Genomic DNA, 56,958 nt, shown 5'->3' on the forward strand with positions numbered 1-56,958 from the left:
GCTGCTGATCGTGCTGCGCAACGTGGAGCACCGGACGATCTACGCGACGATCATCGCGACGGTCATCGCCATCCTGACGAACTGGATCGGCAACCGCTACTGGGCGTTCTCCGGCCAGCGCCAGGACAACGCCGCCCGGGAGGGCGTCGAGTTCTTCGCCGTCAGCCTCGCCACCGGCACCGGCATCCCGCTGCTGTGCGTGTGGGTGTCGCACTACCTGCTCGGCATGGTGGGCCCGGTCGCCGACAACATCTCGGCGAACGTCGTCGGACTCGCGGTCGGCATGCTGTTCCGCTTCGCGCTCTACCGCTGGTGGGTGTTCTCCCCGGTGCGCGCCGAGAAGACGAAGGCGAAGGCCGGGACCACCACGGCCGTCGTCACGCCGGAGCCGGCCACCACGACGGGCTCAACGCTAGCGCGAACCCCAGACAGTGGTCTCGTCGGAGACTGACTCCGACTGCTGACGGCGCACCGCCACGACGGTCTGCGTGCGCTCCATCAGCTCGCTCAGCGCGCGCTGCACCTGATCGGCCTTCGGCACGTCCCGCAGCACGACCGGGTGGTCGAGGCCGGAGTTGATCAGCACGTCCCCGGAGCGGAACATGCTCTGCAGCCACGAGCGCCGCACCGCGACGTCGTAGCCGCGGCTGTGCAGCAGCTCCTGGCGCACCCGCACGAAGAAGCCGTGCCGGATGATCAGCCGGCGCGTCGTGATCGTGTAGCGCCGGCTCAGCCAGACGGCGAGCGGGAGCAGGAACAGCAGGAGGACGACGGCGGCCGCCGCGCTCCACAGCAGCACGACCTCCCACACCTCGGAGACGCGTCCGGCGAAGAAGCCGACGCCGCCCGCCGCGGCGATCAGCGCCAGGCTCGGCCAGAACATCGCGCGCGCGTTCGACCGCAGGCGGGCGATGACCCGCTCGGGAGGTGGCGCGGGCGTACCCTCCGGCGTGCTGCTCATGTATCCCATTAATACCGCAGGTGCGTCACGTCGCCCGCCGCCACCGCCGTGGGACCGTCATCCGAGTCCACGATCAGCCGTCCGGACTCGTCGATCGACGTCGCGGTGCCCAACAGCACGTCGCCGCCGGGGAGCTCGACGCGCACCGAGCGGCCGATCGTGTGGCAGGCCTCCACGACCTCGTCGCGCAGAGCGCTGCGCACCGGGTCGCCGCCCGCGGCCACGAACTCGCGGTAGAGCACGCTGAGCTGGGTGAGGTACGCCGCGAGCACGGCGTCCGGGTCGACGTCCGTCGCTCCGGCCAGGGCGAGCGAGGTGGAGGTCGGGGTGGGCAGCTCGTCGTGCTCTAGCGTCAGGTTCACCCCGGCGCCGACGATCACGCCGTCCATGCCCGGCAGCAGCTCCGACAGGATGCCGCACACCTTGGCCTCGTCGATCAGCACGTCGTTCGGCCACTTGACCGCGACCTCCCGGCTCGTGAAGCCCGAGAGCGCTCGGCTCATCGCGACCCCGGCGAGCAGCGGGAACCAGCCCAGCGCTTCCGGAGCGAGGCCCTCCGGGCGCAGCAGCACCGAGATGGCCAGCGACTTGCCTGGAGGCGAGACCCAGACCCGGCCCAGCCGGCCGCGGCCGCCCGTCTGGTTGTCGGTCACGACGACGGCGAGGTCGGGCAGGTCACCGGCGCGCGCCTGCAGCACGTCGTTGGTGGACGCCGCCTCCGGCAGCACCTCGAGGACGGGGACGACAGCCCGGCTGCGACGGAAGCTCATTGCTCAATTCTGCCAGCGAACGCCCTCGGATTTGTAGGAATCCGTAGACGGCATCGCTAATCGGCTGGCAGGTAGAGTGAACGGCGTGACCGACACCGAAGCACGTCAGAGCCCCGATCCCTTCACGACCGCCGGCAAGCTCGCCGACCTCAAGGAGCGGTTCCACGAGGCCGTGACCGCGAGCGGCCAGGCCGCGATCGAGAAGCAGCACGCGAAGGGCAAGCTGACCGCCCGCGAGCGCATCGACCTGCTCCTCGACCACGGGTCGTTCGTTGAGTTCGACGAGTTCGTCCGCCACCGCACCCACGCGTTCGGCATGGAGGCCAAGCGGCCGTACGGCGACGCGGTGGTGACCGGCGTCGGCACCATCCACGGCCGCAACGTCGCGGTCTTCAGCCAGGACTTCACCATCTTCGGCGGCAGCCTCGGCGAGGTCGCGGGCGAGAAGATCATCAAGGTCATGGACCACGCGCTCAAGACCGGCGTGCCGATGATCGGCATCCTCGACTCCGGCGGCGCGCGCATCCAGGAGGGCGTCGTCGCGCTCGGCAAATACGGCGAGATCTTCCGCCGCAACACCGCCGCCTCCGGCGTCATCCCGCAGATCTCCATCGTGATGGGCCCGGCGGCCGGCGGCGCGGTCTACTCCCCCGCGCTCACCGACTTCGTGATCATGGTCGACAAGTCGAGCCACATGTTCGTCACCGGCCCCGACGTGATCAAGACCGTCACCGGCGAGGACGTCGGCTTCGAGGAGCTCGGCGGCGCGCTCACCCACAACAAGATCTCCGGCGTCTCGCACTACCTCGCCAGCGACGAGGAGGACGCGCTCGACTACGCGCGCACCCTGCTCAGCTACCTGCCGCAGAACAACCTGGCGGAGCTGCCGGTGTTCGAGGCGGAGCCCGAGCTGGAGATCACCGATGCCGACCGCCGGCTCGACACGATCATCCCGGACTCCCCCAACCAGCCGTACGACGTGACCACGATCATCGAGGGGATCGTCGACGACGGCGAGTTCCTGGAGATCCAGCCGCTGTTCGCGCCCAACATCGTGATCGGCTTCGCCCGCGTGGAGGGCCGCTCGGTCGGCATCGTCGCCAACCAGCCCAGCTCGATGGCCGGCACGCTCAACATCGACGCGGGCGAGAAGGCGTCGCGGTTCGTGCGCTTCTGCGACGCGTTCAGCATCCCGATCCTCACCCTCGTGGACGTGCCCGGCTACCTGCCCGGCACCGACCAGGAGTGGACCGGCGTCATCCGGCGCGGCGCGAAGCTGCTCTACGCCTACGCGGAGGCCACCGTGCCGCTGGTGACGATCATCACCCGCAAGGCCTACGGCGGCGCCTACATCGTCATGGGCTCCAAGCAGCTCGGCGCCGACATGAACCTCGCCTGGCCGACGGCCGAGATCGCGGTCATGGGCGGCCAGGGCGCGGTCAACATCCTGTACCGCGGCGAGATCAAGCGCGCGGAGGAGGCCGGCGAGGACGTCGCCGCCGTGCGCGCCCGGCTCGCCAGCGAGTACACCTACAACGTCGCCAGCCCGTTCCTCGCCGCCGAGCGCGGTGAGCTGGACGGGGTGATCCAGCCGGCCGCCACGCGCATCTCGGTCATCAAGGCACTGCGGGCGCTGCGCACCAAGCGGGCGTCGCTGCCGCCGAAGAAGCACGGGAACATCCCGCTGTGAGCGGCGCGCACGCAGCGTCGGCCGGCCCGTCCCCGCTCGACCCGTCGCAGCTGCGATTCCTCACGAAGGGCGTGACCCCGGAGGAGATCGCGGCCGTCACCGCCGTGCTCGCGACGGCCGCGGCGGAGGCCGCTGCTGCGGCACGGGACGCCCGGCCGCAACACGGACCGGACGGCTGGGAGCGCACCCAGCGCGGCCTCCGGGAACCGCTCACCCCGGGTCCCGGGGTGTGGCGCTCATTCGCTGGCTGACTCCCGGGCGGCCGTACCCCGAAATCGGTTTTGTACCCCGACCGGGGTGTCCCCCACATCGGGGACACGCGGCAATCCGCCACGCACGCTCCGCGCGGCCCGGAAACTGTCCCCCTGGGGTCCCCCAAAATGACGACTATGTATTTATCGCCCGTGCCGACAATATTGTTATTGCTAGGTGTCTCTCCTCGTGAGTTACACCGCCAATCACTCGCCGACTAGGGTAAGCGGGCGAGTGTTTTGGGGGCGAGTCAGGACGATATTCGGGTTGTCGTCCTGACTCGGGGTTTGAAAAGGGGCCGACAAATTCGGGTGTCGGCCCCTTTCATCCGTTAAAGCCCACGTCTCCCGTCGCCGAGGGGCACGTTGTTGTCACTTCGGGGCGCCGAAAGTGACAACAACGTGCCCTTCGGCGGGTGATCAGGAGGCGGCGACCACGAGTGGGCGCGGGATCTCCAGCCAGAGGTCGACCTCGTCGTCCTCCGAGTCCGCTCCCAGCGCGTTGGCGGCGCCGTCGTCGGACATCCGCAAGCCGACGACCGTCACGGCGGTCTTGGACGACCGGGGCACCGTGCGCACGATCAGCTTGTCCGTCGTCGTGCCGCGGATGGCATCCGCGAGCCGGCGCAGGACCGTCTCCAGCCCGGACTGGTCGAGGTCGTCGATGCCGCCCTCGTCGAGCAGGCTCACGACCACGCCGCGGCGGCGGGCGTCCATGACCTCCCGGCGCACGTCGTCGTTGAGCAGGCGGCGACCGCGGATCTCGTCGCGGATGGCGCCCTCCAAATAGCGGCACTCGCGCCGCTCCGCCTCGGTGAGGTCGCCGCCACGGCGCACGATCTCCGCGAGCATCGGCGCGGCCACCCGATAGGTCTGCCGCAGGCGCAGCTGGCGCTCCATGACGTGCGCCTCCTGCGCGGCCTGCCACTCGGTGGCCTCCCGCTCCGCCCGCGCGAACTGGAGGGCGTCGCGGCCGGCCTTGGCGAGCGAGCCGGAGATGACGACGGCGACGCCGACCCAGACGACCGAGCCGATGACACCCAGCCCGGCGAGCGCGCCCGGTCCGGCCCAGACCACCGTCTGCACCGCCAGGAAGCCGACACCGACCCACGCGACGAACTGCTGGCGGCGCACGGCTGCGATCGTCATCAGCGTGCCCACCGCCGCGACGTACCAGGTCGCGTAGCCGTTGTCCTTGGCCGGGTTCAGCTCGCTGGTGACCAGGATCGGGATGACCACGCAGACGGCGAGGTCGAACGCTGCCAGCCACAACGGCATCTTGGTCGGGCTCGTCGGCCACAGGCTGATCACGGTCGCGACCGCGTACAGCGCCATCGCGACGATCGCCGGGCCTGGGGTGCCGGGGATGGACAGCGACGACAGCCCGAGGAACAGGTGGTAGGCCGAGAAGAGCGCTCCGAGGCCGAGGAACAGCACGCGGTTGAGGGTGATCATCCTGCGGCCTCCTGCTCGCGCTCCACGACCGAGGTGCGCTCGGCCGCGGGCCAGACGATGGTGACCGTCGTGCCCTCGCCGGGCGCTGAGACGACGCTCGCGCGGCCTCCGACCTTCGCCAGCCGCTCGCGGATGCTCACCCGCAGGCCCAGCCGCTCGGCGGGGACCTCGTCGGCGTCGAAGCCGCGGCCGTCGTCGGTCACGATCACTCGGACCGCCGCGCCGTGCTCGCCGCCGCGGACGACCACGCTGCGCCGCACCTCGTCGCCGCCGGCGTGCTGCATGCTGTTGACCATCGCCTGCACGGCCGCCGAGTAGACGGCCTCCGCGACGTTGACCGGGAGGCTGTGCAACTCGTCGTGGTCGCGCGCGTCCACCTCGAACGGCGACGAGAACGCCCGCGCGGCCGTCACCAGCCGGTCGGAGAGCTGCTCGACGCCGACCTGGGTCTGGTCCTCCGGGCCGGACGCCTCCGCGGCGTGCAGGTGGCCGATCGCGTCGGCGGCCATCCGAGCAGCGAGGTCCTTCTGCTCCTGCGTGCGGGCGCTCGCGGCGGACAGCAGCGTGGTCAGCACGCTGTCGTGGACGATCGCGTCGACCTGCACGCGCTCCACCTCCGTCGCGTGCTGGCGCACCGCGTTGCCGTACTTGGCGAGCGCCTGGCTCTGCGCGACGTCGACGGCGGTCGCCGCCTGCCGCATCATCGCGATGATGGCGAGGATGACGCCGCCGAGGATGATCGCGTAGACCGCGTCGAGCCCCGCCAGCTCCGCGCCGACTCCCCCGCCCGCGGGCAGCGCGCGGACGACGCCGTAGGCGATCGGGGTCACGATCGTGTAGGCGATGGCCAGCCAGAGCGGGTAGGCGACGGCGGCGAACGCGGTGAAGACCGAGCAGAGGAACCAGACCCACGGCTTGTCCGAGGTGAACGCCTTCGGGTCGGCGGCGAGCAGCGGCCAGGTGACGATCGCGGCGAAGTACACGACCGACAGCACGCCCATCGTGACCTTGACGACGCGCTGCGCGAAGATCGCCAGCAGCACGGTCAACGCGAGGCCGCCGAAGATCAGGACCAGGACGATGACGCCCCACGGACTGCGCAGGGCGCCGAGCTGCCCGAGCGCGGTCGGGAAGGTCTGCAGCCCGAAGACGAGGCCGAACGCCGACACCGTGCGGTCGGAGATGCGTTCGATCCTGGCTCTGCTGAGCGGGTTGCGCGGCTTGGCCGACTCGCGGGGTGCTCCGGCGGCGGAGCGCGGGACGCTAGGCGCGCTCATTGCCCGTGTCGGGGTCGAGCCCGGGCAGGATGCCGTCCTCGACCGCGCGGCGGAGGAGGTCCACCTTCGTCGGGGCAGGACGGCCGACTTCCACGTACTTCACGCGGATGCGGTCGAGGTACTCGCGCGCCGTCGAGTTGGCGATGCCGAGCTGGGCGGCGACCGCCTTGAGCGGCAGGCCGGACGCGTAGAGGTGGAGCACGTCGCGCTCCCGGCGGCCGAGCTGGGCCTTGGCGAAGTCGCTGTCCGCGTCGATCGCGGTGGCCCACTCCAGGTTGTTGAGCACGTCGCCGCGCGCGACCGTCTCGATCGCGTTCATGACCGTCGTGGTCGGCGAGGACTTCGGGATGACGCCGGCGGCGCCCGCGGCGAGCGCCTCGCGCACGCTGGCGACCCGGTCGGCGATGCTGTGGACGAGCACGGCGGCGCCGGTCGCCTGCGCGCGCTTGACGTTGTCGGTCACCTTGGAGCCGTCACCGAGCGACAGGTCGAGCACGACGACGTCGCACTCCTGCGTGCCGAGCTGCTGGACGAAGTCGTCCACCGTCGCCGCGGTGACCACCACTTCGTAGCCCGCGTCCTGACAGGCCGCTTTGAGCCCGAGCCGCACGGACTCGTGATCGTCGACGATTGCCACTCGCACCATGCTGACCATCGTAGTGTGCGGGTACATGTATTCCGGTCGGATCACGGAGTCAGCGTGGCGACGGCCTCCACATGGTGGGTGTTCGGGAACAGGTCGAAGGCCCGCAGCGTGCGCAGCGGGTAGCCGCGCTCGGCGAAGTAGGCGACGTCGCGCGCGAGGGCGACCGGGTCGCAGGCGACGTAGACGATCTGGGCCGGACGCATCGCGGCGACGGCGTCGACGACCTCCCGGCCGGCGCCGGAGCGCGGCGGGTCGAGCACGACGGTGGCCGCGCGCTGCCGTGCGCGCTCGGTCGCGGTGGCCTCCGCGGCCAGGCCGGTGACGAAGCGCTCCACCCGGGCGGTCACGGCGCTCGCGCCGACCCACTCGGCCAGGTTCTCCGCGGCGTCGTCGGTCGCGGCCTCGTCGGACTCGACCGAGGTGATGCGGAGCGTGGAGCCGAACCGGTCGCCCAGCGCCGCGGCGAGGAGGCCGACGCCGCCGTAGAGGTCGAGGTTCGCCGCGCGCGGGTCGAACAGCGCCTCGTCCACCGCGGAGCGGACGGCCTCCGTGAGGGTCGCCGCCGCCTGACGGTGCACCTGCCAGAAGCCGCGCGCGTCGAGCCGGAACTCGCGCTCGCCCACCCGCTCGCGGATCGGCACCGGACGGCGACGCGGCCGGACCAGCCGCTTGCCCCGCCGCTCCGGGAGGTCGTTGACCAGCACGTGGGTCGCGCCGCTGCCGGTCGCGACGACGTCGACGGACTCCGCTCCGGAGAAGCGCTGGCCGAACGGGGCCGACTCCTCGACGGCCGCCGTCGCCAGCGGGAGGTCGGTGACCGTGACGATGGTGTGGCTGCGGGCGGCGTACGGCCCGATCGCGCCGTCCTCGCCGACCTGGAGCCGGACGCGCGTGCGCCAGCCGGTGCCGTCGTCGGTCTCGCCGGCCACGGCCTCCACGACGGGGCCGGAGCCCGCGCCGAGCGCCTCGATGGCGGCCGCGTCGAGCTTCGCCGTGCGCTGGAGGGCGTCCACGATCACGCGCCGCTTGAGCTCGCGCTGGTGGTCCAGCCGGATGTGGCCGAACTCCGCGCCGCCCGCGCGCCGCTCCGGCGGCCGGCTCAGCGCCGCCGCGCCCCAGACGTGCTCGCGCCGCTCGGCCGCGGGCTCCAGCACCTCCACGAGCTCCGCACGCCAGAACCGGTCGTGCGCCTGGTCGGCGATCCGCGCGCGGACCCGCTCCCCCGGGATGGTGTCGGGCACGAAGACCACGCGGCCCTCGTGGCGGGCGACGAACACGCCGCCGTGCGCGACGTTGATAATGTCGAGTTCGACCTCGTCCTTCTGGGGCATCCTTCGAGCATCCCACAGGTGACCATGCGCCTCTACCTCGCCTCCACCTCCCCCGCCCGCCTCGCGCTGCTGCGCGCCGCCGGCGTCGAACCGATCGTGGTGCCGTCGCACGTGGACGAGCCCGCGGCCGTCGCGGCGGCGGAGGCCGAGCACGGGCCGCTGTCGCCGCATGCGATGGTGCAGCTGCTCGCGCGGCTCAAGGCGGAGGCCGTGCGCGGCACGCTGGACGGGGCGCCGATCGACGGCCTGATCCTCGGCGGCGACTCGGCGTTCGCGATCGACGGGCACATCCACGGCAAGCCGCACCTGGCGGAGGTCGCACGCGAGCGCTGGCTGCAGCAGCGCGGCCGCACCGGCATGCTCCACTCTGGGCACTGGCTGATCGACCACCGCGACGGGCGCGAGAACGGCGCGGTCGGCGCGGCCGCGGTGGCCTCCGTCACCTTCGCCGATGTCTCCGACGCCGAGATCGACGCGTACGTGGCGAGCGACGAGCCGCTGGAGGTCGCGGGCGCCTTCACCATCGACAGCCTCGGCGGGCCGTTCATCACCCGCGTGGAGGGCGACCCGAGCACCGTCGTGGGACTGTCGCTGTCGACGCTGCGCGACCTCGTGCGCCGGCTGGGCGTCGAGTGGACGGAGCTGTGGAACCGGGCCTGATCCGGATCCAGCAGCATTTGTCGACTCTCTGAAGCGTTGGGAATGCTTTTTTGTGAGGATCGTCCAAAAGCTGGTCCCGCTCCCGGCATAGGCTAGGGAATTGTGCCCCGTATCTCGAAGGTCCTCATCGCCAACCGAGGCGAGATCGCCGTCCGCGTCATCCGTGCCGCGAAGGACAGCGGAATCGCCTCCGTCGCCGTCTACGCCGACCAGGATCGCGACGCCCTGCACGTACGGCTCGCCGACGAGGCGTACGCCCTCGAGGGCACGACGAGCGCCGAGACCTACCTGGTCATCGACAAGATCCTCTCGGTCGCCCGCCGTTCAGGCGCAGACGCCGTGCACCCCGGCTACGGCTTCCTCGCCGAGAACGCCGACTTCGCCCGCGCCGTCATCGCGGCCGGCCTGACCTGGATCGGCCCGTCTCCGGAGGCCATCGAGCGCCTCGGCGACAAGGTGTCGGCCCGGCACGTCGCCGAGAAGGTGGGCGCGCCGCTCGCCCCCGGCACCCTCAACCCGGTCGCCGACGCGGCCGAGGTCCTCGACTTCGTCGACCAGTACGGCCTCCCGGTCGCCATCAAGGCGGCGTTCGGCGGCGGCGGCCGCGGCCTCAAGGTCGCCCGCACCCGCGACGAGGTCGCCGAGCTCTTCGACTCCGCGACCCGCGAGGCCATCGCCGCCTTCGGCCGCGGCGAGTGCTTCGTGGAGAAGTACCTCGACCAGCCGCGCCACGTCGAGACCCAGTGCCTCGCGGACGCCTACGGCAACGTCGTCGTGGTCTCCACCCGCGACTGCTCGCTGCAGCGACGCCACCAGAAGCTGGTGGAGGAGGCGCCCGCGCCGTTCCTCACCCCGGAGCAGCTCGACAAGCTCTACAGCGCGTCCAAGGCCATCCTCAAGGAGGTCGGCTACCAGGGCGCCGGCACCTGCGAGTTCCTGATCGGCAAGGACGGCACGGTGTCGTTCCTGGAGGTCAACACCCGTCTCCAGGTCGAGCACCCGGTCTCCGAGGAGGTCACCGGCATCGACCTCGTGCGCGAGCAGTTCCGCCTCGCCGAGGGCGGCGAGCTCGACTACGAGGACCCGACCCCGCGCGGCCACTCCTTCGAGTTCCGCATCAACGGCGAGGACGCCGGCCGCAACTTCATCCCCTCCCCCGGCCCCGTGCACGTCTTCAAGGCGCCGGGCGGCCCCGGTGTCCGCGTGGACAGCGGCATCCAGGCGGGCGACGTCATCTCCGGCGCGTTCGACTCGATGCTCGCCAAGCTCATCGTGACCGGCGCCAGCCGAGACGAGGCGCTGGAGCGCTCCCGCCGCGCCCTGGACGAGTTCGAGGTCGCCGGCCTGCCGACCGTGCTGCCCTTCCACCGTGCGATCGTGCGCGACCCCGCCTTCGCCCCGCAGGACGGCGAGCCGTTCTCGATCTACACCCGCTGGATCGAGACCGAGTGGGCCGGCGGCGTCGAGCCGTGGTCGGGCGAGCTGGGCGAGGCCGGCGCGGCCGAGCGCCGCAGCAACGTCGTGGTCGAGGTCGAGGGCAAGCGCATCGAGGTGTCGCTGCCCGCGCGCCTGCTCACCGGCGGCGGCCCGGCGGAGGCCGCGGCTCCCGCCCCGCGCCGCCGCTCCGGCGCGCACGCCGTGGACACGGCGACCGGCGACTCGGTGACCGCGCCCATGCAGGCCACCGTCGTGAAGGTCGCGGTCGCGGACGGCGATGAGGTCGTCAAGGGCGACCTGGTGCTGGTGCTGGAGGCCATGAAGATGGAGCAGCCCCTCACGGCCCACAAGGACGGCACCGTCGCCGGCATCAACGCCACCGTCGGCGACACCGTCTCCTCCGGCCACCTCCTCCTCAACATCGTCTAACCCCCCTCTCCCTCCTCCCTCCCGCAGCCAACGGAGGAGATCCCCTCCCCCGGGCCCCGATCTCCTCCGTTAGCCGCCTTTCGGGGAGATTCACGCCCTGATCTCCTCCGTTGCCAACACGGCCTCGATCGTGGAGACGACCGCGTCCGCGTCGGAAAGTATGTCCCTGGCGGGGAATCGGAGCCGTCGCGACCCGAGGAGCGCGAGCGCGGTGTCGCGCGTCCGGTCGCGCTCGAACGCCTCCCTGCTGCTGTGGAACGCGAACCCGTCGATCTCGACGTACAGCACGCCGTCGACGCGCGCGTCCACTCGTCCGACGCCCGAGACGGCGACCTGCTGTTCGACGACGTGCCCGCGGGCGGTCAGTCGCTGGCGGAGGATGGACTCCACCCCCGAGTCCGAGCCGGGGCGCGCGCACGCCGCCACCGCGCGGGCCGCTGCGGAGCTCCGCGCGAACACGCCCCGCAACCCGATCATGGTCACCAGGCGCGCCGCGAGCGCGGTGTCGAGGACGGCGACGGCGGTCTCCTCGTCCGCGCAGTCGACCACCGAGCGGAGGCAGTCCGCCAGGGACACCCGCCACAGCTCGCCGCCGTCGTGCGCCTCCCAGTGACGTACCGCGTCGTCGGCGGTTCGTCCGGCGTGCGGATGCACGCGCAGGTGGAGCCGCCCGTCCTGCCCTCCCCACAGTCCGTAGCTCCGCGCCGCGGACACGCACGACAACCTCCCGCCCGCCGCCAGGGCCGCGCGCCCCTCGGCGGGCAGCCCCGGAAGCGCGTAGACACCGCGCCGCGGCCGGACCAGACGCCCGTCCTCCACCGCCGCGGCCAGCACACGATCACCGACTCCGGCCTTCCGCAGCTCCAGCCGCGTCACCGCCCCGCCCCGCTCACGGAGCACTCTCTGCCAACTCATGCCCCCACTCTGCTGATCCGCGGGGCCCGGAATGCGGGCCTGCCGAAATCTGTGGAGAACTGCTCGCGGGGTGGCGGTTGTGAGGGGAGGACATCCACCTCGACACGCCCGGGAACGGCAGTCAACGGAGGAGATCGGGCCGCGATGGGGGTGGATGTCCTCCGTTAACCGCGTGGGGTGGGGGCGGGAGTGGACGGGAGGGGGCGGGGACGGGGCGGGGTCAGGGTTCGGACATCACTTGGCGGAGGTAGGTGAGGAAGACCTGTTCTACTCCGTCGGTGCTGGGCGCGCCGCGGCGGAAGTGGGCCCAGTGGTCGTAGACGGCCATCGACTCGGCGGCGATGCCCGGGAAGTCGGGGTCGTAGCCTCCGGCGTAGGTCGCCGATTGCAGCAGCTCGTCGCTCGGGATGTACCCGGGGATCTCGTTCGTGTACGCCAGGAACCAGACCCCGGCCGAGCCGCCGTTCTCCTGGCGGATGTCGACGGCGAACCCGGAGACGACCTCCCCGCCGCAGAACAGCAGGACGAGCGGCTCGTCCCCGCCGATGGTCCAGCGCTGCACCGGCAGCGGCACCGTCTGCTCCAGGTCCGCGAGCGGAGTCGTGTCGATGAGCTGGGTCATCCGCTGGGCGTGCCGGCGCTCGTAGCCGACGACGGCCGCGTTCGCGGCCCGGGCAGCGTAGTCCGCACGGACGGACGCGACATTGGCGAGGGTCAGCGTCACGTCGAGCGGGAGCGACACCTCGCCGTAGCTGGAGGTCATCGGCCCGGTCAGCACCCGCCCCGGGTGGGCGATCGCGTTCACCACGGTGTCGCCGAGGTCGCCCCCGAACGTGTCCACGTCCCCGAAGCCCGTCGTCGAGGTCGGATTCTGGTCGCCCGCCGGCCCCGTCATGAACTGGGCGACGCACCCCGGCCACGCGGCCTGGATCGCGTCGATCGCCGGGCCGGGATAGTCCGCGTCGAAGAGGGTCTGGATGCCGCCGGCGACCGGGTGCGCGCCGTACCCGAACAGCACGGCGCGCGGCGTGCCGTCGTTCCCGCGCGCTACGAGGCACGGCACGTCGCGTTCGGCGTACGGGAGCCCCTCCCGGTTGAACGAGAAGTCCTCGTCGAGCACGAAGTAGTCGAGCGTGCACGGCGTGCTCGGCGCGGCCTTGGTCTGCGCGACGAGCGTCGTGATGGTCGCCACCAGCCACGTCGTGTAGGTGTCCACCGAGGTGAGGTTCTGGAGGTCGTAGGCGATGAACGGGTCCAGGCCCTCGGTGAGCACCGGCCCGTTGTGCGTGTGGGTGGCGGTCAGCACGAAGTCCTCCGCCGGGATGCCGAGCCCCGTGACCGCCGCCCGGATCTGCTGGTGGGTGTCCCTCCGGAAGCCGAGGACGTCGACGGTCACCAGCACGTGCGGCACAGCACCGTCGTAGAGGATGGTGCAGCGCGCGTACAGCGGCCGGTTGGTGCCGGTGGCGAGGCGCGGCGAGTCCACGCCGTAGCCGGCCATCGGATAGCCGGCGCCCGGCGTGATGTCGATCGTGCCTGTCGAGACGGAAAACATGGAGCGCCCCCTCTGCTCCCGCCGTCCGGCCCGATCCGGTCGGCGAACGTGTCACAGCGTAGAACCGGCGTGGAGGCGTCGGCAACGCTTGCATTCCGACCCGGCGAGCGAGGGTCAGCCGGTGGCCTCGGTGGGGTCGCCCTTCAGGTCGATGCTGATCTCGTCGGCGTCGAGGTTGCTGAGGGCGCCGGCGAGCACGTCGGCGCTGAACGCCCCGTCGTCGCGGGCGTCGAGCAGCGCGTCGCGCTGGGCCCGGATGCGCTTCAGCCGCGCGGCCTTGTGCTGGTTGAACGCCTCGGGCGTCCGCTCCGTCGTCTCCGGCATCGGCACCGCCTGCCCCGCCTCGTGCAGCAGCTCCAGCAGCCGCCTGCGCTCCTCCTTCTCCGCCTGAGGGTCGGAGGCCGTCGGCTTCACCACGCGCAGGGCCAGCCCGAGCGTCCCGCCCTGGAGCAGCAGCGACCCGGCAGCCACGAGGAACGCGATCAGCACCAGCACCGACCGGCCCGGCGTGTCCGACGGGAGGCTCTGCGCGGCGGCGACGGTGACGGCTCCGCGCATGCCGGCCCACACCACGATCGTGCCCTCGCGCCAGCCGAGCGGCGTCCCCGTGAAGTAGTCGATGTCCGCCAGCACCCGCCGCAGCCGCGTGCCGAACCGGGCGATGTTCTCGACGGTCCAGGCCCGCTGCCGCTGCCGCTGCCGCCGGATCAGCCGGCCGCGCCAGCCCGCCGGCGTCGCCCCGATCCGGTCGCGCGTGACGCCAGCGGCCTCCTGGACCCCCGCCACCTTCGCCACCTCCGCGTGCGCGGCGTCGGGATCGGCGGCCAGCACGTCCGCGTGCGCGTCCGGGTCCTCCGCCGGGTCGACGCCCTCCGGCAGGGCGGGCATCGCGTCGGGCGGAGGCGGCCCCTGCTCCAGCAGCCGCCGCGCGGCCTCCGGGTCCTCCAGCCGCTCCTGCAGCTTGGTCAGCGCCGGCCGCATCCGCTCGCGCCTGCGTCCGCGGCGGGCGAGGAGGGCCAGCAAGGGCGCCACGAACGCGGCCCGCACGAGGATCGTGAGCAGCAGCGCGGCCGCCGCGATGCCGACCGCCGGCAGCACGCCGGAGTGGTCCGTCTGCACCTTCTGGACGATGCCGAACAGCTCCAGGCCCATCGTCAGGAAGATCATGCCCTCCAGCACGAGCTCGACCGTCCGCCAGTTCTGGGTGTCCGACAGCCGGTGCTCCGGCGACAGCACCCGCGGCGCGCGGCTGCCGGTGATCAACCCGGCGACCACCGCGGCGACCAGCCCCGACGCTCCCAGTGCCTCGGCCGGGATGGAGGCCAGGAACGGCACCGTGAACGACAGCACGGTGTTGACCGTCGCGTCCTTCACCCGCGCCCGCACGATCAGGTTCAGCCGCCCGACGACCCAGCCGAACACGACGGCGACGACCACCGAGTAGAGGAACGACAGGGTCACCGCGCCCAAGGTGAACGAGGCCACCGCGGCCGCCGCGACCGCCGCCCGCAGCAGCACCAGCGCCGTCGCGTCGTTGAGCAGGCTCTCGCCCTCCAGGATCGCGACGACGCGCGGCGAGACCCCCGCGCGCTTGACGATCCCGGTCGCCACCGCGTCGGTCGGGCTCACGATCGCGCCGAGCGCCACGCCCCACGCCAGCCCCAGCCCGGGGATGACCCAGGCGAAGAAGATCCCCAGCAGGACGGAGCTCACGATCACGAGCACCACCGAGAGCCCGCCGATCGCGCCGAACTCCCGCCGGAAGTTCATCGACGGCATCGACACCGACGCCGAGTAGAGCAGCGGCGGCAGCACGCCCGCGATGATCCACTCGGGCTGGACCTCCAGCACCGGCACGAACGGCAGGAAGGAGACCAGGATCCCGAAGACCACGAGGATGAGCGGCGACGCCACCCCGAAGCGCTGCCCGTAGACGGTGGCGGCCGCGATGGTCAGCACGGCGAGGACGCCGACGACCAGGACCTCCTCCATCCCGTGGCCTCCTATCTAGAGCACGATGTGCATCGCCCGCGCGGCGTCCGAGATCGAGCCGGAGAGCGACGGGTACACCGTGAACGCCCTCGCCACCTGGTCCACCGTCAGCCGGTGCTCCACCGCCAGCGCGAGCGGGAAGATCAGCTCGGAGGCCCGCGGCGCGACGATCACGCCGCCGATCACAGTACCCGAACCGGTCCGCGCGAACAGCTTCACGAAGCCGTCGCGGATGCCGAGCATCTTGGCGCGCGGGTTGGACTTCAGCGGGAGCTTGTAGATGTCGCCCTGCGCGATGCCCTCCTCGATCTGCTTCTGGTTCCAGCCGACGGTCGCGATCTCCGGCTGGGTGAAGATGTTCGAGGTGACGTTGCGCAGCTCTATCGGGTTCACCGCGTCGCCCATCGCGTGGAAGACGGCGGTGCGCCCCTGCATGGAGGCGACGGAGGCCAGCGGCAGCAGGTCGGAGCAGTCGCCGGCCGCGTAGATGTTCGGGATGGACGTGCGCGCGACCCGGTTGACCCGGATGTGGCCGGACGGCGTGAGCTGGACGCCCGCCTCCTCCAGGCCGATGCCCGCGGTGTTCGGGATGGAGCCGACGGCCATCAGACAGTGGCTGCCCTCCACGGTGCGCCCGTCGGTCAGCGTCGCGACGACGCCGTTCTCGGTGCGGACCACCGACTCGGCGCGCGACTTGGACAGCACCTGCATGCCGTTGCGCCGGAAGACGTTCTCGATGACGCTCGCGGCGTCGGCATCCTCACCCGGGAGGACCTGGTCGCGCGACGAGATCAGGGTGACCTTCGAGCCGAGCGCGGTGTACGCGGACGCGAACTCCGCGCCCGTGACGCCGGATCCGACCACGATCAGGTGCTCCGGCACGGTGGCGAGGTCGTAGAGCTGGGTCCAGGTGAGGATGCGCTCCCCGTCCGGCTCGGCGGAGGACAGGATGCGCGGGCTCGCGCCGACAGCGATCACGAAGGTGTCGGCCTCCACTCGGTCGAAGTCGGTGCCGGACCCGCCCGTCCCGGTCGAGACGATGATCGCGCCGTCCCCGTCGAGGCGGCCCTCGCCGGTGATGATGCGCACGCCCGCGCGGACGAGCTCGGCGCGCATGTCCTCCGACTGCTGGCGGGCGAGGCCCATCAGGCGCTTGTTGACGGCGGCGAGGTTGACGGCGATCTCGGGACGGACCGGCTTGCCGGTCTCGCCGCGCGAGAAGAACTGGACGCCGAGGTCGGTCGCCTCGGCGATGGAGTTGGTGGCCTCCGCGGTGGCGATGAGGCTCTTGGAGGGCACCACGTCGGTGATGACGGCCGAGCCGCCGACACCGGAGCGCTCCACGAGCGTGACGTCCGCGCCGAGCTGCGCGCCGGCGAGCGCCGCCTCGTACCCGCCGGGTCCTCCGCCGAGGACGGCGATGCGCTGCTTGCGCTCGAATTCATAGGCCATGCTGCTTATTCTTCCGTATCCCGGTACACGGATGCGCAGGCCGGCCGACGCTGTACCGCGCGGTGCCGCTCAGTAGAGTTGCCTCATGCTCGAAACCACCCAGAATCCGCTCGACGACCCCGCAGCCGACCCGTTCGAGGTCGCCAGGCAGGCGGCCCGGCAGCTCGCCGAGAAGACCGGCGTCGAGAAGCACGACATCGCCCTCACCCTCGGCAGCGGCTGGGGCAAGGCCGCCGACCTGATCGGCGAGACCGTCGCCGTCATCCCGGCCCACGAGATCCTCGGCTTCAGCAAGCCGGCGCTGGAGGGCCACGCCGGCACCCTGCGCTCGCTCCGCCTCGCGAACGGCAAGCACGCGCTCGTCATCGGCGCGCGCACCCACTACTACGAAGGCCACGGCGTCCGCCGGGTCGTGCACAGCGTCCGCACCGCCGCGGCCGCCGGCGCGACCACGATGGTCCTCACCAACGGCGCGGGCGGCATCAAGGAGCACTGGAAGCCGGGCACGCCCGTCCTGATCAGCGACCACATCAACCTGACGGCGGACTCCCCGCTGGAGGGCGCGACCTTCATCGACCTCACCGACCTCTACTCGACGCGGCTGCGCGAGCTCGCGAAGACCATCGACCCGAGCCTGGACGAGGGCGTGTACACGCAGTTCCGCGGACCGCACTACGAGACCCCGGCTGAGGTGCAGATGGCCAAGGCGATCGGCGGCCACATCGTCGGCATGTCGACCGCCCTGGAGGCCATCGCCGCCCGCCAGGCCGGCATGGAGATCCTCGGCATGTCGCTCGTCACCAACCTCGCCGCGGGCATCCAGAAGACCCCGCTCAGCCACCAGGAGGTCATCGACGCCGGCCGGGAGGCCGAGCCGGTGATCAGCGCCCTGCTCGCCCGGATCGTGGAGGCGCTGTGACCCCACAGGACACGCCTCGGCTCCTCGAGGACGCACGCGCCTGGCTCGCGCAGGACCCGGACCCGGAGACCCGCGCCGAGCTGGACGCACTGATCGTGGCCGCCGAGGCGGGCTCCGCGGAGGCGGTCGACGACCTCCACGCGCGCTTCGACACCCGCCTGGAGTTCGGCACCGCCGGCCTGCGCGGCCGGATCGAGGCCGGCCCCAACCGGATGAACCGCGTGCTGGTCTCGCAGGCCGCCGCCGGGTTCGCCCGCTGGCTGCTGGAGCACGCCGAGGGCGGCCAGCCCTCCGTCGTCATCGGCTACGACGGCCGGAAGAACTCCGACGTCTTCGCGCGCGACACCGCCGAGCTGATGGCCGGCGCCGGTGTGCGCGCGGTGCTGCTCCCCCGGCTGCTGCCGACCCCGGTGCTGGCGTTCGCCGTGCGGCACCTCGACGTCAGTGCGGGCGTCATGGTCACGGCGAGCCACAATCCGCCCCAGGACAACGGCTACAAGGTGTACCTGGGCGGCGAGAACCACGGGTCGCAGATCGTCTCGCCGACCGACGCGGAGATCGAGGCGCACATCCTGGAGGTCGCGCGCGGCGACATCGGCGATCTCCCGCGATCCGAGCAGTTCGAGATCGCGTCGGGCGACGTGGAGGCCGCCTACATCGAGGCCACCGCCGCCGTCGCGACCACGACCTCCCCGCGCGACGCCGTCACCTTCGCGTACACCGCGATGCACGGCGTCGGCTGGCGCACCGCGGAGGCGGTGTTCGAGCGCGTCGGCTTCTCCGCCCCCGTCGTGGTGGCGGAGCAGCGCGACCCCGACCCTGCGTTCCCGACCGTGTCGTTCCCGAACCCCGAGGAGCCGGGAGCGATGGACCTGTCGTACGCGACCGGCCGCGCCGCGGGCGTGGACCTGATCATCGCGAACGACCCCGACGCGGACCGGCTGGCCGTGGCCATCCCCGACGACTCGGCCGACGGCTTCCGCCGCCTCAGCGGCAACGAGGTCGGCGCCCTGCTCGGCTGGCGCGCCGCGGACCTCGCCGAGCGCACGTCGACCGCCGGGGCGGCTTTCGGCGCGCTCGCCTGCTCGATCGTCTCGTCGCCGGCCCTGGCCGCCGTCGCCGCCGCCTACCACCTCGATTTCGCCGACACGCTCACCGGGTTCAAGTGGGTCTCCCGCGCCCCCGGCCTGATCTACGGCTTCGAGGAGGCTCTCGGCTACCTCGTCAACCCGCAGACCATCCGCGACAAGGACGGCATCTCGGCCGCGACCGCGTTCCTCGACCTCGCGAACGAGCTCGCGGCCTCCGGCCGCACGATCGCGGACCACCTGGACGCGTTCGCGGAGCGCTTCGGCTACTTCGCCAGCGACCAGATCTCGATCCGGGTCACCGACCTGTCCCGCATCGGCGAGATCATGGCCGCGCTGCGCTCGACCCCGCCGAGCCGCCTCGGCGAGGTGGCCGTCGACCACATCGACGACCTCCGCGACGGCTTCGGCGCGCTCCCCCCGAGCGACGTGCTGCGCATCGTCCTCGCGGACGGCTCGCGCGTCATGGTCCGCCCGAGCGGCACCGAGCCCAAGCTGAAGATCTACATCGACGCGTCCAGCGACGAGGGAGACGTGCCCACGCGCCGCGCCACCGCGACCGCGCGCGTGGCAGCCCTCGCCGACGCGATGCGCGCGCTCACGCAGTAGGGTCGGGGCGCGCCACCGCGGGGCGTGCCCCTGCGCGCGCGCCGTGACCGAGCAGGAACGCGGCCAGCGCCACCAGCGTCACGGCCGCGCCCGCGAACGGCACGGCCTCCGCTCCGCCTGCTCCGAGGGCGAGCGTGCCGATCGGGGGTGCGATCGCGATGCCGATGTACATGGCCGTCGAGTACCACGAGAGCACGAGCGCCGACGAGCCGGGATCCAGGTGGACGAGGCGGTGCTGGACCGGGATGGCCATGGCGAACGCGGCGACGCCCCAGAGCGCGAAGACGGCGAGCGAGGCGACGAACGACGCCTCCACGAACGGGAGCACGACGAGCGCGGCCACCTGGCCGAGGAGCGCGACGGCCGCGACGCCGCGGCTGCCGAAGCGATCGGTCAGCGGGCCGGCCACGACGTTGCCGATGACGCCGGCGGCGCCGTAGGCGAGCAGCAGTGCCGCCAGCAGCGGCCCGGCGCCTCCCGTGGACGCGCGGGTCACGGCGGCGGAGAAGATGTAGACGATGTTGAACCCCGCGATCATGAAGACGGTCGTCGCGAGCAGCGCCAGCACGCGGAGATCGGCGAGGGCGGCCAGTCTGCGGCGCAGCGTGGCCTGCGGCGCGAGCGGGACCGCGCGCACGAGCAGGGGGATCAGCGCGGCCAGTACGGCGCCGAGGGCGACGACCGACCACAGCGCGAAGCGCCATCCCGCGACACCGCCGAGCGCGGTCCCGAGCGGTGAGCCGACCGCCGTGGCGAGCGTGAAGCCCGCGCCCACGAGCGCGAGGGCACGGCCGCGCTTCTCCGGCGGTGCGAGCGCAGCGGCGGCGGCGGTCGCGGTCGGCACCAGTGCGGCGCCGCCGATCCCCGAGAAGGTCCGGCCCGCGATGAACCAGCCGAGGTCGGGGGCCAGAGCGGCGACCGCGGTCCCGACGGCGAAGACCGCCAGGCCCGTCGCCATCAGCAGGGACCGCGGCACACGCGGGAGCAGGATCGAGATGGCCGGCGCGGCGACCGCGACGACGAGCGAGTAGGAGGTGATCGACACGCTGACAGCCGTGGGCGAGGTCCCGAGCGACGCGGCGATCTGCGGCAGCAGGCCGGCGATGACGAAGGCGTTCGTGCCGACGACGAAGAGACCGAGCGCGAGGACCACGAGCGCCGGTGTGGTCCTGCGGTACGATTGTTCGATGATCGTCATACGGTTAGGGTACGGCGATTGTTCGATGACTGTCAAACAATTGGGTGCGCCATGACCGAATACCCCTCCCCGCCGATGGACGAGGTCCAGCTCGTGGACGTGCTCCGGGCCGTCGCAGACCCGGTGCGGCTGCAGATCGTGCGGGTGCTCGCCGACGGCGAGCCGCACCCCAAGGGGGTCACCGAGTGGGGCTTCGACGTTCAGAAGTCGACGATGGCGCACCACTTCAAGACGCTGCGCGAGGCCGGGCTCACGAACACGATCGTGAACGGCCGCACCCACGACATCCAACTCCGGCGCGCGGAGCTCGACCAGCGCTTCCCCGGACTGATCGCGGCCCTGCTCAGCGATTCGGCCGGCTGACCCCGGACGGAGCCGCCCGGCCGCTCAGCCCAGCGCCTCGTCCAGCTTCTGCTCCAGCTCATCCAGGTCGAAGTAGTTCTGCACCACGATGACGTCCGCGTTGGTCGGCCCGAGCCGGTCGACCAGCTCGGGCGACGTGAGGATGATCTGCGCGTCGCTCGACGCGGAGGCCACGCTCGCGACGTCCGCGGCGGTCACGTCCGCATCCAGGCCGAGGCGGTCGAGCACGCGCTCGGCGTTCACCTTCAGGATGCCGGAGGTGCCGATCCCGGCGCCGCAGATCGCGACGATCTTCACAGAGCCTTCTCCGTCATCGTGCCGCTTCCTCTTCGCTGAGCGTGAGGATGCGCTGCACCTCTGCGACGTCGCCCGCGGCGGCCAGCGCCGGGATCGCGTCGGGGTCGTTGAAGACGTTCGCCAGCTCGGCGACGCTGGACACGTGCGCCTCCGGCGACGTCACGGCGAGGCCGATCACGACGGACACCGGGTCGTTGTGCGGGTGGCCGAACACCACGGGGTCATCGAGCGTGACGACCGACAGCCCGTCGCGGTTCACGTCCGGCCCCGGTCGCGCGTGCGCGAGGGCGAGGCCGGGCGCGATCACGATGTAGGCGCCGAACTCCTCGATCACCTGGATCATCCGCGCGCCGTAGGACTCCTCCGTCGCGCCGGAACGCGCCAGCGCCTCCCCCGCGAGCTCGACCGCGTCGCGCCAGTCGGACGCGTGGGCTCCGACGGTCACAGCGGTGGCGGGCAACGGTGGCAGCGGCATGGGTCCAGCGTACGCGTTAGCGGGTCACGAACCCTCGAAACCTGCTGTGATGATCTCGGCCAGTTCCTCACGCTGCTCGACCGGGAGGAAGGCCCCGGCCGCGGCGTTGAGCTGGAAGATCTCCAGGTCGGTGAGGTCGTACGAGAACGCGTCGGCGAGGATGCTGAGCTCGCGCGTCAGCGTCGTGCCGCTCATCAGCCGGTTGTCGGTGTTGACCGTGACGCGGAAGCCCAGCTGGTACAGCAGGTCGAACGGGTGGTCGAGGATGTCGTCGCCCCACGCCGCGATCGCGCCGGTCTGCAGGTTGGAGGTCGGGCTGGTCTCCAGCGCGATCTCGCGGTCCTTCACCCACTGCGACAGCGTGCCGAGGGTCACGTAGGTGTTCTCGTCGTCCTGGCGCTCGATCGTGATGTCCTCCGCCAGGCGCACGCCGTGGCCGAGGCGCAGGGCGCGCCCGTCGAGGAGGGCGCTGCGGATGCTGTCGAGCCCGTCGGCCTCCCCCGCGTGCACGGTGGAGGGGAAGAACTGCGACGCGAGGTAGTCGAATGCCGCCTTGTGGTTCGAGGGCGGGAATCCCGCCTCGGGCCCGGCGATGTCGAAGCCGACGGCGCCGCGGTCGCGGTGGCGCACGGCCAGCTCGGCGATCTCCAGGCTGCGGTCGGTGTGGCGCATGGCGCTGACGAGCTGGCCCACGCGGATGCGGCCGCCGGCGGCACGCACATCCTCGATGCCCTGCTCCAGGCCCTCCTGCACGGCCTCCACGGTCTCGTCCAGCGTGAGGCCGCGGGTGAGGTGCTGCTCGGGCGCCCAGCGGATCTCGCCGTAAACCACGCCGTCGGCGCCGAGGTCCTGCACGAACTCGCGGGCGACGCGGCTGAGGCACTCGCGGGTCTGCATGACGGCGGTCGTGAGGTCGAAGGTCTTGAGGTACTCGACCAGCGAGCCGGAGTTGGACTTCTCGGCGAACCAGGCGCCGAGCGCCACCGGGTCGTCTGCCGGGAGCTGGAGGCCGATGCCGTCCGCGAGCTCCAGCACCGTCGAGGGCCGGAGGCCGCCGTCCAGGTGGTCGTGCAGGGACACCTTGGGCAGCGCCCCGATGTCGGTCCCGTCGGCGAGCGTGTAGCTGCTGTTCTCGTTCAAGCTCATGGGTCTCAATCTATCTAGGCGATGCGCTCGGCGACGAGGGGGGTGCGGGTGAAGGGGGTGCCGAGGGGCGCGAGGCGGTAGGCGCCCTCCAGCGCTTCCAGCGCGCGCTCGAAGCGGGCGGGCTCGTCGGCCGACAGCGTGAACAGCGGCTGACCGGCGCGCACCTCGTCGCCCGGCTTGGCGTGCAGGTCGACGCCGGCGGCGTGCTGCACCGGGTCCTGCTTGCGGGCGCGGCCCGCGCCGAGCCGCCAGGCGGCGATGCCGAACGGGAGCGCCTGCTGCTCCACGAGCACCCCGTCCGACTCCGCGACCACGGTGTGCGTCTCACGGGCGACGGGCAGCGCCGCGTCCGGGTCGCCGCCCTGCGCGCGCACGGTCTCCCGCCACTTGTCCATCGCGCGGCCGTCCTTCAGCGCGGCCTCCACGTCGGCGTCCGGCTGCCCGGCGAGCGTCAGCATCTCGCGGGCGAGCGCCACGGTGAGCTCGACGATGTCGGCGGGTCCGCCGCCGGCGAGCACCTCGACCGACTCGCGCACCTCGTTGGCGTTGCCGATGGCGAGGCCGAGCGGCACGTTCATGTCGGTGAGGAGGGCGGAGGTCGCGACGCCCGCGTCCTTGCCGAGCTCCACCATCGTGCGGGCGAGCTCGCGGGACTTGTCGATGTCCTTGAGGAAGGCGCCCGAGCCGAACTTGACGTCGAGCACCAGGGCGCCGGTGCCCTCCGCGATCTTCTTCGACATGATCGAGGACGCGATCAGCGGGATGGTCTCCACCGTCCCCGTGATGTCGCGCAGCGCGTACAGCTTGCCGTCGGCGGGCGCGAGCCCGGAGCCGGCCGCGCAGATCACGCCGCCCGGGCCGCGGAGCTGCGCGATCATCTCCTCGTTGCTGAGGTTCGCGCGCCAGCCCGGGATGCTCTCCAGCTTGTCGAGCGTGCCCCCGGTGTGGCCGAGGCCGCGCCCGGAGAGCTGCGGCACCGCGACGCCGAACGACGCCACGAGGGGCATCAGCGGCAGGGTGATCTTGTCGCCGACGCCGCCCGTGGAGTGCTTGTCGGCGGTCGGCTTGCCGAGGCCGGAGAAGTCCATCCGCTCGCCCGACGCGATCATGGCGAGGGTGAGGTCCCGGATCTCACGGCGGGTCATCCCGTTCAGGAAGATCGCCATCGTCATCGCCGACATCTGCTCGTCGCCGACGTAGCCGCGCGTGTACGCGTCCACCAGCCAGTCGATCTCCGCCGTGGTCAGCTCGCCACGGTCGCGCTTGGTCCTGATCAGGTCGACGGCGTCGAACGCCTCGACCGCTCCTGCGGTGCTCACGAAGATGTAACCCTCTTGCTCGGTGGTCGTTCGGTCAGTCGGCGTCGCGCTCGGCGGCGCCGTGCTCCTCCGCGTACGCGGCGAGCTGGCGCGGCCCGAACGCGTCGGGCAGCACCTCGTCGATGGTCCGGATGCCGGAGACCGTCTCCAGCAGCATCCCCTCGGCCGAGTGCTCGTAGAGGAGCTGGCGGCAGCGGCCGCACGGCATCAGGGTGTCGCCGTCGCCGTTCACGCAGGTGAACGCGACGAGCCGCCCTCCCCCGGTCATCGCGAGCGACGACACCAGGCCGCATTCGGCGCACAGGGTGATGCCGTAGCTGGCGTTCTCGACGTTGCAGCCGCTGACGATCCGGCCGTCGTCGACCAGCGCCGCGGCGCCGACCGGGAACTGCGAGTACGGCACGTAGGCGTGCGTCATCGCCTCGTTCGCGGCGGCGCGCAGCGCCGGCCAGTCGATCGCGTCGGTCATGACTTGATGTACGGCTTGCCGTCCGCGGCCGGGGCGCGGGACACCCCGACGAGGCCGGCGACCGCGAAGATCGTGACCACGTACGGCAGCATCAGCATGAACTCGCTCGGAACCGGCGAGCCGATGATGCCGAGCACGTTCTGGAGGTTGGTGGCGAAGCCGAACAGCAGCGCGGCCAGGGTCGCGCGGATCGGGTCCCAGCGTCCGAAGATGACGGCCGCGAGGGCGATGAAGCCCTGGCCCGCGGTCATCTCCTTGGAGAACGCGCCCACCGAGCCGAGCGTGAAGTACGCGCCGCCGAGGCCGGCGACCGCGCCGGCGAGGGAGACGTTCCAGAACCGGGTGCCGTTGACGTTGATGCCGACGGTGTCCGCGGCCTCCGGGTGCTCACCGACCGAGCGCAGGCGCAGGCCCCAGCGGGTCTTGAACAGCCCGAACCAGACCAGGAAGATCGCGACGTACATGAGGTACTCGATGATCGTCTGATCGAACAGCACCTTGCCGATGACCGGGATGTCGCTGAGGATCGGGATGGGCCAGTCCGGCAGGCGCGGCGGGTGGTTGAGCATCTGCGGGTCGCCCGCGAGCACCGCCGAGTAGAGGAAGCTCGTGAGGCCGGTGACCAGCACGTTCAGCACGACGCCGACGATCACCTGGTCCACCAGGTACTTGATCGAGAACGCGGCGAGCACGAAGGAGACGAGCACTCCGGCGACCATCGCGGCGAACAGGCCGACCAGCCAGCTCCCGGTGATCGTCGCCGTCATCGCCGAGACGAACGCGCCGGCGAGAAGCTGGCCCTCGATGGCCACGTTGACGACGCCGCCGCGCTCGGAGATGACGCCGCCGAGGGCGCCGAACACGAGCGGGACCGACAGGCTGATCGTGCCCAGCAGCAGGCCGGTGACCGGCACCGGGAGCTGGCCGGACCCCGCCCAGGCGAGGAACGCGAACATGAACAGCAGCGCGTAGACGATGACCAGCCAGATCGGCGTCTTGCGCACCTTCCAGGACAGCCAGGCGCTGTACGCGGTGATCAGGACGAGCAGGATCGTGACGACAGTCGTCGTCGTGAAGGTGTCGACCGTGAGGTTCGGCAGCTTGATGGCGTCGGACGCCTCCGAGAACCGGAAGGTGCTCTGGCCGTGCCGGGCGAAGCCGAAGAACAGCACGATGCTGATCACCACGAAGACGGCGAGGGCGATCGGCGCCTTCCAGGACCGGACCTCGGCCTTCTCCAGGACGATGGGCGAGGAGTCGGGAATGACGGGGGCTGCGGTGGTCACTTGGCCGCCACCTCCTTCGTGACGATGGGACGCTGTCTCCGGGGCGCGCTCCCCGGCGTCGGGAGGCGGAAGATCGCGCGCACCAGCGGCGGCGCGGCGACGAAGAGCACGATGAGGGACTGCATGATGAGCACGATGTCGATCGGGATGCCCCCGGCCTGGATCGTGTAGCCGCCGGCCTTCAGCGCACCGAACAGCAGACCGGCGACGAAGACGCCCCACGGCCGGGACCGGCCGAGCAGCGCGACGGTGATCGCGTCGAAGCCGATGCCCGCGTCCACACCCGAGCTGATGCCGGCCGGGAAGACACCGAGCGCCTGGCTCGCGCCCGCGACGCCGACGAGGGCGCCGGCGAGCAGCATCGCGTAGACGTAGATGTTCTTGACGTTGATGCCGGCGACGCGTGCGGCGTTCGGGTTCTCGCCGACCGCGCGGAAGCGGAAGCCGAGGCTGGAGCGGTTGATCAGCCACCAAACGAACACCGTGGCGGCGATGACGAGCACGAACGCCCAGGTCAGGTTGTACTGCACGCCGAGCAGCGGCGGGAGCACCGCGTTGCCGTGGATCGGCGGCGCCTTCGGGTTGTTCGACCCGGGGGCCTGCAGCAGGCCCTTGGTCCGCAGCATGTAGGAGATCAGGTAGAACGCGATGTAGTTGAGCATGATCGTCACGATCACCTCGTGCGCGCCCGTCCTCGCCTTCAGGAGGCCGACGATGCCGGCCCAGACCGCGGCGCCGGCGATGCCCGCGAGCACCGCCACGACGAGGTGGATGACCGGGGGCAGGTCGAACGAGAAGCCGACCCAGGCGGCGGCCGCCGCGCCGATCAGGAGCTGTCCCTGACCACCGATGTTGAACAGGCCGACCCGGAACGCCAGCGCGACGCCGAGGCCGGCGACGATCAGCGGGGTCGCGAAGGTCAGCGTCTCGGTCAGCGGGCGGATGCCCGCGGCGAAGGTCGGCCGGCCGAAGTTGTAGATGGAGCCCTGGAACATCGAGGTGTACGCATTGGAGACGGACGTCCAGATCGCGGACAGGGTGTCGCCGGGCCGGGCGAAGAAGTAGGCGGAGGCCTTCTGCACTCCCGGGTCGGTGAGCGCGATCAGGATGCCTCCGACGATGAGCGCCAGCACGACGGCCAGGACCGAGATGATCACCGGGCCGCCCATGATGTCGCGGACCGCCCTGCTCCAGCGGTCGTCGTGCTCCGGCTTCGCCGCGGGCTGACCCGGCTGCACCGGCTGTCCCGGCTGCGCGGGCTCGGGCGTCGCCACCGGCTGGCTGGGCGTCGGGGTCCCGGTCATGCTGCTGCTCCTGCCTGCTCCGGCGACTCGCCGGCCATCATCAGGCCGAGGACGTCACGCGACGTGTCCCCCGGCACGATTCCTACGATGCCTCCGCGGTACATCACCGCGATGCGGTCGGCGAGCGCCGCCACCTCGTCGAGCTCGGTGGAGACCACGATCACGGGCACGCCCGCGTCGCGGGTGGCGACGATGCGCTTGTGCACGAACTCGATGGATCCGACATCGAGGCCGCGGGTCGGCTGCGCGGCGACGAACAGCCGCAGCTCGCGGCTCAGCTCGCGGGCGAGCACGACCTTCTGCGCGTTGCCGCCGGAGAGCCGGCCGACCTTCTGTTCGATCGACTGCGTGCGCACGTCGAACTCGGACACCTTCTCCTCGGCGAACTGCTTGAGGTAGGAGAACTGGATGCTGCCGCCTTTGACGAACGGCGCCCCGGTCGAGCGGTCGAGCATCAGGTTCTCCTGGATGCTGAACTCGCCGACCAGCCCGTCCTCGTTGCGGTCCTCCGGCACGAAGCCGACGCCGGCGTCGAGCACCTTGCGCGGGCTGTGGCCCTGGATCTCCGTTCCGTCGAGCAGGATCCGGCCCTCGACGCGCGGCTGGAGGCCGAGGATCGCCTCGGTCAGCTCGGTCTGGCCGTTGCCCTGCACACCGGCGATCGCGAGGATCTCCCCCGCGCGGACCTCGAAGCTGACCTTGTTGACGACGAGCTGGCCGATCGGGTCGATGACCGAGAGGTCCGTGACGACGAGCGCGGGCTCCCCGGGGGTGGCCGCCTCCTTCTCGACCGTCAGCGACACGGCGCGGCCGACCATCATGGAGGCCATCTCGGCGTTCGTCGCGGTGGGCTCGGTCTCGCCGACCACCTTGCCGAGGCGGATGACCGTGATGCGGTCCGCGACCTCGCGCACTTCGCGCAGCTTGTGGGTGATGAAGACGATCGCGGTGCCCTGCTCCTTGAGCTGGCGCATGATCGCCATCAGCTCGTCGGTCTCCTGCGGGGTCAGCACCGCGGTGGGCTCGTCGAAGACCAGCACCTTGGCGTTCTGCGACAGCGCCTTGATGATCTCGACGCGCTGCTGGACGCCGACCGGGAGGTCCTCCACGAGGGCGTCGGGGTCGACGTGGAAGCCGAACCTGGCGGAGATCTCGCGCACCTTCGCGCGGGCCGCGTTCAGGTCGAGGCGGCCGCCGAGCTTGGTCTGCTCATGGCCGAGCATGACGTTCTCCGCGACCGTGAAGACGGGGATGAGCATGAAGTGCTGGTGGACCATGCCGATGCCGGCCTTCATGGCGTCGCCCGGGCCCGCGAAGTGCTGGACGACGTCGTCGAGCAGGATCTCGCCCTCGTCGGCCTGGTAGAGGCCGTAGAGCACGTTCATCAGGGTGGACTTGCCTGCGCCGTTCTCGCCGAGCAGACAGTGGATCTCGCCGGGTTCGACGGTCAGGTCGATGTGGTCGTTCGCGACCAGGGCACCGAACCGTTTGGTGATGCCGCGAAGTTCGAGCTTCATTCGGGTGGGTTCCTTCTCTACTCGCCCGGGGGGAGCACAGAGCTTGGTGAGGGGGATGGCACGCGAAGACCGCTGGTGGCCGCGCTGCGCATCCTCACACTACCTTTCTGCGCATATGTCAGTGTGTGCTCAAACGAGCGTCCGGGACAAGGTGCGGCCGGGCGTGCGGTGGACGTGCGACGGGGAGGCCAGCGTGCGCTGACCTCCCCGTCGAGTGTTCGTCCGCGCCGGTTACTGCTTCGGCGACGACGGCGAGGTGACCTTGATCGAGCCGTCGATGATGCCGGCCTTGATCTTGTCGATCTCGCCCTGCAGGCCCGAGTTCACCTTCGACGCGAAGTCGTGGAACGGAGCGAGGCCGACGCCGTCGTTCTTCAGCGTGCCGACGTACGGCGTGCTGTCGAACTTGCCCTTCGCGGCCTGGGTGACCACGTCGTTGGTGGCCGGCTTCATGCCCTTCATCACCGAGGTGAGGAGCAGGTCCTTCACGGTGGGGTCGGACATGTAGACGTCCGCGTCGACGCCGATCATCGCGATCGGCTTGCCCGAGTCGCGGATGGCCTGCGCGGCCGACTGGTAGATCGGTCCGCCGACGGGCATGATGACGTCCGCGTTCTGGTCGATGACGCCCTGAGCGGTGTTCTTCGCGGTCTCGTTGGCGTCGAAGCCACCGGTGAAGGAGCCGTTCTGCTTGTCGACGTCCCAGCCGACGACCTTGACGTTCTTGCCCTTCTGCTGGTTGTAGTACTTCACGCCGTCCGCGTAGCCGTCCATGAAGATGGTGACGGTCGGGATCTGCATGCCGCCGAAGGTGCCGACGATGCCGGTCTTCGAGTAGCTCGCCGCGGCGTAGCCGGCCAGGAAGGCGGCCTGCGCGGTGTCGAAGATGATCGGCTTGACGTTCTTCGCGGTGATCGAGCTGTCGTCGATGATCGCGAAGGAGACGTCCGGGTTCGCCGCAGCGGCCTTCTTGGTGGCGTCGGCGAGCAGGAAGCCGACCGTCACGATGAGGTTGCAGTTGGCGTCGACCATGCTCTGGATGTTCGGAGCGAAGTCGTTCTCGCTCTTCGACTCGGCCTTGTTGTACTTGACACCAAGGGTGCCCGCGGCCTGCTGGAGGCCCTCGTAGCCGAGCTGGTTGAACGAGTGGTCGTCGAATCCGCCCGAGTCGGAGACCATGCAGGGCAGGAATTTGCTGTTCGCCGCACCGGTCGTCGAGGTCGACGACGGGGCAGCCGAGCACGCGGCGAGCAGCGCGACGACGCCGGTCACCGCAAGGCCGACGAGGCCGGCCTTACGAGCTGTGATTGTCAAGGTTGTCCTCCAAGATGCAGGCCGCCTCGGGTGCCGGACGGCCAGTGTATGCATTGCACGTTACCGAATGTGACGAACGGCTCTGATCGAAAATCCGGCTTCTTCATGCAAGCGTTACAAACGCGCGCGCGGTTGGCGACTGCTCATTTGAGCAGGCCTACATCCTGACGCCGCAGGTGATGGGAAAAGCGGTCCGTCGCTCAGCCGATGATCGACTGCATAGCGTTCCAGCCCGAGCCGACGACGCGGGAGGCCGGCGTCCCATTCTGGCCGTCGAGCGGGCTCGGCACGTAGACGAGTTGCCCGTTGCCGTTCGGGCTGGCGATCAGGAGGCCTGAGCGGCCCGTGCCCTCCACGTCGGCGATCGACCATCCCCGCCACGCCTGGCCGCCGTCGGCGACCTGGGGGATCCACGCGTCCGACAGCAACGACCCGAACCCGGGGGTGCCGGCGGTCGTGCGATTCGGGTGCACCGCGTGTATCGCGTCGACGAGATCGGCGTAACCGTCGCCGTTGAGGTCGCCCAGCACCTGGCCAGGGCCTGCGGCGATCTGATCGGTGAGAAGGGAGCCCGACACGAACGGGCGATGCTGCGGGTCGCTGGCCGACACGTTCAGGTACTGGTACCAGCCCCAGGGGGTGCTGCCCACGATGTCCGCGTAGCCGTCGCCGTTGATGTCGCCCACCGCCAGGGTGAAGAAGTTCGACCAGCCGCTTCCGATCACGAGCCCGCTCGAGTATGGCGACCCCGTCGCGGAGTGCGCGATGCCGTTCGGGTACTCGACCAGCGCGCCGTCGCTGCGGATGGCCACGAGGTCGGCGAAGCCGTCGCCGTTGATGTCGCCGAGCGCGGGAAGCTTGGGGCCTGCAGGGAGGCTCCAGCCGGAGCCGACGACGCGGCCGGTGCTGAAGGGCGCTCCGCCGGCGTTCGACCGGATGCCGTTCGCGTAGAGCAGCAGGCGCCCGCCGCCGTCGATGGCGAGGAGGTCGCCGTAACCGTCGCCTGTGATGTCGGAGTCGTGGGACTTCGCGTGGATTCCCGCGGCGAGGGGCGGGCAGGTGTCGGTCGCCGTCACGGTGCCCTGGGCGACGTCGCCTTGGCGGCCGACAGCCGTCACCGTCCAGGTGAGCGCCCGTCCCGAGAGCTGCGGCGCGGGGTAGTCCACTGTGCGATCGAACGTCAACGTGCCGTCGGGAGCGGCGGTAGCGGTCCGGGTCCCACTCACGTCGTTGAGCGTGTAGGCATGTCCGGCCAGGTAGCCGCTCAGGGTGCCCTGGACGCGGATCGCGGTGCCTTCCACCCCGTGCGGGGTCAGATAGCGCGAGGGGCAGTCATACCCGACCGTCGGCGCGCCGGCGGGGGAGATTCCGCTCTCGCAGTCGTTCGTCGTCACCGGGGCCGTGGCCACGACCGCGCCAGCATGCCAGAGCTCGGCGACGAAGGGGTAGTTCGACTTCACATACACCGACGTCAACGTGGTGTCCGCCGTGCCTCCGCCCTGAGCGTCGACGGCGACGGCCCCCGGCTGGTACGGGGTCGACTCCCCGGCGGAGCGCTGAAGGCTCGCCTGATAGGCGTCGCCCGGCGTCAGGCCGGCGAAGGTCGCCGTGAGCCTCAGCGTGCGGTATCCGCCGTTCGACAACGCGCTGCAGTCCACCGTCGCGGCCACAGCGACGAACGGCGGCGATACCGTGGAGGCCGCACCAGCGGGCGCGACGAACGCCCCGCCGAGAACCACGGCCACGGCCAGGGCGAGGGCGGAGGCGAGGGCCGCGCGACCCGGCCTCCTCGTACGAGTCCGCGTCATCACGACACCACCGTCATCCGATAGGTCCAGCCCGAGCCGATCACCCGTCCCGGGGTCGTCGGCACCGGGCCGCCCTGGTCGATCCCGAACACGTACGCACCGCCCGGGGTCGCGCCCGCCACCGTCGCCGTCACCCGGATCGAGGTGTAGCTGCCGCCCTGGAGGCTCGAGCAGTCGACCGTCACCGCACCCGCGCCGATGAGGTTGGGCGCTGGAGCGGCCGCCTGCGCAGGAGCGCCGAGCAGCCCTCCGCCCAGAACAGCTGCCGCGATCACCGCGACGAGACCGACGAACGACCGACGCAGACGTGCGCCCACGTGAACCCCCTGAATTCCCGCCGGTCCGAGTGCGGCGGCGCGGATATCAACATACCGGCCGGAATGTCGATTGCGTTCACCCGCATACGAGGGGCGTCGATTTGGTATTGTCCCCGGTAGATGCGGGTTTCTGAGGGGGTTCTCATGAATGTTCGACGTGCGCGACGAGCGGGCCTCGGCATCGCGCTCACTGTCGCGATGGCGGGAGCCGCAGTTCTCGCCACAGGATCGCTCGAGGCACGTCCGGCGCACGCCGCCACGGCGAAGCCGAGTACGGTCACCACCGACTTCTTCTACTACACCGGCACACAGGGCTCCTACGCGGTGCCCGCCGGGATCAGCAAGCTCACCGTCGAGCTCAGCGGAGGTGCGAGCACACCGATCGGCGCGCCCACCAGCTCACGCAGCGGTCACATGGTGATCGACCTGGGCACGACCTACGCGGGCCAGACATTGACGTACCTGGTGGGAGGCAACGGGCTCGGCAGCGCAGCGGCGCCGGTCGGCACGCAGAACGCGGGCGGCGGCGGCACCTACCTCGCCGCCGGCAACACCCTCCTCGCGGTCGCGGGCGGCGGCGGCGGTAACGGCGGCGACACCACCGGCCAGACCACGACGACGACGATCGGCGGCACCGGTGGCTACGTGAACACGGGCGGAACCGCCGTCGCGGGCACGAGCGGCGCAGCCGGAACCAACCCGCAGGCGGTCGGCGGCGGCGCCTCCGGCACCACGCCGGGAACGCCGGGAACGAGCAGCACCGGCACCCCGGAGACGACCGGGTCGGCGGGCGGCGCCACGGCGTCCGTGTCCAACGGCGTCATCCAGCCCGCACTCGGAGGCTACGGCGCGCCGGGCGCGGGAGGCGGTGGCGGCGGCTACACCGGCGGCGGGGGCGGCAGCGTCTACGCGGCAGGGGGCACGACCTCCGCGGGTGCCGGTGGCGGCGGATCCGGCTATGTCGCTCCGGGGATCCCCGTGACGAGCAGCAGTGGGACGTCCGGGCTCGGCATCATCGCGTTCCGCTTCTACATCGACTTCAGCTTGACGGTGACTCCCACCTCCGTCGCCGGAGGATCGGCCCTCACCGCGACGGTCACCGGCCTCACCCGGCAGAACTGGTTCTCGCTCCGCCTCGACTCGATGAACGGGCCGCTGCTGTTCAGCGGCCTGACCGACCGCGTCGGCGGCGCGACCGTGAGCGTGACCATCCCCCCGGGCACCTCACCGGGCGACCACGTGCTCCATCTGCTCGAGAACGCCACCGAAGGCGGTGGAGGCACGCAGGGCGACAGCAACCCCTTCACCGTGACGGCGACGGTCTGGCGCCTGCACGACTTCAACGGCGATGGGCACCCCGACGTCATGGCACGCGACGCGGCCGGCGGGCTGCAGCTGTACCGGGGCGACGGCAGCGGCGGCTGGGGCCGCCCTGCGGCGACGCAGGTCGGTTCCGGCTGGAACCTGATGACCGCCGTCATCGCACCGGGGGACTTCAACGGCGACGGGCACCCCGATCTGTTGGCGCGCGACTCCGCGGGCGCCCTCTGGCTGTACCCGGGCGACGGCTCCGGCGGCTGGGGGACGCGCTCGCTCGTGGGCACGGGCTGGAACATCATGCGGTCGATCATCGCGGTCGGCGACTTCACCGGCGACGGGAACCCGGACGTCATGGGAATCGCGACCGACGGCACCCTGCGGCTCTATCCCGGCGACGGGCACGGGGGCTGGGGCTCACCCGCTGTCGTCGGTTCGGGCTGGGGCGTCATGAGCGCCGTGTTCTCCCCCGGCGACTTCGACGGCGACGGCTCGCCCGACCTCCTGGCGCGGGACGCCGGCGGCCGTCTCCTCCTCTACGGCCACAGCCCGGCCGGCTGGACGTCCGTGACGGCCGTGGGCTGGGGCTGGAACGGCATGAGCGCGATCCTGTCCGTGGGCGACTTCGACGGCGACGGAACCACCGACGTCATCGCCCGTGACTCGGGCGGCGACCTGTGGCTCTACCCGACCGATGGTGACGGCGGCTGGGGCGACCCGTATCCGATCGGCTCGGGCTGGAACGGGATGAGCTGGATCGGCTGACCACACGTACGGGAGGAGACGCGCTGCTACATCCAGCCGCGCTTCTTGAACACCACGTACAGCAGCGTGCTCAACCCCACCATCGCGAGCACCGCCAGCGGATACCCGAGCGGCCATGACAGCTCCGGCATGTTGTGGAAGTTCATCCCGTAGATGCCGGCGATCAGCGTCGGCGCGAAGAGGATCGCCGCCCACGAGGAGATCTTCTTGACCTCCTCGCCCTGGCGGTGCGTGGAGTGCGCCAGCCGCGTCATCTCCTCGTTCTGGCGTTCGGAGACCAGCGTCGAGTTCACGGTCAGGATGTCGCGCAGCAGGTAGCGGAAGCCGTCCACCCGCTCGTTGACCTGCGTGAGGTGGTCGGCCACGTCGCGCAGCCGCCGCTCCAGCTCTTCGGTGACGCCGTACTTCGCCGAGCCCCGCTCCAGCGCGACCATCACCGACGACAGCGGATGCGTCGCCCGCTGGAAGTCGATGACCTCCCGCGACAGCTCGTAGATGCGCCGGGAGACCAGCACGTCGCCGCCGAACACCTGGGTCTCGATCTCGTCGATGTCGTTGGCGAGCCCGGCGACGACCGGGCTGTACGCGTCCACGACGGCGTCGATGATCGCGTAGAGGATGGCCTGCGGGCCGAGCGCGAGGAGGTCGCGCTCGCGCTCCATCCGGTGCCGCACCGTGGAGAGGTCGGGCGACTCGCTGTGCCGCACCGTGATGACGAAGTTCGGCCCGACGAAGAGGTGCAGCTCGCCGAAGTCGACCTCCTCCGGCACGTCCAGGTAGCTGGCCGCCTTCAGCACGACGAACAGCACGGAGTCGTACCGCTCCAGCTTGGGCCGCTGGTGGGCGACGATCGCGTCCTCGATCGCCAGCGGGTGGAGGCTGAACTCCTCCGCCAGCGACATCAGTTCCTGCTCGGTCGGCCGGTACAGCCCGATCCAGGCCACGCCGCCCGGGGTGTCGTCCAGCGCGCGGTAGGTCTCGGCCAGGGTGCGCGGCGACGCGACCCGCACGCCGTCCGCGTAGATCGCGCTGTCCACCATGCTCGACCGGGAGGCGGCCCTCGGTTCGGTCAGGACGGGCTCAGGCGAACTGGGAGGATCGGCCCGCCGGGCTCGCGACACGAAGGGCATCGGGATGCCGCGTCGGTTCAGGTTCGCCAAGGTTCACCTCCTGGTGCGCGGAAAAAAGTGAGGTGGCCGACGCCCGGCGACCCGGGCGGCAGCGCCACCTAACTGTACGCGCGCAGCCCGCCGGTGCGCTCGGCCCCAGCGCTGCGGGCGCCGGTGCAGGCGTCGAGGATGACCTGCTCGTAGTGCCCGACGAGCTCGGAGCAGAGCACGTCCCAGCCGCGGCCGAGCACGCGCCGCCGGCCGGCCTCCCCCATCCGCAGGCGCAGCGGCGCGTCGGTGGCGAGCATGGAGACGGCGGCGCGCAGTCCGCGGTCGTCGGCCGGAGGGAAGAGGAGCCCGTCGACGCCGTGCTCGACGAGGTCGATCGGGCCGCCGGCGCGCGGGGCGACCACCGGCAGTCCGGAGGCGTGCGCCTCCTGGACCGTCTGCCCGAACGTCTCCTCGGAGCCGGTGTGGACGAACACGTCGAAGGCCGCGTAAGCGGCGGCGAGGTCGGCTCCCCCGAGCCGGCCGAGCCAGATGGTCGGGACGCCGTGGAGCTGCCGCTCGACGGCCTCCCGGGACGGCCCGTCCCCGACGATCGCGACCGAGACCCCCGGCAGCCCGCGCAGCACACGCAGCCGCTCGACCTGCTTCTCCGGCGCGATCCGGCCGACGTAGCCGACGACGACCTCCCCGTCCGGCGAGAGCCGCTCCCGCAGGGCGACGGCTTCGGCCGTGCGCCGATTGTTCGGGTGATACCGCTCCAGGTCCACGCCGCGCCCCCAGCGGGCCAGCCGCCGCACCCCGGCCTGGCGGAGGTCGTACTCGCTGGCCGACGAGGGGACGAGGGTGACATCCGCGCCCTCGTGCACCCAGCGCACGTACTTCCAGGCGATGGCGGCGGTCATCCCGAGCCCGTTGCGGCGCGCGAACCCGGCGACGTCGGTCTGGTAGATGGCGACGGAGGGCACGCCCACCCGGTTGGCGGCGGCGATGGCCTGCGCCCCCAGGAAGAAGGGAGAGGCCGCATGTAGCACATCGGGCTCGAACCTGGCAAGGATCCGCTGCACCTGCGGGCTGGGCAGCCCGACCGGGAACTGCCGGTACGCGATGGAGGGCACCTGGTGGATGCGGTACCCCGCATACTCCTCCGGTGCCCCGGCCTCCGGACAGATGACGATCGCTTCATGGCCCTCCGCGGCCAGATGATCGAGCACCCGGAGGACGCTGGTGGTCACCCCGTTCACTGTGGGGAGGAAGCTCTCGCTGACGACGGCGACCCGCATGACCTCAGTGTCGCGGTGGGGAATGTCCCGGCTGTGAACGGAAGGTGTCCAGAACCGCTCGGTATCCTTTCGTCATGACTTCTCTTGGCGCGCTCGACCGGTTCTACAGCATCATCCCGGCGGGTGGGATCGGCTCCCGGCTGTGGCCGCTCTCGCGGGCCGACGCCCCGAAGTTCCTGCACGACCTGACCGGATCGGGTCAGACCCTGCTGCGGAACACCTGGGACCGGCTCGCTCCGATCTCCGGCGAGCAGCGGATCATGGTCGTCACCGGACGCGCCCACCGGGCCGCCGTGGAGGCGCAGCTGCCCGCGCTGGCCGACGCCAACGTGGTCCTCGAGTCCGAGCCGCGGGACTCCACCGCCGCCATCGGCCTGGCCGCGGCCATCCTGCAGCGCCGTGAGCCCGGTGTCATCGTCGGGTCGTTCGCCGCCGATCACGTCATTCGCAACACACGGCTGTTCGCCTCCACCGTCAAGGAGGCCGTCGCGGCCGCCGACGCCGGCTACATCACGACCATCGGGATCAAGCCGACCGAGCCCGCCGTCGGGTTCGGCTACATCCGCTGCGGCGGCGAGCTGACCGTGACCGGCGCCCCGAGCGCGCTCGCGGTCAAGGCGTTCGTGGAGAAGCCCGACCTGCCGACCGCCGAGAGCTACCTCGACAGCGGCTCGTACCTCTGGAACGCTGGCATGTTCATCGCGCGCGCCGACCTACTCCTGGAGGAGATCGGGCGCAACAAGCCGGCGCTCCTCGCCGGGCTCCTCGAGCTCGCGGAGGCCTGGGACGACCCGGCCACCCGCGGCCCCGCCGTCGACCGGATCTGGCCGAAGCTGGAGAAGATCGCGATCGACTACTCCGTCGCCGAGCCCGCCGCGGCCGCCGGCAGGCTCGCGGTCATCCCCGGCTACTTCGACTGGGACGACGTGGGCGACTTCGCCTCGCTCTCCAAGCTGAACTCGGGCGGGCGCACCACGGACCTCGCGATCCTCGGCGAGAACGCCCGCGTGCTCGCGGACGCCTCCAGCGGCATCGTCGTCACCCAGACCAAGCGCGTCATCAGCCTGATCGGCGTGAAGGACATCGTCATCGTCGACACGCCCGACGCGCTGCTGGTCACGACGACCGACAACGCGCAGCGGGTGAAGTCCGTGGTGGACGCGCTGAAGGTGACCGGCTCGACCGACGTTCTCTGAGCCGCAGGCCCCGCGGCCCTCAGTCGACCACGGAGGGGCCGCCCTGCACGTCCCTCGCGATCCGGCTGATCTCCTCATCGGTCGCGTCGATGCCGGAGTCGCCCAGCCGCTGCCGCAGCACGCGCTCGCTGTCCTCCAGCGGAAGGAGCTGCATGTCGGCGCGCATCTGCTCGACGATCCCGGCGATCCTCGCCTCGCGATCGGCCTGCACCCCGCCGTCCATGATCGGTTCGTCCTGCGTCATGCCGCGGACGGTACGCCGCGGGCCGGCGGGGTCAACCGGCCGCGCCCCATTTATCTCGACGTCGAGATAACCAAGGTCACCCTAAGCAGCGCGCACGCGCCCCGCGGCATAGACTTGCCACGCGCTTCGTGCGCCTACTTTCAGCGATCGCAACCAGGGAGGGTTGTTCGTGCCAGAGCAAGCGGCAGGGACCCTGCAACCGACGAAGTCGAGGCCGGGCGGCACGCTGTACCGCGGCCGTGAGGGCATGTGGTCGTGGGTGCTTCACCGCATCACCGGCGTCGCCATCTTCTTCTTCCTTCTCGTCCACATCCTCGACACCTCGCTCGTCCGGGTCAGCCCCGAGGCGTACAACGCGGTGATCGGCACCTACAAGAACCCGATCATGGGATTCGGGGAGATGGCGCTCGTCGCGGCGATCATCTTCCACGCCTTCAACGGCATCCGGATCATCCTGATCGACTTCTGGAGCAAGGGCGTCAAGTACCAGAAGGTCATGTTCTGGATCGTCATCGTGCTCTGGGTGATCCTCATGGCCGGCTTCGTGCCGACCCAGCTCATCCACATCTTCTCGGAGGTGAACTGACGTGACGACCATCGAGGCTCCGCGCACGCCGGCCCGTCCGGCCCGCACGGGCGTCAACTGGGAGAAGTGGGGCTGGATCTACATGCGGGCCTCCGGCCTCGTGCTGGTGATCCTCATCTTCGGCCACCTGCTGATCAACCTCGTTCTCGGCGACGGCGTCAAGCAGATCGACTTCGCGTTCGTCGCGGGCAAGTACGCCACGCCGTTCTGGCAGGTCTGGGACCTGCTCATGCTGTGGCTCGCGCTCATCCACGGCGGCAACGGCATGCGCACGCTGATCAACGACTACGCCCACAACGTCATGGTCAACCGCATCCTCAAGTGGGCGGTCCTGGCGGCGGTCGTCGTGCTCATCGTGCTCGGCACGCTCGTGATCTTCACCTTCGACCCGTGCCCGGCGGGAGCCCACGCGGCCGACCTGCCTTCGTTCTGCCCGGCCAAGTGACTGACTGACGGAAACCAAACGCTGTGACAACTGAAACCACCGAATCCACCGTCATCGACGGCGTCCACTACCACGAGTTCGACATCGTCATCGTCGGCGCTGGCGGCGCCGGCATGCGCGCGGCCATCGAAGCCGGCCCGCACGCCAAGACCGCGGTGATCTCGAAGCTCTACCCCACCCGCTCCCACACCGGCGCGGCGCAGGGCGGCATGGCCGCGGCGCTCGCCAACGTGGAGGAGGACAGCTGGGAGTGGCACACCTTCGACACCGTCAAGGGCGGCGACTACCTGGTCGACCAGGACGCGGCGGAGATCCTCGCCAAGGAGGCCATCGACGCGGTCATCGACCTGGAGAACATGGGCCTGCCGTTCAACCGCACGCCCGAGGGCAAGATCGACCAGCGGCGCTTCGGCGGCCACACCCGCGACCACGGCAAGGCGCCGGTCCGCCGGGCGTGCTACGCGGCCGACCGCACCGGCCACATGATCCTGCAGACGCTGTTCCAGAACTGCGTCAAGCTCGGCATCAACTTCTTCAACGAGTTCTACGTCCTCGACGTGATCATGAACGAGGTGGACGGCGTCGACCAGCCCGCCGGTGTCGTCGCGTACGAGCTGGCCACCGGCGAGCTGCACGTCTTCCACTCCAAGGCGATCGTCTTCGCGACCGGCGGCTTCGGCAAGATCTACAAGACGACCTCCAACGCCCACACCCTCACCGGTGACGGCGTCGGTATCATCTGGCGCAAGAAGCTCCCGCTGGAGGACATGGAGTTCTTCCAGTTCCACCCGACCGGCCTCGCCGGCCTCGGCATCCTCCTCACCGAGGGCGCACGTGGCGAGGGCGCGATTCTCCGCAACGCCTCGGGCGAGCGGTTCATGGAGCGCTACGCCCCGACCATCAAAGACCTCGCGCCGCGCGACATCGTCGCCCGCTGCATGGTCCAGGAGGTCGCGGAGGGCCGCGGCGCCGGACCGCACAAGGACTACGTCCTCCTCGACTGCACCCACCTGGGCGCGGAGGTGTTGGAGACCAAGCTCCCCGACATCACCGAGTTCGCCCGCACCTACCTCGGCGTCGACCCCGTGGTCGAGCCGGTTCCGGTCATGCCGACCGCGCACTACGCGATGGGCGGCATCCCGACCAACAACAACGCCGAGGTGCTGCGCGACAACACCACCGTCGTCCCCGGCCTCTACGCCGCCGGCGAGTGCGCGTGCGTGTCGGTGCACGGCTCCAACCGCCTCGGCACCAACTCGCTGCTCGACATCAACGTGTTCGGCAAGCGCGCCGGCAACAACGCGGTCGAGTACGTCAAGACCGCCACGGCCGTCCCGCTGCCGGCGGACCCGGCCAAGGCCGTCCGCGACATGATCGACGGGCTCCGCAACGGCACGGGCACCGAGCGCATCGCCGCGATCCGCAAGGAACTGCAGGACGAGATGGACCGGAACGCCCAGGTGTTCCGCACCGACGAGTCGCTCGAGAAGGTCACCGGCACGATCCACCGCCTGCGTGAGCGCTACAAGAACATCGTGGTGCAGGACAAGGGCAAGCGCTTCAACACCGACCTCCTGGAGGCCGTCGAGCTGGGCTTCCTGCTCGACCTGGCCGAGGTGGTCGTCTTCTCGGCCCGCAACCGCAAGGAGTCGCGCGGCGGTCACATGCGCGACGACTACCCGAAGCGCGACGACGAGAACTACATGCAGCACACGATGGCCTACCTCACCGGCGACCCGCACTCCGCCGACGCGGCAGACCACATCACGCTCGATTGGAAGCCGGTCGTCGTGACCCGCTACCAGCCGATGGAGAGGAAGTACTGATGTCCAGCGCCGTGCTCGAGACTCCCCCGGCCCCCGAGGCCCCGATCCAGTCGTTCACCGTGACGCTCATCATCCGCCGGTTCGACCCCGACGTGGACACCGAGCCGCGCTGGCAGGACTTCGACGTGGAGCTCTACCCGACCGACCGCATCCTCGACGCCCTGCACAAGATCAAGTGGGAGCAGGACGGCTCGCTGACGTTCCGCCGCTCGTGCGCCCACGGCATCTGCGGTTCGGATGCCATGCGCATCAACGGCCGCAACCGCCTCGCCTGCAAGACGCTGATCAAGGACCTGGACATCTCCAAGCCGATCTACGTCGAGGCGATCAAGGGCCTGCCGCTGGAGAAGGACCTCATCGTCGACATGGAGCCGTTCTTCGCGAGCTACCGCGAGGTGCAGCCGTTCCTGGTCGCCAACTCGAAGCCGGAGAAGGGCAAGGAGCGCGTCCAGTCGGTCGCCGACCGCGCCCGCTTCGACGACACCACGAAGTGCATCCTGTGCGCCGCGTGCACGTCGTCCTGCCCGGTCTTCTGGACGGACGGCCAGTACTTCGGCCCGGCGGCGATCGTCAACGCGCACCGTTTCATCTTCGACTCGCGCGACGACAACTCGCAGGTGCGGCTCGACATCCTCAACGACAAGGAGGGCGTGTGGCGCTGCCGCACGACCTTCAACTGCACCGACGCGTGCCCCCGCGGCATCCAGGTGACCCAGGCCATCGCCGAGGTCAAGCAGGCCATCATGCGCGGCAAGGTCTGACCTCGCCCGAACGACGAAAAGGCGCCCCCGGTCTCCCGGGGGCGCCTTTTCGTCGTTCTCCGTGCGTCAGCGGGTGACGGCGAAGTAGCTGTACTGGCTCGTGCCGATGTCCCGGATGCCGACCAGGCCGGCGACCTGCTTGGGACGCAGCACCGGACTGATGCGGTTGCCGTTGCCGTTCTCGCCCGAGCCGTTGTAGCCCCAGTGCCAGACCGAGCCGTCGTTCTTGAGTGCGAGGCCCGAGTGGGTGTTGAACACGACCTTCTTCACGTCGGTGAGCCCGTTGTCGAAGACGCCCACGGGGTAGCCGCCGTTCACGCCCTGTCCGTTGGACGCGAGGTCACTCGTGCCCCAGATGCGCATCGATCCGTCGCTGCGGACGATCGCCGTGTTGTACCAGCCGGCGAAGAGCTGCCGCGCGTCCGTCGCACCGGGGACCTGCAGAACCTGCGCTCGGGCGGCGATGGAGGTCACGCCGAGCATGTCGTACAGACCGCAGCCCCAGCCCCACACGGTGTGGTCCTCCATGATGACGTGACCGCCGTAGAAGTGTGCCGAGACGTCGATCGCTCGATATCCCTCCGGCAGCTTCACCCGGGTGGGCACCCAGGTGCGCACGGCGAGGCCGTCGCCTCGGGCCTGGTAGGCGGTGTCGCCCCACGACCAGACGGCGCCGTTCTCGTCGAGCGCGTAGACGTTCCACAGCGCGGCCGCGACCTTGACGATCTTGCCGGCTTCCGGCGGGAACTGCACCTCGGAGGGCGTCCGCTTGTAGCCGCCCTGGTCGGTCGTGACCCCGTCGCCGAGCATCGCGTAGGCACGGTACCCCCACGACAGCACCCGGCCGTCCGACATCAGCGCGTAGTGGGCGTAGTACCCGGAGACCACATCGGTCGCGCCGGGGAAGGTGCCCACACTCACCGGCTCGGCGTTCAGCGGGCTGTAACCGGGGATTCCCGGAATCCCATAGCCCCAACCCCAGATCTGGCCGGTGGCCGGATCGAGCGCGAACTGGCTCACACCGGCCGAACGGCCGGCCCGGAGGCCGCTGATGTCGGGAATCGTCACGCCGAGCGGGACCGTCGAGTCACCCGCGGCGATCCCGGCCCCGAGCACCCCGAGGTAGTTGTAGCCCCACGAGACGATGGCGGCGTCCCGGAAGACACGGAGGACGGCGGGTGCGGCGCTGGCCGTCTTGCCCGCCGCCGTCGCCTCGGCCCGCAGTTCGAGAGAGCCCTGCCACGGTCCCGACGTGATCTGCGGCAGCACCAGCACCCCCGACGCCGACGTGATGCCGACGTACGTGGTCCCTGCTGCGAAGCGTGCGGTGGGCCGCGCGAGCCCGGCCACGCCCTCACCGGGATGCTCGATCCCGGGCTCGCCCGTGCCGTCCTCCGCACCAGGGCCGGTGACATCATCAGGATCGACGATCGTGACCGTCACCTGCGCGTTCCCTACCGGCCCCTTCGGGTCGATGACGGTCACCGTCACCGCACCGCCGGGAAGACCCGTACTCGGTGCGATCGTATAGATGCTCCTGTTGAAGGTCGCGGTCAACGTCGTCGGCGGCGGCGAGGAGGCGAACGCCGGAGCAGCGGTCGACGCGACGATCGCGGGCGCCGCCCACGCCGCGGTCTTCGCGATCGTGCGGCGGGAGATGGAGGAGGAGACCGAGGTCGACTCCGGTGTTTCGCTCATAGTGAGCCCTTTCCTTGTCGGTCAGTGCGTTCCACATTCGGCACGATGGCTCGGCTCGATTGTGTCCACGCCGATATCGCAGCCGGTCGGCTGCTTCTTCGAGTGGTCGGCTATCTCTGCGGGTAGTCGCTCGCCCACACCAGTGGGAACCCGTCCTCCGGGTGCCCCGGGCTGAACGCCAGGAGATATGTGAAGGACTGACCGGCCGGCGCCGTCAGGATCAGTGAGAAGGTGTCGGGCCCGGTCATCGCCGGGGAGCCCACGATCTTCCCGGTCGACACCGCGGATTGTACGGCGATCGTGAAATCGGCCGGCAGCGTCGTGCCCGGGGGCAGGATGACCCTTCCGGTGACCGTGAGCGGCCCACGCCGCCGTCTTGGCGAGGGTGCGGCGCGTGATGAGTCGCGGGCTCTCCTCGTCGGGGTGGTGCATTGAGTTTCTTTCGGCCCTGTAACATTTATTATCGAAATCTTAGCAGCTAACCGTGAAACCGCGCAAGGTTCATCGGATACGTGTTTTTTCGCCGTGATCGCGGCCACTCTCAGCGGGTGACGTGCGAAGTCACCCGGAGCGCGTGGGTGCACATGCCGAAGGGGCCCCGGGAAACCGGGACCCCTTCGGCGGACGAGCGATCAGTTGTAGCGGTGATCCCGCTACGAGGGCTAGGAAACCGTGCCGCTGTAGGTCCAGACCGTAGCAAGCGGGATCTCGTTCACGGGGGTATTGATATCCGTGACCACACTCATGACGAGGAACTCTCCGAAGAGTTTGCTGACCATATCCTGTTTGACGACGAGCGTGAAGGTGTTGTCGCTCCTGTTGAGGTGAACCGCGGTAAGGGGATTAGGGTCATAGATGCTCCAGCCCTCCTGGCCCGAGAAGGCAGCGAGTGTGAAGTCATCGGCGAGGACCGTACCTTCGGGCAGTTCAAGCCTTCCGGAGAGCTGCGTGAGCGCTCCGGGCACCGTCTGGAAGTAGGGCTGGTTCCACACGATGGTGGGGATTCCCGCGGGAAGAACGACGGGCGGCGCAACCGCCTCTTTCTGGAGCACGACCGTGCCGGACTTCCAGTCCGGGTAGTTGGAGCTCGAAACGGTCAGCGTGCCGTCCGCGATATCTCCGTCTCCGGTCGCTCGCACGAGCACCGAGAAGGTCCCGTCGCTGACGACGGGCTGGACCAGCACCTCGTAGCCGTCGGAGCACGTAGCGACGAGGAGCATGTCGGCGGGGAACTCTCCGCCGGTCAGAGTCAGGGTTCCCTCGGCGAGTTCCGAGAAGCTCTTCTTCGCGGTCAGCGTGTACGAGCTTTCCTTGAAGCCGATGGTACCGCTGGAGGTGCCGTTGCCGTCGGAGGCGGCGTGGGCCGGCGAGGCAGCGGCGAGGGCGATGGCCGGGGCCGCCCAGGCGGCCGTCTTGGCGACTGTGCGCCGGGAGACGAGGCGGGGAGCCTCGGAATCGGGTGTGTTGTTCACGAGAGGTGGCCTTTCAATGGCGTTTAGAATTTCTCACGCCAATCTTACCCGCCAAAACCGAGAATTTGCTTATCGACCGCGTGAGCCCGAAGGCGCCCTGGGTGACCTGGGCGCCTTCGGGCCGAGAGCGCTCAGTTGTAGCGGTAGTCGAACACGAAGCCGATCCTCGTCAGAGCCCCGTCCTGTCGCGTGACAGAGGTCACGATCTCGACCCTGCCGACGGCGCCCTTCGGCAGCGAGCTCGGCAGGAAGGCGTAGACGTTGCCGTTGGCCGTCGCGGCGCCGGTCGAGTCGCGGTTCGGCCAGAAGGCGACCACAGGCTCGGCCAAGCCCGTGAGTGCTCCGGGACCAGTGACGGTCGCCCCACCGAGCCGCATGCCGATGCCGCGACTCACGTCGTGTGCTACGCCGCCGACAGTCAGGCTGACCACTTGGGCCTCCGTGCGGAGAGCGAGCGCCGGGAAGCCCCCAGGGAAGGCGCCGGTATACACGGGCTGCTGGAACGGGTCGGTGAGGAAGTTGTCCGTGAAGGTGGCCTGGTTCTGCAACGAGACCCGCAGGTCGAGCCACGCTTTGCCGAGCGTCGCCGCGCTCACGACGAGTGGGCCCGCCGCCGCCGGCCGGAACCAGCGGACCGCCGAGTCCCGCCCGCCCGTCGCCTTGGTGGCGGCGACCCAGGTGTTGGCGATCGGGAGCATCCCGTAGCCGGCCTCGACGTAGCCCGGCGGGAGTACCGTGAGCTGCGTCTTCGCGGCGGAGTATCCGGGGTAGTTCGGGCTGTGGACGGTAACCGCCCCCGCCGCACCACCCTGGTCGGCGACCTTCAACGAGAACGTGTTTCCGGACACGGACACCGGCTCGCTCAGGGTGTAGCCGACGTCTTCGACGACGGCCTCGAGCCGGATGTCGGACGGGATCTCCGTGCCGTCGGCGGGCACGAGGGTTCCCGAGAGGCCGAGCTCCTTGCCACTCTCGACCACGTAGAGCGGGTTGTCGAAGAGGAGGGAGCCGCTCGCCGTGGGCACGGGAGCGCCGATCACGGTGATCGTGGCCTCGCCCGGCGCATAGACCGGATAGTTCGAGGACGACACCCGCAGCTTCGCGCCGTCCGTCGCCTGCTCGTAGGCCGTCAGGGTCATCGTGAAGGTCGCGCCGGCCACGGTCGGGCCGGTCCAGCTGTATCCCTTCGCCCCGGGAAAGGTCACGTTGAACCGGAAATCGGCGGGAACACTCTCTCCCTTGCCAGGAAGCAGCCTCCCCGTGATCGTGATCGTCTCGCCGACCTTCACTTCATACGAGTCCTTGTCGAACAGGATCATCGGGTCAGTGGACGTCGCGAACGCGGGCGACGCGGCAGAGAGAGCGATCGCCGGAGCCGCCCACGCGGCTGTCTTGGCGACCGTCCGGCGACTCACGCTCGCGGAGGCCGGCGGGAAAACGTGCTTGTCATTCATAAGGACCTTTTCAATGTAACAAGGTAAGATGTTTCCTGTTAAGCGTAGCAGTTCTGCTTCGGGGCGTCGACTCGCCGCGTCTGCGGGCGCACCCGCAAACCGGAGTGTCCCGGCGGCGAGTGCGGAGTCGATATCCTTGCCGCGTGGCCAGGAAGTCGCGAGGCGGGGAGGGCACGGTGACGGCGGAGCCCGATCCGGCGCTTCAGCGCGCCGAGGGTTCCGTCGAACCGCAGGAGACGCTGAAGGAGCGCATCCTCGACGCGGCCGAACCGCTGAAGGAGCGGCTCGAGAAGCCGGCCGCCCGGGTCTCCCGGTGGGCGAAATGGGTGCAGGCCCTGCGTCCGTACCGCGTGTACATCAACTTCTCGCACTCCGACGGGAACCTCCGCGCCGCCGGGATGGGCTTCCAGTCGCTGTTCGCGGTGTTCGCGGCGGTCTGGCTCGGCTTCTCCGCGGCCGGAGTGTGGCTCAGCGGCAACCCGGACATCTACGAGTCGCTCGTCACGATCATCAACCGGGCGATCCCGGGACTCATCTCGACCGACACCTCCCCCGGCGTCATCAACTCGGAGCAGCTCGAGTCGGCGACGGCCTTCGGCTGGTCGGGCATCGTCGCCGCGGTGAGCCTGCTCTGGACTGCGATCGGCTGGCTCTACTACACCCGCCAGGCGGTGCGCGCGGTCTTCGGTCTCAGCCGCGACACGACCAACTACGTCCTGCAGAAGATCCGCGACCTCTTCCTCGCGCTCGGGTTCGGGCTGGTGCTGGTGTTCTCGGCGCTGATCTCGATCATCAGCACGCAGGCACTGACCTTCTTCATCCATCTGCTCGGGCTCAGCGCCGACACGTTCTGGTCGGAGGCGCTCACCCGGTTCTCCGGGCTGCTCATCTCGGTGATCCTGAACATCTTTACCCTGGGCGCGATGTTCCGGGTGATGGCTCGGGTCTCCATCCCCTGGCGCAACCTGTTCTTCGGCGTGCTGCTCGGCTCGTGCGTGCTGGCCGGGCTGAGCGCGCTCGGCGGCCTCCTCCTGTCCGGGGCGACGAAGAATCCGCTGCTGGCCACCTTCGCCGTGTTCGTCGGTCTGCTGATCTGGTTCAACCTGATCTCGCGCGTCATCCTGCTGTCGGCGTCGTGGATCGCGGTCGGAATGTTCGACCGCGGGATCTCACCGAGGATGATCACACCGGAGCAGGCCGCCGCCGAGCGCGCGGCCGCCGAGTACGACGCGCGGGTGCTGGTCGCGAAGGCCGAGCTCGAGACCGCGCGGGACGAGCTGGCGCACGCGCGGTTCCTCGCGCGGCTCGGCGCCCAGCGCAGGGTCGAGCGGGCCGAGCACCGGCTCAACGACCTCCTGGACGACAGCGGCGTCGGCCCGCGGGGGGAGCGCGCCCACGCCCCCGTCGAGGAAAACTCCTCGACCGCGTCGTCCTCGACGGCTAGCGGGGCAGGAAGTACGTCGAGTACTGCGACTGGGCGATCTGCTTCACCGGACCGATGCCGGGGACGCGAAGCGGCACCTTGATGTTCCCACGCACGCCGGTTCCCGTCTCGTAGTTCCCGTTGTAACCCCAGCCGTAAACGCTGCCGTCGGTGAGGAGCGCGTGGCCGGTCTGGAGCCCCCACGACAGCGCGTCCACGTTCGTCAGGCCGGGGTCGACGGGAACCCGCGGATCGGTGGTCGACCCGTTGCCCAGGTTGTAGTAGCCGGCGTTGCCCCACAGGCGGCAGGTGCCGTCGGCGAGGACGACACCGACGTTCCAGTAGTTGGCGTACACCCGCTTCGCGTCGGTGAGGGAGGTGACCTGGGTCGGGACGTAGCGACGAGCGACCGTGCCGTCGCCGATCTGCCCTTCGCCGTTGGAGCCCCAGGACCAGACGGAGCCGTCGTCCAGCACGGCCGACGCACCGTCGTACCGACCCGCGACGTCGACCACGGTGCGATCGGCCGGGAAGCCCGTCACGCGCGTCGGGGTGGTGACCCGGTGAACGGTGGTGATGCCGTCCCCGAGGCTGCCGTACCGGCCGTAGCCCCAGTTCACGAGCGTCCCGTCTTCGAGGAGGGCATGCATGTTGTAGTGGCCGCCGGCCAGCTTCTTCACCGGGCCGAGATTCGGGATGCGGACCGGAGTCTCGCGGTACGTGGCAGCGGTCGTCCCGTCCGCGAACTGGCCCTCCCGGTTGTAGCCCCAGCCCCAGACCTCGCCGCTGCGGGTCAGCGCGAACATCGCGTAGTAGGTGCCTTCGAGCTGCACGATGTCGCTCGGCATCCCCGTGAACGGCACAGGGATCGGCTGGGTGCGGCGAACCGCCTGGGTGCGGTAGAGGTCGGAGCCCCAGCCCCACACGGTCCCGGACGCGTCGAGGGCGAATCCCGAGCGGTACAGCCCGGCGCCGAGCAGAGTGATGTCCGGGGCGGACGACGGCAGCGCGACAGCCGCGGGGATCGGGTTGTTGGTGTTGCTGCCCGCGCCCAGCGCCGATGTGCCGCGGTAGCCGGCGGACAGCGGCACGATCGTCGTCGTGACGGCCGAGATCCGGATAAAGGCCTCGGCCGACGCGCTCTCCACGGTGCCACCGCGGTTGACCAGGGCCGTTGCCGTCACCCGGAGCACGCCGGCGACATCGCCCGCGAAGATGACCTCGGGGGTGGCCAGTCCCGTGGCCGACGATGTGACGGTGTTCGCCGGGGCGCCGCCCAGCCGACCGAACGCGGCCACGACGTCGCTGCCGTCCGGCTCGTCGTCACCCTCCTCGGTCTCCGATCCGTCGCTGATCTCGACCGGCGCGATCACGAAGGTGACGGAGGAGTCCGCCACGGGTCCCTTCGCGTCCCAGACGGTCGCAGCGACGACCGGGGTCAGAAACTGACCGCCCTGCGTCGTGGTGTAGAGCGGCTGGGTAAACCGGACCGTCAGGACGGTGACAGGAGGAAGGGAGGTCGCTGCGGCAGGAGAGGCCACGGACAGCGCGACGGCGGGCATGGCCCAGGCGGCGCCTTTCACGATGGTGCGACGGGAAGGGGAGGCCGAGGGCTTCGACGGGGTGTTCATTCGGGGGCCACGCTTTCGATTCTGGGGGCTGGTTACGATATCGGGTACCTCGGGTGTTTTGTTAATGTATCAGTAGTCAGATGCTACCTGTTTGGAACGTTCCCGGCTCCTCGTGCTGTCGGTGCGCCCCGGTAGGCTGGAGGCATGCCCTCGAAACCCCTGCGCATCGCGACGGTCAACGTCAACGGCATCCGGGCCGCCTTCCGCAAGGGCATGGGCGCGTGGCTCGACAGCAGGGAGGTCGACATCCTCGCGCTGCAGGAGGTGCGCGCCTCCTCCGAAGACCTCCAGGGGCTCCTCGGCGGCGAGTGGGACATCGTGCACGACCCCGCCACCGCCAAGGGGCGCGCGGGCGTCGCGATCGCCAGCCGGCATCCCCGCGCGGAGATCCACCGCGTCGAGCTGGGCTCCCCCGACTTCGACAGCGCGGGCCGCTGGCTGGAGGCCGACTACCAGGTCGGCCCGACGGTGATCACGGTCGTGAGCGCCTATGTGCACTCCGGCGAGGCCGGCACCGAGAAGCAGGACGCCAAGTACGCCTTCCTCGACGCGATGGAGGCCCGCCTCCCGCAGCTCGTGAAGCACAGCGATTACGCGGTCGTCATGGGCGACCTCAATGTGGGCCACCGCACGCTCGACATCCGCAACTGGAAGGGCAACGTCAAGAAGGCGGGCTTCCTCCCCGAGGAGCGCGCCTACTTCGACCGCATCCTCGGCGCCGAGGACGACGCGCGCTACAACGACGGCGCCGGCCTCGGCTGGGTCGACGTCGGCCGCAAGGCCGCGGGCGAGGTCGACGGCCCGTACACCTGGTGGTCGTGGCGCGGGCAGGCGTTCGACAACGACACCGGCTGGCGCATCGACTACCAGCTCGCCTCCCCCGCCCTGGCGGCGACGGTGAAGAACTACGCGGTGGACCGTGCGGCCGCCTACGACGAGCGATGGTCGGACCACACTCCCGTGGTCGTCGACTACGCCCTCTAGCATCCGCACCCCTCTCGACTACGAAAGCAGTGACATGAGCACACTCCCCCGCCTGTACTCCGGCATGCAGCCGTCGGCGGACTCCCTTCACCTCGGCAACTACGTCGGCGCCCTGCTGCAGTGGAAGGAGCTGCAGGGCGACCACGACGCGTTCTTCTCCGTGGTCGACCTGCACGCGATCACCGTCGCGCAGGACCCGGCCGAGCTCCGCGAGAAGACGCGCCGCACCGCCGCGCAGTACATCGCAGCGGGCATCGACCCGTCGGCCTCCACCCTGTACGTGCAGTCCCACGTGCCCGCCCACGCGCAGCTCGCCTGGCTGCTGAACACGATCACCGGGTACGGCGAGGCCGCCCGGATGACCCAGTTCAAGGACAAGGCGGCCAAGCAGGGCGCCGAGGCGACCTCGCTCGGGCTCTTCGCCTATCCGGTGCTGATGGCCGCCGACATCCTGCTCTACGACACCGAGGTGGTGCCGGTCGGCGACGACCAGCGCCAGCACGTCGAGCTGACCCGCGATCTCGCCGAGCGCTTCAACAGCCGGTTCGGTGAGACGTTCGTCGTGCCGCAGGCGATGATCCTCAAGGACGGCGCGCGCATCTACGACCTGCAGAACCCGGAGTCGAAGATGTCCAAGTCGGCGGAGTCGGGCGCCGGGATCGTCTGGATGCTCGACGAGCCGGACGTGACGCGCAAGAAGATCATGCGTGCCGTCACCGACACCGACGGGGTCGTCTCGTTCGACCGCGCGGGCAAGCCGGGCATCTCCAACCTCCTCAGCATCTACTCGGCGCTCACCGGCCGGGTGATCGCGGACATCGAGCTGGAGTACGACGGCACGGGCTACGGCGACTTCAAGAAGGGCCTCGTGGAGGTCGTGGTGGAGACGTTCGGCCCGATCCGCGAGCGCGCGCTCGACCTGCTCTCCGACCCGGCCGAGCTCGACCGCATCCTCGCCGGGAACGCGGAGCGGGCCAGCGAGGTCGCCGAACGGACGCTGGCGAAGGCCTTCAACGCGATCGGCCTGCTGCGACGGGCGCACTGATGCCTCCGGTCCCGGTGGAGCTGGCGGGCGGCCCAGTCGTTCTGTCGGCGCCGCTGGAGGCCGACATCGACCGGATCGCGGAGTTCTGCCGCGATCCGGAGGTCGCCGCGTGGACCACCGTGCCCTCGCCGTACGACCGCGCCGACGCGGAGCGGTTCGTGACCGGGATCGTCCCGGACGGCTGGGCGAGCGGGCGCGAGTGCACGTGGGCGCTCCGCGACGCGGAGACGCGCCTCCTGCACGGGATGATCGGCCTGCACCACCTCCACGACGGCGAGGGCGAGGTCGGCTACTGGCTGTCCGCCGGCGCGCGCGGTCGGGGGTGGATGGCCGCCGCGCTCGACCTGGTGCTCGACTACGCGTTCGATGCGACCACGGGGCTGGGGCTCCAGCGCGTCGTGTGGCACGCGTACGCGGGCAACGTCGCGAGCGCCGCCGTCGCCCGCCGGGCCGGCTTCCAGTGGGAGGGCGTCGCCCGGCTCGGCGTGGCGCACCGGGGCGTCCGGCGCGACGACTGGCAGGCCGCGATCCTGCCCGCCGACCCGCGGCTGCCCGCGGACGGCTGGCCGGCCTTCACGTTCCCGCAGGCGGCGCGGTGACCGGCCCGAGCGTCGTGCTCTTCGACCTCGACGACACCCTGTTCGCGCACCGCGCCGCGGTGTCGGCGGGCATCCAGCGCTACGCCGGCCGGCTCGGCGAGCCCTACGGCACGATGGAGGCCGTCGACCTGACCGCGCTCTGGCACGACCTGGAGGAGGAGCACTACCATTCCTACCTCGCGGGCCGGCTCGACTTCGAGGGGCAGCGCCAGGCGCGCGCCCGCGACTTCGCCGCCCGGCACGGCGTCGAGCTGAGCGACACCGAGGCGAGCGCCTGGTTCGCGGACTACTTCGAGCACTACGTCGCGGCCTGGTCGCTGCACGACGACGCCATCCCGTGCCTAGACGCGCTGGAGGCGGCGATCCCGGGCGTGCGGTTCGGACTCATCACCAACGGCGACCTCGCGTTCCAGCGCCGCAAGGTGGAGGCGGTCGGGCTCGACACCCGCATGGAGCACCTGATCGCCTCCGGCGAGGTCGGCGTCGCGAAGCCGGACGCGCGCATCTTCGAGCACGCGTGCTCGGTGTTCGGGGTGCGGCCGGACGACGCGGCGTACGTGGGCGACCGGCTCCGCACCGACGCGATCGGGGCTGCGCGGGCCGGGCTGACCGGGGTGTGGCTGAACCGGCGCGGGGACGTGCCGACGGCGGAGGACGCAGCCGAGGCCGCCCGACTGCGCGTGATCGAGCTGAGCTCGCTGGCCGCCGTCCCGAGGGCGCTCGTCGCAGAAACGAACTGACAGGACTCGCCGTCCGGCGCGCCCGCTTGGCGGCGTGTCCTGTCAGATAGGTGGGCTAGTTGCCCTTCGTGCAGGTCTGCTGCGCGGCCGTCTGACCGGTGACGTTCGACGGGAGGCTGACCGCCGAGGAGGTCGGGTCCGGCGTGCTGCCGCTCGCGGCGCTCGACGTCGCGCTCGGCGCCGGTGTCGCGGCCGTGCTGGGCGCGCTCGACGGCGTCGCCGACGGGGCCGGGGTGGCCGACTCCGTGCCGTTGCCGGTCGTTCCGGTGAGCTGCACCGGGGTGTCGGTGGAGAGCGCCTGCTTGAGGGCGTCGACGCCCTCCGGCTCCGGCACGACGCGGTTGACGTTGCTGGGGTCCGTCATCGCCGGGTACTGGAGGAAGACGAAGTCGCTCAGCGGGACGCTCTTCAGCGCGAGCCCGATGGACACCAGGGTCGTCGGGGACGACAGCGTGTCCGAGAGCGTGAGGTTGGAGGTCGCGGCCTTCGCCAGCGAGAACAGGGTGATCGGGTTGCTCAGCACGCCGGCGCTCGTCACCGTGCGCAGCAGCGACGAGAGGAACAGCTGCTGGTTGCTGATCCGGCCGAGGTCGCTGCCGTCGCCGACGCCGTGGCGGCTGCGGACGAACGCGAGGGCCTGGGCGCCGACCAGGGTCTGCTGGCCGGCGGGCAGGTTCAGTCCGACATACGGGTCCTTCAGCGGCGTCGCGAGGCAGACGGGGACGCCGCCGACGGCGTTGGACATCGCCGAGACGCCGTCGAAGCTGATCTCGGCCGCGTACGGGATGCTGAGGCCGGTGAGCGCCTCCGCCGTGAGCACGACGCAGGAGAGGCCGCCCGTCGACAGCGTGGTGTTGAACTGCGCGCTGTCCTGCGGCGAGGTCGAGCCCCCGTTCGACGTCGGGCACGACGGGATCGGCACCATCAGGTCGCGCGGGATGCTGATCACCGTCGCGTGCTGGTGGTCCGCCGACAGGTGCAGGACCATCGTGACGTCGTTGTTGCCCGCACCCGAGCTGCCGGCGAGCTCCTGCGAGGTGGAGAACTGGCCGCCCTGGCCGGTGCGGGTGTCCGTTCCGGCGAGCAGGATGTTGACCGCGCCGGACTCCGCGCCGACAGCGGGCACCGTGACGGCCTTGCCCGCCGCGGAGACCAGGTGGACGGAGGGCTTCAGGGAGCGGACGGTGTCCTGCACCGCGTACGCGGCCACGGCGCCCACCGAGACCACGGCGACGGCGACGATGCCCGCGAGCAGCCGCGCGACCGGTCCACGGGCGCGGCGGACCGGCAGCCGGCCGTGCCGTACCGGGGTCGGTCGCGCGACCGTGGAATGCCTCATCCTTCGAAGTTAGGGCAGCAAACTGCGGGAAACCTTTCCCGCGGGTGAGGAATCTGCAAGGTTCCACACGCACCACGCACGAGCGCCGCCCGGCGGGAGCCGGACGGCGCTCGGTGGCGCTGTGCAGGGACTACTTCACGTCGTCGTCGACCCAGTCGAACGTCTTCGTGACGGCCTTCTTCCACAGGCGGAGCTGGCGGTCGCGCTCGGCAGCGTCCATGTTGGGCGTCCAGCGCTGGTCCTCCTGCCAGTTCTTGCGCAGGTCGTCCAGGTCGCTCCAGAAGCCGACCGCGAGGCCGGCGGCGTAGGCGGCGCCGAGGGCGGTGGTCTCCGCGACGACCGGACGGACGACCGGCACGCCGAGGATGTCGGCCTGGAACTGCATGAGGGTGTTGTTGGCGATCATGCCGCCGTCCACCTTCAGCTCCGACAGCTCGACACCGGAGTCGGCGTTGACCGCGTCCAGCACCTCGCGGGTCTGGAAGGCCGTGGCCTCCAGGACGGCGCGGGCGATGTGGCCCTTGTTGACGTAGCGCGTGAGGCCCACCAGGGCGCCGCGCGCGTCCGCCCGCCAGTACGGCGCGAACAGTCCGGAGAACGCCGGCACGAAGTACGCGCCGCCGTTGTCCTCCACGGTCTTCGCCAGGTCCTCGATCTCCGGGGCGCTGGAGATGATGCCGAGGTTGTCGCGCAGCCACTGCACCAGGGAGCCGGTGACGGCGATCGAGCCCTCCAGGGCGTAGTGCGGCTTGTCGTCGCCCAGCTTGTAGCCGAGCGTCGTCAGGAGGCCGTTCTTGGAGTGGACGATCTCCTCACCCGTGTTGAAGATGAGGAAGTTGCCGGTGCCGTAGGTGTTCTTGGACTCGCCCGGATCGAACGCCGCCTGGCCGAAGGTGGCCGCCTGCTGGTCGCCGAGGATGCCCGCGACGGGCACCTCGCGCAGCAGGCTGGACGACTCCACCGTGCCGTAGACCTCGGACGAGGCCTTGATCTCCGGGAGCATCGACTTGGGCACGCCGAACACCTCGAGGATGTCGTCGCGCCAGGTGAGGGTCTCCAGGTCCATGAACATGGTGCGGGAGGCGTTGGTCACGTCGGTGGCGTGCACGCCGCCGTCGGGGCCGCCGGTCAGGTTCCAGAGCACCCAGGCGTCGGTGTTGCCGAACAGCAGGTCGCCCCGCTCGGCACGCTCGCGCGCCCCCTCGACGTTCTCCAGGATCCAGGTGATCTTGGTGCCGGAGAAGTAGGTCGCCAGCGGGAGGCCGACATCCTGCTTGAAGCGCTCGACCCCGCCGTCCGCGGCGAGGCGGTCGACGATCGGCTGCGTGCGGGTGTCCTGCCAGACGATGGCGTTGTAGACGGGCTCGCCGGTGTTCTTGTCCCACACCACCGCGGTCTCGCGCTGGTTGGTGATGCCCACCGCGGCGATGTCGTGACGGGTGAGGTCGGCCTTCGACAGCGCCTGGCCGATGACCTCGCGCGTGTTGTTCCAGATCTCGACCGGGTTGTGCTCGACCCAACCCGCCTTCGGGAAGATCTGCTCGTGCTCCAGCTGTCCGCTCGACACGATCGACCCGGACTTGTCGAAGATGATCGCTCGGGTGCTCGTGGTGCCCTGGTCGATAGCGACGACGTAGTCGGCCATACGTAACTCCTTTGTTTTGGGGGGTGGGACTGAAGAGGGCCGGTCGGGGTCTCCCCCGGCCGGCCCCCGGGTGTTACTTGGTGAGGATGGGCAGCAGCAGCAGCGCGAGCCAGCCGGCCAGCAGACCGCCGATGATCGGGCCGACGACCGGGATCCAGGAGTAGGACCAGTCGCTGGGGCCCTTGCCCCGGATGGGCAGGACCGCGTGAGCGATGCGCGGGCCGAGGTCACGCGCCGGGTTGATCGCGTACCCCGTCGGACCACCGAGGCTGGCGCCGATGCCGACCACGAGGAGGGCGACGGGCAGGGCTCCGAGGGCGGCGAGGCCGGCAGCGGTGCCGGGCTGGTGGCCGAAGGCGATGACGACGAACACCAGAACGAAGGTGCCGATGATCTCCGTCACGAGGTTCCAGGCGTAGGTGCGGATCGCCGGGCCGGTGGAGAAGACGCCGAGCTTGTTGCCCGGGTCCGGCTCCTCGTCGAAGTGCTTCTTGTACGCCAGGAACGTCAGGCAGGCGCCGATGAACGCGCCGACCAGCTGGGCGACGATGTACAGCAGCACTGTCACGAAGTTGACCGGCACCAGAGTGTGCGCGGCGGCACTTCCGAACGCCTTGGCTCCGTTGGCGACCAGGCCGAGCGTCACGGCGGGGTTCAGGTGCGCGCCCGAGTTGTAGGCGACGTTGACACCCGCGAAGACCGCAATGCCCCAGCCGAAGTTCACCAGGAGGAACCCGCCGTTGAAGCCCTTGTTCTTGATCAGGGCGACGTTCGCGACGACACCGGTACCGAGAAGCACCAGCATTGCCGTTCCGCACAACTCTGACAGGAAATCAATACCGATATTGTCCACGTTGACCTTCCAGTTGTTCAGTTGACCCGCACCCTGTCGTGCGATGGTGTTGGCTCTCGCCAGGGGGCGTTCGAACGCTATTGCGGTCGGGTCCGTCTGGGCAAGGACCGTTCGATGCACGTTCGTGCATTATCGGAGCGCCGCGGCTTCGCTCCCGTCCCCCGACGCCAGGTTCACCCGGTGGGCGGCTGCCAGTTCCGCTTGGAACGCATCTTCCTCCTCCGACCGCCGATTTGGCGACCATCCGAGGGCGTTTGCGACGATTTCGCCGATCTCGTGGACCAGCG

At 70.4% G+C, this 56,958-nt stretch carries 53 protein-coding genes (2 of these 53 only partly in view); 19 read left to right on the top strand and 34 right to left on the bottom strand.

Annotated elements, in window-relative coordinates; translation table 11 throughout:
• A protein-coding gene (locus ABCS02_RS16570; protein ID WP_345836767.1) for a GtrA family protein crosses the window boundary here: on the top strand, positions 1-451 show its 3' portion. 116 nt of this gene lie to the left of the window's left edge; the window shows 451 of its 567 coding nt (coding positions 117-567); its start codon lies off the left edge, out of view; it ends in the stop codon at positions 449-451.
• Here ABCS02_RS16570 and ABCS02_RS16575 read toward each other — a convergent pair.
• Together ABCS02_RS16575 and ABCS02_RS16580 are read right to left on the bottom strand one after the other, a co-directional pair.
• A complete protein-coding gene (locus tag ABCS02_RS16575) occupies positions 413-961 on the bottom strand; it encodes a PH domain-containing protein (protein ID WP_345836768.1) in 549 nt (182 codons plus the stop codon). The two genes, ABCS02_RS16570 and ABCS02_RS16575, sit on opposite strands and share 39 nt — an antisense overlap.
• Positions 962-969: 8 nt before the next feature.
• On the bottom strand, positions 970-1,731 hold the full coding sequence (locus tag ABCS02_RS16580; protein ID WP_345836769.1) for a biotin--[acetyl-CoA-carboxylase] ligase: 762 nt from the start codon (positions 1,729-1,731) through the stop codon (positions 970-972).
• Between the two features lie 76 nt (positions 1,732-1,807).
• Here ABCS02_RS16580 and ABCS02_RS16585 point away from each other — a divergent pair, with 76 nt between their 5' ends.
• A complete protein-coding gene (locus tag ABCS02_RS16585; RefSeq protein ID WP_345836770.1) occupies positions 1,808-3,421 on the top strand; it encodes an acyl-CoA carboxylase subunit beta in 1,614 nt (537 codons plus the stop codon).
• The gene (locus tag ABCS02_RS16590; protein ID WP_345836771.1) at positions 3,418-3,672 is read left to right on the top strand and encodes an acyl-CoA carboxylase epsilon subunit; all 255 of its coding nucleotides are present in this window, start codon (positions 3,418-3,420) and stop codon (positions 3,670-3,672) included. Before ABCS02_RS16585 ends, ABCS02_RS16590 begins: the two co-directional genes overlap by 4 nt.
• A 420-nt stretch (positions 3,673-4,092) precedes the next feature.
• Here the strand turns inward: ABCS02_RS16590 and ABCS02_RS16595 are convergent, their stop codons facing one another.
• From ABCS02_RS16595 to ABCS02_RS16610, 4 genes are read right to left on the bottom strand one after another with little or no spacing between them, the layout of a single operon-like run.
• On the bottom strand, positions 4,093-5,127 hold the full coding sequence (locus tag ABCS02_RS16595) for a hypothetical protein (RefSeq protein WP_345836772.1): 1,035 nt from the start codon (positions 5,125-5,127) through the stop codon (positions 4,093-4,095).
• On the bottom strand, positions 5,124-6,404 hold the full coding sequence (locus tag ABCS02_RS16600; protein ID WP_345836773.1) for an ATP-binding protein: 1,281 nt from the start codon (positions 6,402-6,404) through the stop codon (positions 5,124-5,126). The genes ABCS02_RS16595 and ABCS02_RS16600 overlap by 4 nt, the downstream gene beginning before the upstream one ends.
• A complete protein-coding gene (locus ABCS02_RS16605; RefSeq protein ID WP_345836774.1) occupies positions 6,391-7,050 on the bottom strand; it encodes a response regulator transcription factor in 660 nt (219 codons plus the stop codon). The genes ABCS02_RS16600 and ABCS02_RS16605 overlap by 14 nt, the downstream gene beginning before the upstream one ends.
• Positions 7,051-7,091: 41 nt before the next feature.
• The gene (locus tag ABCS02_RS16610) at positions 7,092-8,381 is read right to left on the bottom strand and encodes a TRAM domain-containing protein (RefSeq protein ID WP_345836775.1); all 1,290 of its coding nucleotides are present in this window, start codon (positions 8,379-8,381) and stop codon (positions 7,092-7,094) included.
• A 24-nt stretch (positions 8,382-8,405) separates the two neighbouring features.
• Here ABCS02_RS16610 and ABCS02_RS16615 point away from each other — a divergent pair, with 24 nt between their 5' ends.
• A complete protein-coding gene (locus ABCS02_RS16615) occupies positions 8,406-9,041 on the top strand; it encodes a nucleoside triphosphate pyrophosphatase (protein WP_345837331.1) in 636 nt (211 codons plus the stop codon).
• Positions 9,042-9,143: 102 nt separating this feature from the next.
• Complete coding sequence (locus tag ABCS02_RS16620) at positions 9,144-10,907, top strand: biotin carboxylase N-terminal domain-containing protein (RefSeq protein ID WP_345836776.1); 1,764 nt, start codon at positions 9,144-9,146, stop codon at positions 10,905-10,907.
• Between the two features lie 90 nt (positions 10,908-10,997).
• Here ABCS02_RS16620 and ABCS02_RS16625 read toward each other — a convergent pair whose 3' ends face one another.
• The 4 genes from ABCS02_RS16625 to ABCS02_RS16640 all read right to left on the bottom strand — a co-directional run bounded on the left by ABCS02_RS16625 (position 10,998) and on the right by ABCS02_RS16640 (position 16,821).
• Positions 10,998-11,822, bottom strand: a complete 825-nt coding sequence (locus ABCS02_RS16625) for a type IV toxin-antitoxin system AbiEi family antitoxin domain-containing protein (RefSeq protein WP_345836777.1) — start codon at positions 11,820-11,822, stop codon at positions 10,998-11,000.
• Between the two features lie 220 nt (positions 11,823-12,042).
• Positions 12,043-13,377 (bottom strand): hypothetical protein, encoded by a 1,335-nt coding sequence (locus ABCS02_RS16630; RefSeq protein WP_345836778.1) that lies wholly within the window; start codon positions 13,375-13,377, stop codon positions 12,043-12,045.
• 114 nt (positions 13,378-13,491) lie between these two features.
• Entirely contained in the window at positions 13,492-15,369 is a 1,878-nt protein-coding gene (locus ABCS02_RS16635; RefSeq protein ID WP_345836779.1) for a cation:proton antiporter, read from the bottom strand.
• A 15-nt stretch (positions 15,370-15,384) separates the two neighbouring features.
• Entirely contained in the window at positions 15,385-16,821 is a 1,437-nt protein-coding gene (locus ABCS02_RS16640) for an NAD(P)H-quinone dehydrogenase (protein WP_345836780.1), read from the bottom strand.
• Between the two features lie 85 nt (positions 16,822-16,906).
• Between ABCS02_RS16640 and ABCS02_RS16645 the strand changes: the two genes are divergently transcribed.
• Positions 16,907-17,740 carry a purine-nucleoside phosphorylase gene (locus ABCS02_RS16645; protein ID WP_345836781.1) on the top strand — a complete coding sequence of 278 codons (834 nt, stop codon included), beginning with the start codon at positions 16,907-16,909 and terminating at the stop codon, positions 17,738-17,740.
• Positions 17,737-19,437 (top strand): phospho-sugar mutase, encoded by a 1,701-nt coding sequence (locus ABCS02_RS16650; protein ID WP_345836782.1) that lies wholly within the window; start codon positions 17,737-17,739, stop codon positions 19,435-19,437. Before ABCS02_RS16645 ends, ABCS02_RS16650 begins: the two co-directional genes overlap by 4 nt.
• Here ABCS02_RS16650 and ABCS02_RS16655 read toward each other — a convergent pair.
• Complete coding sequence (locus tag ABCS02_RS16655) at positions 19,427-20,635, bottom strand: MFS transporter (RefSeq protein ID WP_345836783.1); 1,209 nt, start codon at positions 20,633-20,635, stop codon at positions 19,427-19,429. The two genes, ABCS02_RS16650 and ABCS02_RS16655, sit on opposite strands and share 11 nt — an antisense overlap.
• Before the next feature lie 51 nt (positions 20,636-20,686).
• On the opposite strand from ABCS02_RS16655, the gene ABCS02_RS16660 reads away from it, so the two are divergent.
• Positions 20,687-20,998, top strand: coding sequence for a helix-turn-helix transcriptional regulator (locus tag ABCS02_RS16660; protein WP_345836784.1), 312 nt, complete (start codon positions 20,687-20,689; stop codon positions 20,996-20,998).
• A gap of 24 nt (positions 20,999-21,022) precedes the next feature.
• Here ABCS02_RS16660 and ABCS02_RS16665 read toward each other — a convergent pair whose 3' ends face one another.
• From ABCS02_RS16665 to ABCS02_RS16715, 11 genes are all read right to left on the bottom strand, one after another.
• Complete coding sequence (locus ABCS02_RS16665; RefSeq protein ID WP_345836785.1) at positions 21,023-21,295, bottom strand: PTS sugar transporter subunit IIB; 273 nt, start codon at positions 21,293-21,295, stop codon at positions 21,023-21,025.
• A 13-nt stretch (positions 21,296-21,308) separates the two neighbouring features.
• Complete coding sequence (locus ABCS02_RS16670) at positions 21,309-21,770, bottom strand: PTS sugar transporter subunit IIA (protein WP_345836786.1); 462 nt, start codon at positions 21,768-21,770, stop codon at positions 21,309-21,311.
• A 24-nt stretch (positions 21,771-21,794) separates the two neighbouring features.
• Positions 21,795-22,916 (bottom strand): adenosine deaminase, encoded by a 1,122-nt coding sequence (locus ABCS02_RS16675; protein ID WP_345836787.1) that lies wholly within the window; start codon positions 22,914-22,916, stop codon positions 21,795-21,797.
• Positions 22,917-22,930: 14 nt separating this feature from the next.
• Complete coding sequence (locus ABCS02_RS16680) at positions 22,931-24,235, bottom strand: thymidine phosphorylase (RefSeq protein WP_345836788.1); 1,305 nt, start codon at positions 24,233-24,235, stop codon at positions 22,931-22,933.
• A gap of 34 nt (positions 24,236-24,269) precedes the next feature.
• Positions 24,270-24,704 (bottom strand): cytidine deaminase, encoded by a 435-nt coding sequence (locus ABCS02_RS16685; RefSeq protein WP_345836789.1) that lies wholly within the window; start codon positions 24,702-24,704, stop codon positions 24,270-24,272.
• Positions 24,701-25,990, bottom strand: a complete 1,290-nt coding sequence (locus ABCS02_RS16690; RefSeq protein ID WP_345836790.1) for an ABC transporter permease — start codon at positions 25,988-25,990, stop codon at positions 24,701-24,703. The genes ABCS02_RS16685 and ABCS02_RS16690 overlap by 4 nt, the downstream gene beginning before the upstream one ends.
• On the bottom strand, positions 25,987-27,294 hold the full coding sequence (locus ABCS02_RS16695) for an ABC transporter permease (RefSeq protein WP_345836791.1): 1,308 nt from the start codon (positions 27,292-27,294) through the stop codon (positions 25,987-25,989). The genes ABCS02_RS16690 and ABCS02_RS16695 overlap by 4 nt, the downstream gene beginning before the upstream one ends.
• Complete coding sequence (locus tag ABCS02_RS16700) at positions 27,291-28,811, bottom strand: ABC transporter ATP-binding protein (RefSeq protein WP_345836792.1); 1,521 nt, start codon at positions 28,809-28,811, stop codon at positions 27,291-27,293. Before ABCS02_RS16700 ends, ABCS02_RS16695 begins: the two co-directional genes overlap by 4 nt.
• 231 nt (positions 28,812-29,042) lie before the next feature.
• Positions 29,043-30,125, bottom strand: coding sequence for a BMP family ABC transporter substrate-binding protein (locus ABCS02_RS16705; protein ID WP_345836793.1), 1,083 nt, complete (start codon positions 30,123-30,125; stop codon positions 29,043-29,045).
• A gap of 200 nt (positions 30,126-30,325) precedes the next feature.
• Entirely contained in the window at positions 30,326-31,933 is a 1,608-nt protein-coding gene (locus tag ABCS02_RS16710; RefSeq protein ID WP_345836794.1) for a VCBS repeat-containing protein, read from the bottom strand.
• Entirely contained in the window at positions 31,933-32,250 is a 318-nt protein-coding gene (locus ABCS02_RS16715) for a hypothetical protein (protein ID WP_345836795.1), read from the bottom strand. The genes ABCS02_RS16710 and ABCS02_RS16715 overlap by 1 nt, the downstream gene beginning before the upstream one ends.
• Before the next feature lie 144 nt (positions 32,251-32,394).
• On the opposite strand from ABCS02_RS16715, the gene ABCS02_RS16720 reads away from it, so the two are divergent.
• Complete coding sequence (locus tag ABCS02_RS16720) at positions 32,395-34,332, top strand: VCBS repeat-containing protein (protein ID WP_345836796.1); 1,938 nt, start codon at positions 32,395-32,397, stop codon at positions 34,330-34,332.
• Between the two features lie 26 nt (positions 34,333-34,358).
• Here the strand turns inward: ABCS02_RS16720 and ABCS02_RS16725 are convergent, their stop codons facing one another.
• Both ABCS02_RS16725 and ABCS02_RS16730 read right to left on the bottom strand, forming a co-directional pair.
• Positions 34,359-35,492, bottom strand: a complete 1,134-nt coding sequence (locus ABCS02_RS16725; protein ID WP_345836797.1) for a magnesium and cobalt transport protein CorA — start codon at positions 35,490-35,492, stop codon at positions 34,359-34,361.
• A 68-nt stretch (positions 35,493-35,560) separates the two neighbouring features.
• Positions 35,561-36,730, bottom strand: a complete 1,170-nt coding sequence (locus ABCS02_RS16730; protein WP_345836798.1) for a glycosyltransferase family 1 protein — start codon at positions 36,728-36,730, stop codon at positions 35,561-35,563.
• Positions 36,731-36,804: 74 nt separating this feature from the next.
• Here ABCS02_RS16730 and ABCS02_RS16735 point away from each other — a divergent pair, with 74 nt between their 5' ends.
• Complete coding sequence (locus tag ABCS02_RS16735; protein ID WP_345836799.1) at positions 36,805-37,926, top strand: mannose-1-phosphate guanylyltransferase; 1,122 nt, start codon at positions 36,805-36,807, stop codon at positions 37,924-37,926.
• A gap of 19 nt (positions 37,927-37,945) precedes the next feature.
• On the opposite strand, the gene ABCS02_RS16740 is transcribed toward ABCS02_RS16735, so the two are convergent.
• Positions 37,946-38,170 (bottom strand): hypothetical protein, encoded by a 225-nt coding sequence (locus ABCS02_RS16740; protein ID WP_345836800.1) that lies wholly within the window; start codon positions 38,168-38,170, stop codon positions 37,946-37,948.
• A gap of 169 nt (positions 38,171-38,339) precedes the next feature.
• On the opposite strand from ABCS02_RS16740, the gene sdhC reads away from it, so the two are divergent.
• The 4 genes from sdhC to ABCS02_RS16760 are packed head-to-tail and all read left to right on the top strand — an operon-like array spanning position 38,340 to position 41,788.
• Positions 38,340-38,756, top strand: a complete 417-nt coding sequence (sdhC, locus tag ABCS02_RS16745) for a succinate dehydrogenase, cytochrome b556 subunit (RefSeq protein ID WP_345836801.1) — start codon at positions 38,340-38,342, stop codon at positions 38,754-38,756.
• Between the two features lies 1 nt (position 38,757).
• Entirely contained in the window at positions 38,758-39,201 is a 444-nt protein-coding gene (locus ABCS02_RS16750; protein WP_345836802.1) for a succinate dehydrogenase hydrophobic membrane anchor subunit, read from the top strand.
• 23 nt (positions 39,202-39,224) lie between these two features.
• The gene (gene sdhA, locus ABCS02_RS16755) at positions 39,225-41,027 is read left to right on the top strand and encodes a succinate dehydrogenase flavoprotein subunit (protein WP_345836803.1); all 1,803 of its coding nucleotides are present in this window, start codon (positions 39,225-39,227) and stop codon (positions 41,025-41,027) included.
• Positions 41,027-41,788, top strand: a complete 762-nt coding sequence (locus tag ABCS02_RS16760) for a succinate dehydrogenase iron-sulfur subunit (protein WP_345836804.1) — start codon at positions 41,027-41,029, stop codon at positions 41,786-41,788. The genes sdhA and ABCS02_RS16760 overlap by 1 nt, the downstream gene beginning before the upstream one ends.
• 66 nt (positions 41,789-41,854) lie before the next feature.
• Here ABCS02_RS16760 and ABCS02_RS16765 read toward each other — a convergent pair whose 3' ends face one another.
• From ABCS02_RS16765 to ABCS02_RS16780, 4 genes are all read right to left on the bottom strand, one after another.
• Positions 41,855-43,486, bottom strand: coding sequence for a hypothetical protein (locus ABCS02_RS16765; RefSeq protein ID WP_345836805.1), 1,632 nt, complete (start codon positions 43,484-43,486; stop codon positions 41,855-41,857).
• A 110-nt stretch (positions 43,487-43,596) separates the two neighbouring features.
• A complete protein-coding gene (locus ABCS02_RS16770) occupies positions 43,597-43,767 on the bottom strand; it encodes a hypothetical protein (protein WP_345836806.1) in 171 nt (56 codons plus the stop codon).
• A gap of 381 nt (positions 43,768-44,148) precedes the next feature.
• Entirely contained in the window at positions 44,149-44,958 is an 810-nt protein-coding gene (locus ABCS02_RS16775; RefSeq protein ID WP_345836807.1) for a hypothetical protein, read from the bottom strand.
• Positions 44,959-45,089: 131 nt separating this feature from the next.
• Positions 45,090-46,277 carry a hypothetical protein gene (locus tag ABCS02_RS16780; protein ID WP_345836808.1) on the bottom strand — a complete coding sequence of 396 codons (1,188 nt, stop codon included), beginning with the start codon at positions 46,275-46,277 and terminating at the stop codon, positions 45,090-45,092.
• A gap of 278 nt (positions 46,278-46,555) precedes the next feature.
• On the opposite strand from ABCS02_RS16780, the gene ABCS02_RS16785 reads away from it, so the two are divergent.
• The gene (locus ABCS02_RS16785) at positions 46,556-47,938 is read left to right on the top strand and encodes a YihY/virulence factor BrkB family protein (protein WP_345836809.1); all 1,383 of its coding nucleotides are present in this window, start codon (positions 46,556-46,558) and stop codon (positions 47,936-47,938) included.
• On the opposite strand, the gene ABCS02_RS16790 is transcribed toward ABCS02_RS16785, so the two are convergent.
• Positions 47,853-49,466, bottom strand: coding sequence for a hypothetical protein (locus ABCS02_RS16790; RefSeq protein WP_345836810.1), 1,614 nt, complete (start codon positions 49,464-49,466; stop codon positions 47,853-47,855). The two genes, ABCS02_RS16785 and ABCS02_RS16790, sit on opposite strands and share 86 nt — an antisense overlap.
• Before the next feature lie 144 nt (positions 49,467-49,610).
• Between ABCS02_RS16790 and ABCS02_RS16795 the strand changes: the two genes are divergently transcribed.
• The 4 genes from ABCS02_RS16795 to ABCS02_RS16810 are packed head-to-tail and all read left to right on the top strand — an operon-like array spanning position 49,611 to position 52,834.
• A complete protein-coding gene (locus ABCS02_RS16795; RefSeq protein WP_345836811.1) occupies positions 49,611-50,450 on the top strand; it encodes an exodeoxyribonuclease III in 840 nt (279 codons plus the stop codon).
• A 34-nt stretch (positions 50,451-50,484) separates the two neighbouring features.
• Positions 50,485-51,495 carry a tryptophan--tRNA ligase gene (gene trpS / locus ABCS02_RS16800; RefSeq protein WP_345836812.1) on the top strand — a complete coding sequence of 337 codons (1,011 nt, stop codon included), beginning with the start codon at positions 50,485-50,487 and terminating at the stop codon, positions 51,493-51,495.
• Complete coding sequence (locus ABCS02_RS16805; protein ID WP_345836813.1) at positions 51,495-52,094, top strand: GNAT family N-acetyltransferase; 600 nt, start codon at positions 51,495-51,497, stop codon at positions 52,092-52,094. Before trpS ends, ABCS02_RS16805 begins: the two co-directional genes overlap by 1 nt.
• A complete protein-coding gene (locus tag ABCS02_RS16810) occupies positions 52,091-52,834 on the top strand; it encodes an HAD family hydrolase (protein ID WP_345836814.1) in 744 nt (247 codons plus the stop codon). The genes ABCS02_RS16805 and ABCS02_RS16810 overlap by 4 nt, the downstream gene beginning before the upstream one ends.
• Before the next feature lie 55 nt (positions 52,835-52,889).
• Here the strand turns inward: ABCS02_RS16810 and ABCS02_RS16815 are convergent, their stop codons facing one another.
• The 4 genes from ABCS02_RS16815 to ABCS02_RS16830 form a co-directional block, all read right to left on the bottom strand.
• Positions 52,890-54,173, bottom strand: coding sequence for an LCP family protein (locus ABCS02_RS16815; protein WP_345836815.1), 1,284 nt, complete (start codon positions 54,171-54,173; stop codon positions 52,890-52,892).
• A 130-nt stretch (positions 54,174-54,303) separates the two neighbouring features.
• The gene (gene glpK, locus ABCS02_RS16820) at positions 54,304-55,818 is read right to left on the bottom strand and encodes a glycerol kinase GlpK (RefSeq protein WP_345836816.1); all 1,515 of its coding nucleotides are present in this window, start codon (positions 55,816-55,818) and stop codon (positions 54,304-54,306) included.
• Positions 55,819-55,891: 73 nt separating this feature from the next.
• On the bottom strand, positions 55,892-56,671 hold the full coding sequence (locus tag ABCS02_RS16825) for an MIP/aquaporin family protein (protein ID WP_345836817.1): 780 nt from the start codon (positions 56,669-56,671) through the stop codon (positions 55,892-55,894).
• 129 nt (positions 56,672-56,800) lie between these two features.
• Positions 56,801-56,958: the end of a glycerol-3-phosphate dehydrogenase/oxidase gene (locus ABCS02_RS16830; RefSeq protein WP_345836818.1), read on the bottom strand. The gene runs 1,582 nt beyond the window's last position; the window shows 158 of its 1,740 coding nt (coding positions 1,583-1,740); its start codon lies beyond the right edge, outside the window; the stop codon is at positions 56,801-56,803.

Source organism: Microbacterium sp. X-17, from assembly GCF_039615055.1.

Excerpts from the sequence above, each read along its gene's own strand:
- ABCS02_RS16600 (WP_345836773.1), bottom strand. The coding sequence starts at position 6,404 with ATGAGCGCGCCTAGCGTCCCGCGCTCCGCCGCCGGAGCACCCCGCGAG.
- ABCS02_RS16720 (WP_345836796.1), top strand. The coding sequence starts at position 32,395 with ATGAATGTTCGACGTGCGCGACGAGCGGGCCTCGGCATCGCGCTCACT.
- ABCS02_RS16740 (WP_345836800.1), bottom strand. The coding sequence starts at position 38,170 with ATGACGCAGGACGAACCGATCATGGACGGCGGGGTGCAGGCCGATCGC.
- trpS (WP_345836812.1), top strand. The coding sequence starts at position 50,485 with ATGAGCACACTCCCCCGCCTGTACTCCGGCATGCAGCCGTCGGCGGAC.
- ABCS02_RS16765 (WP_345836805.1), bottom strand. The coding sequence starts at position 43,486 with ATGAGCGAAACACCGGAGTCGACCTCGGTCTCCTCCTCCATCTCCCGC.
- ABCS02_RS16595 (WP_345836772.1), bottom strand. The coding sequence starts at position 5,127 with ATGATCACCCTCAACCGCGTGCTGTTCCTCGGCCTCGGAGCGCTCTTC.
- ABCS02_RS16710 (WP_345836794.1), bottom strand. The coding sequence starts at position 31,933 with ATGACGCGGACTCGTACGAGGAGGCCGGGTCGCGCGGCCCTCGCCTCC.
- ABCS02_RS16640 (WP_345836780.1), bottom strand. The coding sequence starts at position 16,821 with ATGGCCTATGAATTCGAGCGCAAGCAGCGCATCGCCGTCCTCGGCGGA.
- ABCS02_RS16610 (WP_345836775.1), bottom strand. The coding sequence starts at position 8,381 with ATGCCCCAGAAGGACGAGGTCGAACTCGACATTATCAACGTCGCGCAC.
- ABCS02_RS16730 (WP_345836798.1), bottom strand. The coding sequence starts at position 36,730 with ATGCGGGTCGCCGTCGTCAGCGAGAGCTTCCTCCCCACAGTGAACGGG.
- ABCS02_RS16695 (WP_345836791.1), bottom strand. The coding sequence starts at position 27,294 with ATGACCGGGACCCCGACGCCCAGCCAGCCGGTGGCGACGCCCGAGCCC.
- ABCS02_RS16615 (WP_345837331.1), top strand. The coding sequence starts at position 8,406 with ATGCGCCTCTACCTCGCCTCCACCTCCCCCGCCCGCCTCGCGCTGCTG.
- ABCS02_RS16580 (WP_345836769.1), bottom strand. The coding sequence starts at position 1,731 with ATGAGCTTCCGTCGCAGCCGGGCTGTCGTCCCCGTCCTCGAGGTGCTG.
- ABCS02_RS16645 (WP_345836781.1), top strand. The coding sequence starts at position 16,907 with ATGCTCGAAACCACCCAGAATCCGCTCGACGACCCCGCAGCCGACCCG.
- ABCS02_RS16815 (WP_345836815.1), bottom strand. The coding sequence starts at position 54,173 with ATGAGGCATTCCACGGTCGCGCGACCGACCCCGGTACGGCACGGCCGG.
- ABCS02_RS16630 (WP_345836778.1), bottom strand. The coding sequence starts at position 13,377 with ATGTTTTCCGTCTCGACAGGCACGATCGACATCACGCCGGGCGCCGGC.
- ABCS02_RS16685 (WP_345836789.1), bottom strand. The coding sequence starts at position 24,704 with ATGACCGACGCGATCGACTGGCCGGCGCTGCGCGCCGCCGCGAACGAG.
- ABCS02_RS16670 (WP_345836786.1), bottom strand. The coding sequence starts at position 21,770 with ATGCCGCTGCCACCGTTGCCCGCCACCGCTGTGACCGTCGGAGCCCAC.
- ABCS02_RS16795 (WP_345836811.1), top strand. The coding sequence starts at position 49,611 with ATGCCCTCGAAACCCCTGCGCATCGCGACGGTCAACGTCAACGGCATC.
- ABCS02_RS16790 (WP_345836810.1), bottom strand. The coding sequence starts at position 49,466 with ATGAACACCCCGTCGAAGCCCTCGGCCTCCCCTTCCCGTCGCACCATC.
- ABCS02_RS16625 (WP_345836777.1), bottom strand. The coding sequence starts at position 11,822 with ATGAGTTGGCAGAGAGTGCTCCGTGAGCGGGGCGGGGCGGTGACGCGG.
- ABCS02_RS16805 (WP_345836813.1), top strand. The coding sequence starts at position 51,495 with ATGCCTCCGGTCCCGGTGGAGCTGGCGGGCGGCCCAGTCGTTCTGTCG.
- glpK (WP_345836816.1), bottom strand. The coding sequence starts at position 55,818 with ATGGCCGACTACGTCGTCGCTATCGACCAGGGCACCACGAGCACCCGA.
- ABCS02_RS16675 (WP_345836787.1), bottom strand. The coding sequence starts at position 22,916 with ATGAGCTTGAACGAGAACAGCAGCTACACGCTCGCCGACGGGACCGAC.
- ABCS02_RS16735 (WP_345836799.1), top strand. The coding sequence starts at position 36,805 with ATGACTTCTCTTGGCGCGCTCGACCGGTTCTACAGCATCATCCCGGCG.
- ABCS02_RS16655 (WP_345836783.1), bottom strand. The coding sequence starts at position 20,635 with ATGACGATCATCGAACAATCGTACCGCAGGACCACACCGGCGCTCGTG.
- ABCS02_RS16780 (WP_345836808.1), bottom strand. The coding sequence starts at position 46,277 with ATGATCCTGTTCGACAAGGACTCGTATGAAGTGAAGGTCGGCGAGACG.
- ABCS02_RS16635 (WP_345836779.1), bottom strand. The coding sequence starts at position 15,369 with ATGGAGGAGGTCCTGGTCGTCGGCGTCCTCGCCGTGCTGACCATCGCG.
- ABCS02_RS16700 (WP_345836792.1), bottom strand. The coding sequence starts at position 28,811 with ATGAAGCTCGAACTTCGCGGCATCACCAAACGGTTCGGTGCCCTGGTC.
- ABCS02_RS16605 (WP_345836774.1), bottom strand. The coding sequence starts at position 7,050 with ATGGTGCGAGTGGCAATCGTCGACGATCACGAGTCCGTGCGGCTCGGG.
- ABCS02_RS16660 (WP_345836784.1), top strand. The coding sequence starts at position 20,687 with ATGACCGAATACCCCTCCCCGCCGATGGACGAGGTCCAGCTCGTGGAC.
- ABCS02_RS16760 (WP_345836804.1), top strand. The coding sequence starts at position 41,027 with ATGTCCAGCGCCGTGCTCGAGACTCCCCCGGCCCCCGAGGCCCCGATC.
- ABCS02_RS16575 (WP_345836768.1), bottom strand. The coding sequence starts at position 961 with ATGAGCAGCACGCCGGAGGGTACGCCCGCGCCACCTCCCGAGCGGGTC.